Annotated in this window: 39 protein-coding genes; 15 read left to right on the top strand and 24 right to left on the bottom strand. The window is 43.0% G+C overall.

Annotated features, from left to right (window positions below):
• Positions 1 to 172: 172 nt before the first annotated feature.
• The 3 genes from norW to AB4238_RS06465 all read right to left on the bottom strand — a co-directional run bounded on the left by norW (position 173) and on the right by AB4238_RS06465 (position 3,450).
• A complete protein-coding gene (norW, locus tag AB4238_RS06475; RefSeq protein WP_372032329.1) occupies positions 173 to 1,351 on the bottom strand; it encodes an NADH:flavorubredoxin reductase NorW in 1,179 nt (392 codons plus the stop codon).
• 38 nt (positions 1,352 to 1,389) lie between these two features.
• Positions 1,390 to 2,877, bottom strand: coding sequence for an anaerobic nitric oxide reductase flavorubredoxin (norV, locus tag AB4238_RS06470; RefSeq protein WP_372032328.1), 1,488 nt, complete (start codon positions 2,875 to 2,877; stop codon positions 1,390 to 1,392).
• A 360-nt stretch (positions 2,878 to 3,237) separates the two neighbouring features.
• A complete protein-coding gene (locus AB4238_RS06465; protein ID WP_020911253.1) occupies positions 3,238 to 3,450 on the bottom strand; it encodes a cold-shock protein in 213 nt (70 codons plus the stop codon).
• Positions 3,451 to 4,321: 871 nt separating this feature from the next.
• Between AB4238_RS06465 and AB4238_RS06460 the strand changes: the two genes are divergently transcribed.
• Positions 4,322 to 4,681 (top strand): VOC family protein, encoded by a 360-nt coding sequence (locus AB4238_RS06460; RefSeq protein ID WP_372032326.1) that lies wholly within the window; start codon positions 4,322 to 4,324, stop codon positions 4,679 to 4,681.
• Positions 4,682 to 4,779: 98 nt separating this feature from the next.
• Here the strand turns inward: AB4238_RS06460 and torS are convergent, their stop codons facing one another.
• Positions 4,780 to 7,794, bottom strand: a complete 3,015-nt coding sequence (torS, locus tag AB4238_RS06455; protein WP_372032324.1) for a TMAO reductase system sensor histidine kinase/response regulator TorS — start codon at positions 7,792 to 7,794, stop codon at positions 4,780 to 4,782.
• Positions 7,795 to 7,941: 147 nt separating this feature from the next.
• Here torS and torT point away from each other — a divergent pair, with 147 nt between their 5' ends.
• Entirely contained in the window at positions 7,942 to 9,006 is a 1,065-nt protein-coding gene (gene torT / locus AB4238_RS06450; protein ID WP_372032322.1) for a TMAO reductase system periplasmic protein TorT, read from the top strand.
• A gap of 35 nt (positions 9,007 to 9,041) precedes the next feature.
• Here torT and torR read toward each other — a convergent pair whose 3' ends face one another.
• The 4 genes from torR to AB4238_RS06430 all read right to left on the bottom strand — a co-directional run bounded on the left by torR (position 9,042) and on the right by AB4238_RS06430 (position 12,838).
• A complete protein-coding gene (torR, locus tag AB4238_RS06445; RefSeq protein WP_372032321.1) occupies positions 9,042 to 9,752 on the bottom strand; it encodes a two-component system response regulator TorR in 711 nt (236 codons plus the stop codon).
• Positions 9,753 to 10,083: 331 nt separating this feature from the next.
• Positions 10,084 to 10,830, bottom strand: coding sequence for a TorF family putative porin (locus tag AB4238_RS06440; RefSeq protein WP_372032320.1), 747 nt, complete (start codon positions 10,828 to 10,830; stop codon positions 10,084 to 10,086).
• A gap of 103 nt (positions 10,831 to 10,933) precedes the next feature.
• The gene (locus tag AB4238_RS06435) at positions 10,934 to 11,767 is read right to left on the bottom strand and encodes an ion transporter (protein WP_372032318.1); all 834 of its coding nucleotides are present in this window, start codon (positions 11,765 to 11,767) and stop codon (positions 10,934 to 10,936) included.
• A gap of 111 nt (positions 11,768 to 11,878) precedes the next feature.
• Positions 11,879 to 12,838 (bottom strand): GlxA family transcriptional regulator, encoded by a 960-nt coding sequence (locus tag AB4238_RS06430; protein WP_372032316.1) that lies wholly within the window; start codon positions 12,836 to 12,838, stop codon positions 11,879 to 11,881.
• Positions 12,839 to 12,946: 108 nt separating this feature from the next.
• Between AB4238_RS06430 and AB4238_RS06425 the strand changes: the two genes are divergently transcribed.
• Complete coding sequence (locus AB4238_RS06425) at positions 12,947 to 13,738, top strand: MBL fold metallo-hydrolase (RefSeq protein ID WP_372032315.1); 792 nt, start codon at positions 12,947 to 12,949, stop codon at positions 13,736 to 13,738.
• A gap of 53 nt (positions 13,739 to 13,791) precedes the next feature.
• On the opposite strand, the gene AB4238_RS06420 is transcribed toward AB4238_RS06425, so the two are convergent.
• Positions 13,792 to 14,091, bottom strand: coding sequence for a winged helix-turn-helix domain-containing protein (locus AB4238_RS06420; RefSeq protein ID WP_372032313.1), 300 nt, complete (start codon positions 14,089 to 14,091; stop codon positions 13,792 to 13,794).
• Positions 14,092 to 14,252: 161 nt separating this feature from the next.
• On the opposite strand from AB4238_RS06420, the gene AB4238_RS06415 reads away from it, so the two are divergent.
• From AB4238_RS06415 to AB4238_RS06405, 3 genes are read left to right on the top strand one after another with little or no spacing between them, the layout of a single operon-like run.
• Complete coding sequence (locus AB4238_RS06415; protein WP_372032311.1) at positions 14,253 to 15,095, top strand: PH domain-containing protein; 843 nt, start codon at positions 14,253 to 14,255, stop codon at positions 15,093 to 15,095.
• On the top strand, positions 15,085 to 16,590 hold the full coding sequence (locus AB4238_RS06410; protein ID WP_372032310.1) for a PH domain-containing protein: 1,506 nt from the start codon (positions 15,085 to 15,087) through the stop codon (positions 16,588 to 16,590). Before AB4238_RS06415 ends, AB4238_RS06410 begins: the two co-directional genes overlap by 11 nt.
• Before the next feature lie 2 nt (positions 16,591 to 16,592).
• Positions 16,593 to 17,159 (top strand): DUF924 family protein, encoded by a 567-nt coding sequence (locus AB4238_RS06405; RefSeq protein WP_372032308.1) that lies wholly within the window; start codon positions 16,593 to 16,595, stop codon positions 17,157 to 17,159.
• Positions 17,160 to 17,209: 50 nt separating this feature from the next.
• On the opposite strand, the gene AB4238_RS06400 is transcribed toward AB4238_RS06405, so the two are convergent.
• From AB4238_RS06400 to AB4238_RS06390, 3 genes are all read right to left on the bottom strand, one after another.
• A complete protein-coding gene (locus tag AB4238_RS06400) occupies positions 17,210 to 17,653 on the bottom strand; it encodes a universal stress protein (protein WP_248973289.1) in 444 nt (147 codons plus the stop codon).
• A 27-nt stretch (positions 17,654 to 17,680) separates the two neighbouring features.
• A complete protein-coding gene (locus AB4238_RS06395) occupies positions 17,681 to 18,112 on the bottom strand; it encodes a universal stress protein (RefSeq protein ID WP_372032307.1) in 432 nt (143 codons plus the stop codon).
• A 187-nt stretch (positions 18,113 to 18,299) separates the two neighbouring features.
• A complete protein-coding gene (locus AB4238_RS06390; RefSeq protein ID WP_248973290.1) occupies positions 18,300 to 18,680 on the bottom strand; it encodes an STAS/SEC14 domain-containing protein in 381 nt (126 codons plus the stop codon).
• A gap of 171 nt (positions 18,681 to 18,851) precedes the next feature.
• Here AB4238_RS06390 and AB4238_RS06385 point away from each other — a divergent pair, with 171 nt between their 5' ends.
• The 3 genes from AB4238_RS06385 (at position 18,852) to AB4238_RS06375 (ending at position 21,203) form a co-directional block, all read left to right on the top strand.
• Complete coding sequence (locus AB4238_RS06385) at positions 18,852 to 20,279, top strand: coniferyl aldehyde dehydrogenase (protein WP_372032305.1); 1,428 nt, start codon at positions 18,852 to 18,854, stop codon at positions 20,277 to 20,279.
• Positions 20,280 to 20,300: 21 nt separating this feature from the next.
• Entirely contained in the window at positions 20,301 to 20,873 is a 573-nt protein-coding gene (locus AB4238_RS06380) for a TetR family transcriptional regulator (RefSeq protein WP_372032304.1), read from the top strand.
• A 108-nt stretch (positions 20,874 to 20,981) separates the two neighbouring features.
• Positions 20,982 to 21,203, top strand: coding sequence for a DUF1272 domain-containing protein (locus AB4238_RS06375; protein ID WP_079891913.1), 222 nt, complete (start codon positions 20,982 to 20,984; stop codon positions 21,201 to 21,203).
• Positions 21,204 to 21,627: 424 nt separating this feature from the next.
• Here the strand turns inward: AB4238_RS06375 and AB4238_RS06370 are convergent, their stop codons facing one another.
• The 11 genes from AB4238_RS06370 to AB4238_RS06320 all read right to left on the bottom strand — a co-directional run bounded on the left by AB4238_RS06370 (position 21,628) and on the right by AB4238_RS06320 (position 35,911).
• Positions 21,628 to 21,858 carry a hypothetical protein gene (locus AB4238_RS06370; RefSeq protein WP_346347808.1) on the bottom strand — a complete coding sequence of 77 codons (231 nt, stop codon included), beginning with the start codon at positions 21,856 to 21,858 and terminating at the stop codon, positions 21,628 to 21,630.
• A 65-nt stretch (positions 21,859 to 21,923) separates the two neighbouring features.
• The gene (locus tag AB4238_RS06365) at positions 21,924 to 23,339 is read right to left on the bottom strand and encodes an efflux transporter outer membrane subunit (protein WP_372032331.1); all 1,416 of its coding nucleotides are present in this window, start codon (positions 23,337 to 23,339) and stop codon (positions 21,924 to 21,926) included.
• A 91-nt stretch (positions 23,340 to 23,430) separates the two neighbouring features.
• The gene (locus AB4238_RS06360) at positions 23,431 to 26,565 is read right to left on the bottom strand and encodes an efflux RND transporter permease subunit (RefSeq protein ID WP_372032302.1); all 3,135 of its coding nucleotides are present in this window, start codon (positions 26,563 to 26,565) and stop codon (positions 23,431 to 23,433) included.
• Positions 26,565 to 27,791, bottom strand: coding sequence for an efflux RND transporter periplasmic adaptor subunit (locus tag AB4238_RS06355; protein ID WP_372032301.1), 1,227 nt, complete (start codon positions 27,789 to 27,791; stop codon positions 26,565 to 26,567). The genes AB4238_RS06360 and AB4238_RS06355 overlap by 1 nt, the downstream gene beginning before the upstream one ends.
• A 264-nt stretch (positions 27,792 to 28,055) precedes the next feature.
• Positions 28,056 to 29,456, bottom strand: coding sequence for a PAS domain-containing sensor histidine kinase (locus tag AB4238_RS06350; protein WP_372032299.1), 1,401 nt, complete (start codon positions 29,454 to 29,456; stop codon positions 28,056 to 28,058).
• The gene (locus AB4238_RS06345) at positions 29,440 to 30,852 is read right to left on the bottom strand and encodes a sigma-54-dependent transcriptional regulator (protein WP_372032298.1); all 1,413 of its coding nucleotides are present in this window, start codon (positions 30,850 to 30,852) and stop codon (positions 29,440 to 29,442) included. The genes AB4238_RS06350 and AB4238_RS06345 overlap by 17 nt, the downstream gene beginning before the upstream one ends.
• Before the next feature lie 170 nt (positions 30,853 to 31,022).
• Positions 31,023 to 32,234, bottom strand: coding sequence for an ABC transporter permease (locus AB4238_RS06340; RefSeq protein WP_372032297.1), 1,212 nt, complete (start codon positions 32,232 to 32,234; stop codon positions 31,023 to 31,025).
• 17 nt (positions 32,235 to 32,251) lie between these two features.
• Entirely contained in the window at positions 32,252 to 33,553 is a 1,302-nt protein-coding gene (locus AB4238_RS06335; RefSeq protein ID WP_372032295.1) for an ABC transporter permease, read from the bottom strand.
• An 18-nt stretch (positions 33,554 to 33,571) separates the two neighbouring features.
• Positions 33,572 to 34,333 carry an ABC transporter ATP-binding protein gene (locus tag AB4238_RS06330; RefSeq protein WP_372032294.1) on the bottom strand — a complete coding sequence of 254 codons (762 nt, stop codon included), beginning with the start codon at positions 34,331 to 34,333 and terminating at the stop codon, positions 33,572 to 33,574.
• 40 nt (positions 34,334 to 34,373) lie between these two features.
• Positions 34,374 to 34,619 carry a hypothetical protein gene (locus tag AB4238_RS06325; RefSeq protein ID WP_372032292.1) on the bottom strand — a complete coding sequence of 82 codons (246 nt, stop codon included), beginning with the start codon at positions 34,617 to 34,619 and terminating at the stop codon, positions 34,374 to 34,376.
• Between the two features lie 29 nt (positions 34,620 to 34,648).
• Positions 34,649 to 35,911, bottom strand: coding sequence for an efflux RND transporter periplasmic adaptor subunit (locus AB4238_RS06320; RefSeq protein ID WP_372032290.1), 1,263 nt, complete (start codon positions 35,909 to 35,911; stop codon positions 34,649 to 34,651).
• Positions 35,912 to 36,587: 676 nt separating this feature from the next.
• Between AB4238_RS06320 and AB4238_RS06315 the strand changes: the two genes are divergently transcribed.
• The 5 genes from AB4238_RS06315 to AB4238_RS06295 all read left to right on the top strand — a co-directional run bounded on the left by AB4238_RS06315 (position 36,588) and on the right by AB4238_RS06295 (position 41,592).
• Entirely contained in the window at positions 36,588 to 36,767 is a 180-nt protein-coding gene (locus tag AB4238_RS06315) for a hypothetical protein (RefSeq protein ID WP_372032289.1), read from the top strand.
• A gap of 71 nt (positions 36,768 to 36,838) precedes the next feature.
• A complete protein-coding gene (locus AB4238_RS06310) occupies positions 36,839 to 38,056 on the top strand; it encodes a radical SAM protein (RefSeq protein ID WP_372032288.1) in 1,218 nt (405 codons plus the stop codon).
• Positions 38,057 to 38,068: 12 nt separating this feature from the next.
• Positions 38,069 to 39,052, top strand: coding sequence for an aKG-HExxH-type peptide beta-hydroxylase (locus tag AB4238_RS06305; RefSeq protein ID WP_372032286.1), 984 nt, complete (start codon positions 38,069 to 38,071; stop codon positions 39,050 to 39,052).
• The gene (locus AB4238_RS06300; protein ID WP_372032284.1) at positions 39,039 to 39,452 is read left to right on the top strand and encodes a hypothetical protein; all 414 of its coding nucleotides are present in this window, start codon (positions 39,039 to 39,041) and stop codon (positions 39,450 to 39,452) included. Before AB4238_RS06305 ends, AB4238_RS06300 begins: the two co-directional genes overlap by 14 nt.
• Entirely contained in the window at positions 39,439 to 41,592 is a 2,154-nt protein-coding gene (locus AB4238_RS06295; protein ID WP_372032283.1) for a peptidase domain-containing ABC transporter, read from the top strand. Before AB4238_RS06300 ends, AB4238_RS06295 begins: the two co-directional genes overlap by 14 nt.
• Before the next feature lie 167 nt (positions 41,593 to 41,759).
• On the opposite strand, the gene AB4238_RS06290 is transcribed toward AB4238_RS06295, so the two are convergent.
• Positions 41,760 to 42,143 (bottom strand): MAPEG family protein, encoded by a 384-nt coding sequence (locus AB4238_RS06290; RefSeq protein ID WP_372032282.1) that lies wholly within the window; start codon positions 42,141 to 42,143, stop codon positions 41,760 to 41,762.
• 371 nt (positions 42,144 to 42,514) lie between these two features.
• On the opposite strand from AB4238_RS06290, the gene AB4238_RS06285 reads away from it, so the two are divergent.
• Positions 42,515 to 44,338, top strand: coding sequence for a hypothetical protein (locus AB4238_RS06285; RefSeq protein ID WP_372032280.1), 1,824 nt, complete (start codon positions 42,515 to 42,517; stop codon positions 44,336 to 44,338).
• Positions 44,339 to 44,534 lie beyond the last annotated feature (196 nt).

Here is a 44,534-nt window from a genome sequence, read left to right as displayed (position 1 = left end):
GGTTCAGCATGGAGCAAAGCACCTGTGATTAAAGCCCATTAAATTCCCACTGAATCATGCATCTTCAAGTAGAACGGGTATACATTAGGGGCGCTAATAAATGACAACAATATGCAGAGCGAGCCATAAAAAAAGGCCGCCTGTGCGACCTTTGCGAATACAGCTGATTCTGTTATGCCGCCGAGACTTTTCTTAGCAGCGAAAATGCCTGCTTAGCATTTTCATCCGTGACCACAAAACCTGTCATATTGTTTAGCTCATCATAAGCTTCTGCAATAACTCCTAACTTATCAAACCCGACTTTCCATGAAGAGTCCGCGCTAAAGTGACCACCCACTTGAATAGGGTATGTAGGCGTTTTAACTTTCACCATCATTGGTGGCAATGTCAGTTGCGACATTTGGCCTAGCAGCTGCTTTGCCAACGCATTAGCACTGAGAATAATCGGTTGTAAGTAAGCCATCACCTTACCATTAATCTCGGCGCAGTCACCCAAGGCATAGACATTTTCAGCTGAAGTATTAAGTCGCTCATCGACCACAATACCGTGTCTCACCTCTAAACCTGCTTGCTGCGCTAACTGAGTATTTGGCCGTAAACCAGCAGCTGATATCACACAATCGACTTCAAAGCGTCTAGCTGCACTTGTCGTTACAGTCAGCTCTTGCTTCTTCAACTCCGCATCATTTTCGATTAGTGAGTTAGCAGTAGATAAGTCAATTGTGCTCACAGTATCATTTAGCGCAAGCGTCATGCCTGCATCAAGCAAGGTATGTTCAAGTTTCAGCGCGACAAAATCGGGGGCAACGTTCGCAAGCAAGCGACTGCTTGGCTCAACCACTACCACCTCTTTCCCGCTGGCTTGCAGATCCATCGCGAGCTCTGTACCAATCAAACCTCCGCCCATTAGCAATATTCGAGTCGCACGACTTAAGACCGCTTGCGAACCACGATACTCAGACAAACTATTGAGGGTAATAACACTGCCTTTGCCTTCACCTTTAATAGGCGGTACAAAGGCGCTAGCGCCCGTGGCAAACACTAACTTAGCGTAATGATAAGTTTGACCACCAGCATCTAAACTCTGCATTTTAGTGTCAATACTATCGACCCTAGTATTAGTCACTATTTCGACTTGCTGCTGCGCCGCAAAGTCAGTAGCTGATAGCAATATCAATGCATCGGCATCTTGCTCTTTTGAGAAGACATGACTTAAATCGGGCTTGTTATACTCATCACCGTTGTCGGCTGTTATCACTAGAATCGGCAGTTCAGTGTCTTGTCTGCGAATATTTTTTATCAATTGATAAGCGGCAAAACCGCTACCAATGATCACAACAGGTACTGTCATGATGGAATCCTCTTAATACCAATCGGTATAATACGTCTCTAGCCGTTATGCTCAACAAACACATCTTTACCCAAGTTGCACTCAGGGCAGAGAAAGTATTCAGGTACGTCAGCCCAAGTAGTTCCAGCTTCAATCTCTTGGCTTGGTTCACCTTTAGCGGGATCATAAACCCAATTACATACAGTGCAGATCATGCATTGGCAATCAGCACTGTGCTCAGTAAGCGCCACCTCTTCAGCATTTTCTGATACAGGCTTAGCTGTTTGAGCAGCAGATTTAGGCTCAGTGTTTAACGTTGCATTAGCAAGACTAGCAACGGTAGTTAGAGGTTGCAGTGCCCACTGTTTTGCAATTTGACGGCCATGTTCACGACATTCACGCATCGCTTTGCCATCAGGTCGCCATTTGGTTTTTAGGCCCAATGCAGTTTGAAAGCCAGCATCCATTAAGCGAGTGTTGATCCGATCGACCGCGCCGCCATTCCAGCCATAACTGCCAAATGCCGCTGCTTTTTTACCTCTAAACCTAAGACCTGTGATCTCTTCTAACATGCCAGCTATTTTTGGCATCATGACATTATTCATGGTTGATGAACCGACAAGCACACCTTTAGAGCGGAAAGTGTGCGATAAGATTTCATTCTTATCGTGTTTAGAAACATTAAACACTTTTACGGCGACACCTGGGTCAACATCATGAATACCTTGGGCAATAGCATCTGCCATCATACGGGTGTTATTCGACATTGAATCATAGAAGATAGTGATCTTGTCTTCTTGGTAGCTGTCAGCCCACTCAAGGTACTGATGAATAATCTGGGTCGGGTTGTCACGCCAAACAATACCGTGAGCTGTTGCAATCATGTCCACAGGCACGTTAAAGCTCAACACTTCATGAATTTTGGCGGTAACGAGACTGCTAAAAGGGGTAAGAATATTAGCGTAATAACGCAGACACTGCTCTTTAAGCTCATTCTGATCAACCTCATCATTAAACAGATGCTCATCGCAGTAATGCTGACCAAAGGCGTCATTACTAAACAGCACAGCATCTTCGGTCATGTAGGTCATCATGCTATCAGGCCAGTGCAGCATTGGCGCTTCAATAAAGATAAGTTGTTTACCATTACCAATATCGACACTGTCACCAGTTTTAACGATCTTGAAGTTCCACTCTGGGTGATGGTGATGACCGACAATAGAGTCTACTGCTGCTTCAGTACAGTAGATTGGCGTGCCTGGTATTTTCTGCATCAAGGCCGTTAACGCACCAGAGTGATCTTCTTCGGCATGGTTTATCACAATGAAATCGATACTATTAAGATCAATTTCCATCTCTAGGTTTTGAATAAACTGGTGGCTAAATCTATGGTCAACTGTATCGATTAATACCGTCTTCTGCTCACGGATGAGGTAACTGTTATAACTGGTACCACGGGTCATTTTGTATTCTGTACCATGGAAGTCTTGTACTTCCCAATCGCGTTGGCCGACCCAGTGGATATTGTTTTTTACATGAATTGTCATTAGCTACTACCTAAAAGACTAAATAAATTTTTAATTTCTAAGTTGAGTAATTGCACTAACCGTGCCAGATATCTAATCGCTTGAAAGTGCTAGGTATGTATAAAAAACAGACATCAGAGTAGTGTCTTTATAACATAAACAACAACGGTCAAATAGACAGCCGTAGTGTCTTAAAGACAATACCCAGTAAGAGTCTTTATGACAAGAAGAAGAAGAAGGAAGAACAATAATATCAGACTGCGCTAAAACGCAAAAAGCGAACCTTTCGGCTCGCTTTTCAAATAATCAAACAAGGTTAACCTAGCTTAATTATCTCAAGTGACTCAATTAGTCTTTAGACTGTTTGAGTCGACTTTCAACTTAGATAGCAACTACGTTAGCTGCTTGTGGGCCTTTTTGGCCTTGTTCTAGGTCGAAAGAAACTTTTTGGCCTTCAGCAAGAGTTTTGAAACCGTCTGAAGCGATTGCACGGAAATGTACGAATACGTCAGCGCCGCCATTGTCTTGAGTGATGAAGCCAAAACCTTTGTCTTCGTTAAACCATTTTACGATACCAGTAGTTGAATTAGACATTTTGTGTCCCTTATATAATTAAAAATTAATAAATCTATCGCGAAATTGCGATGTGCTGAGAGCTTGAATTATTAAATGTGACGATGAAGCTAAGGGAAACACTATGGATAACAACGATAACGCAGTAATCAGAGGCTTACTTTTACTTGATGGTTCACTAATAACTCTGAATGCCAGAGCAAGGCGTACTTTACAGCAGTCAGGGATATTGTAAAGGTTTAATTTATGTAAAAAGAGATCACAGCGGCGCTTTTTCGCTGATGCTTACAGCGTCGGGTAAAAGAATCTACCTTACAATTAATCGTTCAAAAAAACGAACAGGCACATTAAGGTCTATTTGATATTTTTTAACCTAATACAACATTCAAACATATTTCAGATAGACTCATGCTGATAAGTTGAACCGCTAACCGCTTTTTTGGGGCACGATTTTGAGGGGCGTTATAGCAGTAGCATTTGATACAGGGTCATGCTGCAACAACCTAAAGCCATTGATTTTGTTAGAAAAACTATCAAAGAAAATTTTACAACTGCCGATAACGCTAATATTTTTAAGTGACACGGTGCGTGTTATAACTCAATTAACAACGGAATTAAAGACGACTAGGGATAAGTATGTATAGCAGAAAACACGAAAATCAGCTGTTTTGTAAGTGTAAACACTGTAACTCAGAGGATGTAAGTATAACGTTTTCATTTATCCCCAACCTACTGTCATACCCATTAGGCCTATGTGTACTGACTTTAATGGGGATCCAACCATTTCCGGTGAAACTACAATGTAATACCTGTGCCAAACCGTTCTATGGCAGCGGGATACACCATTAATCAAACTCATTTTATTCGGCTCTAAATACGAGAACTAGCTTATATGGATAACCCTGCAACACTACTCATCGTGCAAAACCTGCAGCTATCTAAAACCTTTTACCTAGACATATTAGGACTTGAGTTGATATCTGAAACTGACTCTTGCCTTAAGTTGCTCGCAGGAAACCACAGTGTATTGATGTTTCAAGGAACGTTACCAGCCAGTCAATATGAACACGGTTACAATGCCAGTTCGACACTGGTTTTTAGCGTAAAAAATCTTGATGAAAAAATCACAGAGCTAAAGTGTCACAATGTGGAATTTATTCATCAAACACCCAATGCAAATGACTGGGGCCGATATGCAGCCTTTAAAGATCCATCAGGCATAGTGCATGAGATTTTTGAGCCTTACGATTAGTCGGCAGTGTTTTGCATTGTTGTAAAACGCAATCAATGACATGCAGTAAAGCGCTGTCAAACACTGCATTAAAACGCTATGGGTTATGCTTTAGCCGACTACGTCTGCTCTGCGTTTTTCTGGCCATCAAGCCATTTAGATAATTCATCTAATGAGCGCTGCCACAGCTCAAATAGTGCTGGGTGTTGCTCTAATTGATAAGTAGCAGCACTAATTTTGAGCTGTTCGATGTCACGACATTTTGCAGCAAGTTGCGATAATCCCATGCTGGCACTACTGCCCTTTAAGGCATGCAGTACTCGTTCAAAATCTTCAGGCGCTTTGGCAAGTGTCGCCATATGAACTTGGCTAGAATCTTGATAAAGGCTAAATAACTCCACCACGGCCTCTTTACCCAAATAGCCCATATCTTGGCTCAACTGCCCATCATCAAGCAAAGGCTCTAGTTTAGCCTTACTCTTAGCGGCACTATCTTGTTCCATCTTTGTACTCGCACCTATCTCAATCTGACGCTCTATATCACTTTCTGTATTGACTACGCCTATTTGCCAATCGGTGACACAGCAATCATTATCGGTGGTATCGGGCTCTTTCGCGCAGCCAAGCCAAACTGACAACGCCTGCATATCCAATGGCTTCATCAATACCTGATCGAAACCTTTAGCTTGGTAGTTCTCCATATCTTCAGCTTGCAACTGCGCAGTAAAGGCAGCAATTGGTGGTGCATGTTCTGCTTGTGCACTAATCTGTTGCAGCTCTCCTAATAAGCTAACTCCCGAGCCATCTCCCAATTGAATATCTAGCATGATGGCATCATATTGAGTAGCTGTTTGCTGGGTGTAGAGCTTCCGTGCAGCTTCGCAGCTAGTGGCCAATTTAGAGTCATGACCCAAGTGTGCAAGAAACCCCTGAGCAACCATTGCATTAATCTTGTTGTCTTCTACCACGAGTACCTGCTTTGAGTTCACCCGTTCAGCCTGTTGTTGTAGTGTCCTGTCGGGTCCTTCGCAGACTGTTAATGGTAATGAAAAACCAAAGCAACTTCCCTGCCCTACTTCGCTTTTTACCCACAACGCTTTTGTGCTTCTAGGCGCTGAACTCATTAACTCAACCAACTGTTTACTGATAGCAAGGCCAAGCCCTGTGCCTCGATCGCGACCTTCACTGACCTCACTACTGTAGGCTTTAAAGAGTTGCTTCATCGCGTTCGCATCAATTCCGACACCGCTATCTTGTACTTTAAATGCTAGCTCCTGTTGCTCAATAATGACTGACAGCTCGACCGTACCTTTTGGAGTAAATTTAATGGCGTTACCAAGTAAGTTAAACAATACCTGTCGTAATTTTGGTCCATCGACATAGACCCATTTCGGTAAACTTTTATAGTTCGCCACCAAAGTGAGCCCCGCCAAACTGGCTCCCGCTAACATAATTGCAGTGACTTCATCCAACAACTGCGCTAAATCTACAGCTCTGGGCTCATTGGCTAACTTACTCTGCTCTAGCCGAGAGAAATCTAAAATATCGTTAAGCACCGTTTGTAACAGCGTACCGCTATACTGCGACAAAGCCAGCATTTGCCTTTGTGCAGGTGGTAAATTGGAGTGTCCAAGTAACGTTAATGTACCCAATAGTCCATTCAGCGGTGTTCTAATCTCATGACTCATAGTGGCTAAAAACAGTGATTTAGCTTGGTTAGCTTGCTCTGCCATGTCTCGAGCTAGTACATGACCTTTTGCTTCTCGATCTAACTGCACATTAGCCTCTGCCAACTCTAATGTTCGCGCCTCGACTTTCGCTTCCAAGGCTTGCTTATGCTCATATAACTCTTCTGCAGTATCACGCAGTTCTGCTTGCAATTTAAGATTGTGTTCAGTCTTTTGCTTAAACGCTTTAATTGCACTCGCCATCGCAGCAAGTTCATCATCGCCTTGGGTATCAATAGTCACTGCAGTGTTACCTAGACTTAACTGCGCTAATGCGTTAGTAGCGGCATTAAGCTTGAGCGCTATGCCCTGATAGATCACCTTATAAATAACGAACGCTATCACTAACAACATAAGTAACCCTGTAAATAACAGGCTCACCTTCGACCAACTCAGTTGGCTTAGGTAATCGCTTCTGGCATTATCGGCCTCTATACGTTGTGTAAGCATGGCGCTATCGACAGCACCATTTAGCGCGTCGAGTTTGTCGGTAAGTGCCTGCAGTTGTAACTCTTGGATTTGGTTTAGTTGAGTATGATGTTTTTGCAGCAAGATACTTTGCGGCAAGGTTTGCAAAATAGTGACCTGTTTTGCAAATGCTTTTGCCCGCACGGGGTCGCGTATAAAGTTAGATAAACTGGTTAAAGAAGCAAAATAGCGGGCACCGGCGTCAGAGCTAGGATCATTAAGACCAGAAATTGATACCCCTAGTTGTGCTAACTGGCTGTCATTTCTAGCTAATGAATTAAACACTGTACTGTCTAACTCTGGTGACTGAAATACCTGTCCCATCAGCGCTATGTTATGCACGATCTTCAGTGCTCGATTGAGTCGCTCTTGAATATCAACATCTTGCTCTATCAAGCTATCAAGTAACTTAGACGTTTGCTCTGTACCCACAGCTTGCGGGTAAGCTAAACTGAGTTTAGACAAAATCCCCGAATCGACAATCGCAAGCTCTGCTAACAATAACTCAGTACTTTGATTTGAGGCCTTCACCAGCGCTTTACCCTGTAACTGCAATTGGTAACCAGCCAAAATGCGCTCGCCAACTTGCTCTCCAAGCAAGGACAGATCGCCAATTATGTCCGATGCGCTTTGCTCAAGGCCTAGATCAAAGTTCACATCGAGGGCTTTAAGTACTTTAATCGCATTTAGCATAGCCGCGCTGTTAATTGACAATTTTCGCCCAATTAACTGCCGCTGCGACTCTTGCTCAGACAGCCCAAGTCGCTTAGCATTTTCGGCGAGGGCGTTACTTGATAACACCAACTGACGAGCAGCCTCAGATGCAGGCAGCGCTCTGTCATAAAGATATTTGTCAGCCTGCTGTACCCAGTGCAGACTTAAGCTTCCAAGAGAGACCAATAGCAGTAACAACAGCGCCAATAAACTGAAGGCCAGCATTAAGCGACCTATTAGGCTCTTTCTTGATAAAGATAATCTGGGTCGCGGCAATAAGGATAATGACAAAGGACTCACTCTTCTACGCTATGCTGTTACAATATCTAACATTAGTATCTAACATTAGCACGAAACAAAGGGATGTTAACTATGGCGAAAGCTTTACTGCAATGGAAAAGTGTACTACTTGCGCTGTCACTCGTCAGCCCATTAGTCAATGCAGCAGTTACCGTGCCTACATGGTCGCTTGAGCAGCGACAGCCCTTTGATCAAACCATTCAGCAAACAACATCAATACAATATACTCCACTTGCTCAAGCCAAAAAGGACTGGCGGATTTGCGTGTTGATGCCGCATTTAAAAGATAGCTACTGGACTGGTATTAACTATGGATTAGTAGAGCAAGCTAAAAAGCTGAACTTACATCTAGCAGTGTTTGAAGCCGGTGGATATTACGCGCTGGACAAACAGTTAACTCAGCTCGACAACTGCATGAAGCACAACTACGATGCGATCTTGCTTGGCGCAGTCCGCCCAGACATACTCGAGCTCTATCGACCACCTATCAACAAACCCATTATCGCCTTAGTCAATCGTTTAGACAGCAAACAAGTTAGCACCCGGATTGGGGTAAACTGGTATCAAATGGGCTTTCAAGCCGGTCAATATATACGTAGTCAAACCATTCAACCAACCCAAGTTGCACTGTTAGCTGGCCCCGATAAACAAGGCGGCAGTGGCTTAGTTGAACAAGGGTTAACCGCTGCGCTGATCGACAGCCAAGTGACGATTTCAGCTGTGCGTCACGCTGACAACAATCGTAATTTGTATCGCGATGAAATTGAGAGTCTCCTAAGCAACCAAACACCACAATATATTCTAGGCAGTGCAGTAGCCATTGAAGCTGCAGTTGCTATTTTAAGGCAGCTGCAACTTGAAGATGATATCAAACTGGTTAGCAGTTACCTCTCACCGGCGATTCTTCGTGGGATCTATCGGGATCGGGTTGAATTTAGTAATGATGACTTAGTCGTTATACAAGGTATGCTCGCCATTGATGTGGCAGTAAAAGAGCTTCAAGGCGCTACAGCCTTTGGTGATATTGGCCCAAAAATTCAGAGCCAGAGTATCGGTAATATTAATAAGCAGGTACTAAAAACCAGCTTAGCTCCGGCTGACTATTACCCCATCTATCGCGTAAACGAGGTCGACTAATTAGCTTTACTATTTACGCTCATCCAACTCTAGCTCTAATCTTTAACCTTGGCGGCAAATAGATAGCCTTCACCATGTACTGTAACAAATAGCTCAGCAGATAATTTATTACGCAACCGTCTGATAATCACATCAATGGTTCTATCATTAACGTCTTGATTACGGTGGCTAGTTTGCTGCATCAGTCGGTCTCGTGACAACACTTGTTGCGGATGCAGTGCAAAAGCGGTGAGCAGTTCAAACTCAGCTTTGGTCAGCTTAATCACCTCTGCGTTACAGCTTAATTGGCGGCTATTCAGCTCCAGAATGTAGTCGTTAAAAGCGATGACATTGTCATTAGGGTCGGCAGCTTCCGCAATTTCGTCTTTCGCTTTTTGTACTAAGGATATACGCCACAGTAAGTTTTTAACCCTAACTAACAGCTCCCTTAACTCGAACGGTTTGGTGACGTAATCATCTGCGCCCATCTCCAAACCAACGATTTTATCGATTGTCTCATCACGGCCAGTCACTAAGATAATCCCAACATCACCACGGCTTCGTAGTTCGCGAGCAAGGCTTAAGCCATCTGTGCCTGGTAGGTTAATATCGAGCATGACCAAATCGATGTGTTGCCGCTCAAACTCATGCCACATCTGCTCACCATCTTGAGCTTCGACGACTTGATAGCCCTCTTTCTCAAAATAGCCTTTTAATCTAGCTCTAATGACAGCTTCATCATCAACAACCAGCACCCTATAGCCCATATATCACCTCTACCAACCGCGACGAAAAACTGTTTCGGTATTTTACTTCACTGTATTAACGCAACATTATATACCCGTTCAACCTCAAGATGCCTGTTTTCAGTGACAATTAACAGAGATTTAACCAAGGCATACACCGCCGTGCTCAGTTACCGAGAATAAATCGTTTCAAAACCCAGCCAACGAGAGTGGATATAGACAGAATGTAGCCGCAAGTCCACATCCCTATTTATCAACCGCCCCTAATATTCCAGCGTTACTTCCAGCTTAGGTAACCCTGATAACAAAAAACCGACTTTATTCAGTCGGTTTCTTGTTATCAGGGTATAGATTAAAAACTCTTACTTAAGCCAAAGACCACACGATCATCAAAGATCTCTGTTTGCGTACCATACACTAGGTGTGACTCATCAACTGAGCTGCCGTGGTAACGCAAATCAAAATTCAACCCTACGTAGCTGGCTTCAACACCTAAGTTCCAATGCGTCCAGCCTTCAGCGCCTTCACCATCAAGATCTTGGTAACCAAATGATCCTGAGACCTTAATTCCATTGTTAAAGTCATAGCTTGGGTGAACGGCATAGTTGACGCCTTGCCAACCCTCTACGCCAAACCAATCGTCAATAGTAGGAGTTACTTCTAAGGTCACATTTGCCTGACCAAACTGCTTTCCAACCTTGACCCATAATTCAGTGTAGTTTGAGTAAGAAGCGCCCGGATAAAGATATGAAAACACCATAACATCGTAAGTCACACCGCTATCACCAAAGCTACCAGCTTTACCAATATAAGGGGCGGTGACGATTTCAAGATTAGGGTCTGCAAACTTAATGTTTGATGCAAAAACACCGGTGTACCAACCATCATCGTTGCCCCAACCTAACGTGCCCTGTACCACGGGAACATCGCCATCCATTGTTTCAGACTCGCCGCGAAAAACGTAGTCAGTAGCAAACTTAACGTTACCACTTAGCTGGCCACCAAATAGCTCATTGTTATCAGCCGCAAGTGCAGTCCCCATTGAAGTTGCGGTTAGGCTTACAAGCATCAAAGCATGTGCAGTTTTCATAATCATCATCCCATTGTGTTATTTGAGACAAATGTTACTCCCAAGTTATTAATAGCTTTGGGAGCAGATATGAACCAATAAACCAACAATATGAAAATATATGAATAGCGAGTTACCCAGCCTTTTGTAGTAGCAATCCTTTCAACTCTTCAATCTGCTGTTTTAGCTCAGCAACGTCGGCCGCACTGGCGGGTTGCTCACTTGCAGGTATGTCAGTATTAGCTTCATCTTCAGCACGCATTGCCGCTGTTTCTTGGGTCATGACATCAAGTACTGCACCTACCATCATGTTTAAAAATACAAAAGCGGTCAGAAAAATAAAGCTCAAATAATAGAGCCAGCTCAATGGGTAAACCGCCATAGTTTCGTACATCACCGAGGTCCATGACTCAAAGGTCGATACCCTAAACAGCGTTAACATTGCCACGGAGACATCGCCCCATAAAAAATCATTAATATCGGCAAATAACATGCTGCCAATCGCGCCGTAGATATAGAAAATGACAAACATTAGCAGCGCGATATACCCCATTCTCGGTATCGCTTTTAGCAGTGCGTTTACCAGCATTCTCAACTCTGGGATCATCGATACCAATCGTAATACCCTGAAAATACGCAGCAACCTTGCCAGTAAAATTGCCGAGCCACCAGCAGGAATTAAACTACCAATGACAATGATGGTGTCGAAAATATTCCAACCACTACTGAAGAAGCGCTTCGGACCATCGCTTGCGAGAAATCGAATAACAATCTCAACCGCAAAAAAGACAGTGATACCAAGATCAAGCAGCACTAGGCTCTTTTCCATCCAACCAGGCAGATGATAAGTATGTGCCCCAATTGAAAGGGCTGAAACAATGATGACAAAAATAACAAAGCCTTGAAAAACCTTGCTGTTATCGATGAGTTTTAATTTCGATTGTAGAGCTGAGACATTGGCGAGCACTTACGGTTCCTCGAGTTAAACGGAGATAGTTCTAAAAAAGAGCGTCATTATCCCCAATAAAGTGAGGATCGCGAAGTTTAAATAGTAATACTTAATTTTGTATTAATTTAGTCAGCCAGAAAATGTCTTTCGCCATTGGGTTGGAGAGACACTAAATGCCTGCTTAAAATGCTTGCGGTAGACACTTTGTGAGCCGAAACCAGACTGCTCTGCGACCAATGCTATTGAGGTAGAAGAGGTTTCCAGCAAAGTCTGGCTTAACTTTAACCTTTGATTGAGCAACCATTCGCCAAAAGTACAACCATATATTGCTTTAAAATGACGGGTAAAGGTACGCCTACTCATGGCACAGCGTGCAGCGACTTCATCAATCTTAATCGGCAGATTAAGCTGTTGCTCAACCAGCTCCATCACCTTAGAGAAACTCGTCTCGCCAAGCGGCTTATCAGGTATAGGCAGTGGAATATATTGCTGCTGCCCACCAGAGCGAAATGGCGCTGTCACCATTTTCCTTGCCAGATCAGCTGCAACCTCATTACCAACAAAACGCCGTAATAGATGCAAGCAACAGTCGAGGGCTGCCGCGATGCCCGCAGAGGTGACGATTTGTTCATGCTCAATAAATAGTGGTTCACTGTCGAATAGAACTTCAGGAAATCGACTTTTAAATGCTTGGCTGTAAGCCCAGTGTGTTGTGGCAGCTTGGCCGTTCAGTAAACCTGTCTCGGCGAGCACAAATGCCCCTAAACATAAGCCAACCAGTAAGGCGCCTCTTCGATGTGCCTCGACTAGAGCTTTGAGTAAATGAGCCGGAGCCGACGGTACATCACTAGGCCAACTGGGGACAATGACAATATCAGCGCAACTTAACGCTTCAAGCTGCTCCTTGGTTTGCAAGGTAAAGCCACTGCTATTTTTGAGTGGCTTGCTACTGATGCTGCAGATGCTCACATCGAACGGCTGGTAATCTTCGATGAACATATCCTGAAAAACTAAACAGGGCACAGACAGATGGAATGCACTTATTCCATCAAAAGCGAGTATCGCCATTTTATATTGTTTATGTTTCATTCAATGACCCAATATGAGCGTAAGGTGACCTTTAGGACAGTATTGCACGGATTTCAATTTCCCTATAATTCCCGCTATCAGTTCAGCTATTTTTAAACAGGATAGACTATGAAAATTCATCATCTACGCAACGCGACTTTTGTCATTGAGTCTGGCGAGCACTTTATTCTCATCGACCCTATGTTAGGTGCTAAAGGGAGTATTCCTCCTTTTTCAGTCATGCGCTTTAAAGCAAAGAAAAACCCAACCGTTGAACTACCAAAAAATGCTGCAAGCCTGTTAAATAAAGTCACTCATACTATTTTGACCCATAGCCAGACCTTAGGCTTTAAGCCTCTACAACATTCAGATCATCTAGATGCTGCAGGCGAGCAGTTTCTGGTGAGGCGTGATATTCCGGTCACCACACCTGCAAAAGATAAGGACTATCTAGAGAAATACGCGATTAGGGTCGAAAATGGGGTTGAAGACTGGCAAAGTATCGATTTTCTCGGTGGCAAGATCACTGCTATTCCAGCACAACATGGTCATGGTTGGATCCATAAAGTGATGGCTAACGGCAGTGGATTCTTTGTTGAGTTGCCTAATGAACCTAGTATTTATATTAGCGGCGATACCGTATTAACAGACAATATTAAGCGGGCTTTAGCTGAACTCAAACCAGATATAACCGTGGTCGCGGCGGGCGAGGCGCAGATGGATGTTGGTCAACCTTTGTTGATGTCGAGCAAGGAGGTGTTGGAATTTATTGCCCTATCACCAAATAAGGTCATTGCCAACCATATGGAAGCATTAAACCATTGCCCGACAGATAGGCAAACCTTTAGCCAAGTGCTTAAACGGCATGGTTTAGCAGATAAAGTACTAATACCTGCTGATGGCGAAACATTGATACTTTAACTGTTGATAGAGCAATAAGATTAAGCGAAAGGTTGGACTTAGGTGCAACCTCTTTAAGCGCTTAACACTGACGCTATTTCAGCCTGATGTTTGCTCACCCATGCACTATCAATAGCTCCCCAACTATTTATTCGATAATAACCAGCATTATTGCGTTCCCCCTGCTGTACAAACTCACACTCAATACCGAGATCAATAAACGCGGCTATCGCATCTTGTAAAGTTCTTCTCGGCATATTAGTCAGCTTATGCAGCGACAACAGGTTGTGTTTATCTGTGCTTATTTGATGGGCGATAAAAAGCTTACGGTAAAATGCTATCTGCTGTTTTGAGGCGGTTGCTTGTGGGTTCATTAAGTCTAATCTTCATAACGTTATAACCATTAAACTACTTTATCTGCTGTAAATAACAAGCAGACTTGGTCAATATGTTGCCAAATATGTCTCACGCTGGCAGTTAATTGCTAGATGCTGATATAGTCGATGAAGTTAATGCGTGTAAAATGAGTAATGAAATGGATGATTCACACTTGGAAAATACTAGCTCACCAGTAGAGTCACACAGTCAAGCCGAACAAGCCGATGTTCACAAAGACGGAGAGCATGCCAGTTATGCGTCGCATCATTTAGTCACTCAGGCACAATGGCAAGGGTTTGAAGACGTTAAGCTGCAAAAAATAGATGAACGTTACTACACCCAAGTGCTCTATGAGAGTTTATTTATTGCATTAATTGGCGTTACTGTCGCCTCACTCGCCACCATTTTACCCGGTGTACTGAGCGTAACTTATGTCATCCTCGTCATCACCGCTGTTCTGCTGCTAATGTTTGCCATTGGTTATCTTAGTCATAGACAAGCACAAAAGCTGGGCTATGGTGTATGTGAACATGAATTTTTAATGGAAAAGGGTCTCTGGTGGCATAAACGAACCTCACTGCCCTACTCTAGATTGCAGCATGTCAGTCTGTCTCAGGGACCACTGCAGCGGCACTTTAACCTATTTACCTTAAAGTGTTTTAGCGCTGGTAGCGGCAGTGCCGAAATAGAACTTCCCGGTATAGAACAGCATACCGCCGAGCACTTACGCCAACACTTACTCGCCCAAGCAGCCAAGGCTCACTTAACCGATCCGCAGCAAGCAGATACAGAACTAAACGATGACCAAACAGAAGTGCTTAATAGCGCAGATGAGCTCATAACAGAGCAGTCAGCAACTAAAGAAGACCATCTGCAGCAAGCTAATATAGAGCAAAATGAAAAGCTCACTGAAGTATCAGATAGTAATGATGAACTCGCAACTAAGCTGCCAGCAGTAACAGAGACAGAGGCAGAGGCAGAGGCACGCCATGAGCAATAAATTTGCAGACTGGTCATCACTATCTGCTTGGTCCGTTATTAGCTTCACCCTGTTCGCGATTAAGCAGTTATTGAGCAATGGTTACGCGCTGATCCCATTAGTTTACACCGGTTGGCAACAGGGCTTTAGTAGCCCTTGGGTTATTATTGTGGCGCTGTTAACCCTAGTATTAATCTTCAGTTACAGTGTGCTGCAGTGGCTCAAGTTTAGATTCAAGATTGATGACTGCAAACTGAATATTAAGCACGGCATTATCTTCAAGAAGGTGGATGAGATCCCCTTCAATAAAATTCAAAATATTCGTTTGCAGCAACCTCTTTATTTTCGACCAATGGGGCTCTATAGCCTAGTGGTAGAAACCGCTGGCTCTAAAGGGAATGAAGCGGAACTTTCAGCCCTTGACTACAAAGAAGCGCTAGCGCTGAAAAAGCGTTTGATGACCGAGCAAGAGCAGCAAAGCCCAACCAGTCGCGATGACGTTGGCGCGAGAGCCGCGGAAACTCAACACAATACTGTCGTACGAAAAAGCTTTAAGGAGCTGGTTCTATTCGGGCTGTATCAGAACAACGCTATTTGGTTAGCCGTCATCTTAGGTCCACTATTTGGTCAACTCGATTGGGAGTCGATGGAAAACCTGCAATCCGTGCAAGCTTTCTGGAGTTGGTACAATGCCAATATCGCTATCAGCTTCATTTTGCAAATAACCTTTGCAGTAATAGCATTAACTTTATTCCACTTACTGTTTTCAATTATCTCGATGACATCAGCGGTGTTGAAATACTTTCCCTATCGTTTGAGTCGTAGCGGAAATACTTTACACCGTACTGGTGGGGTTATCGCCAAGCAAAATGATGCTTTAGCGATAAGACGCATTCAGGTGGTTAAGCTCTACCAACCATTAGTCGGTCGGCTCTTTAAGCGTTGGACGGTTTACTTCCAACAAGTAAAAGGTCATGAATTTGAGCAACGTGGCAGCAGTAATATGTTGGTACCAACAATGTCTAGAAGCAACATTGCTGAACTACTACCAAAACTAAAAGGCATTGAGGCAACCTCCACCACACTGCCTAAAGCCTACCAACATATCCACCTAGGCTGGTTCTGGCGGCGTGGTCTACTGCCGCTGCTGGTTCCCGCAATTAATACTTACTTTCATGGTTTAGACATATATACCGAGATCCTATGGATTGCAGCCAGTCTATTTTGTGTTGGGATCTACCTAAGATATCGCCAATATGGGTATGTTATTGAAGGGGATAATCTATGGTTTCACTCGGGGTTACTCGGCCATTCTTGGCAACTTGTCGCCTTGAGTAAAGTTCAGCATGTTGCTATGAGCCAAAGCCCGAATCAAAAGCGCAGTCAGTTAGCCAACCTTGAAATTGGGCTAGCGAGTGGCAGTATTAAACTCCCCTATATATCAGTCATCGATGCCCGTAATATCGCCGAGCGTTCACTTACCCTTGTTCAAAATGACCACAGGAATTGGATTTAATCATGGATAAAATAACGGATAATGTGCCAGTAACACCCGATACTATATTGCATTTTTGGTTCGATGAGATTGAACCAAAACAGTGGTGGGTAAAAGATAGCGAATTGGATACTCTGATAAAAAAGCGTTTTGAAACAGTACTAAAACAAGCCGTTGCTGGAGAGCTTTATCATTGGCGAGCAACACCAGAGGGACGCTTAGCGGAAATTATCGTGTTAGATCAGTTTTCGCGTAATATCTATCGCGATACACCACAATCTTTTGCTGCCGATCCGATAGCTTTAGTGCTGGCACAGGAAGCTGTAGCGCTAAATAGCGATAGCGAACTTAAAGCCAAACAAGTACCGTTTTTATTCATGCCCTACATGCACAGTGAGTCTCTTACCGTCCATGAAATAGCAATGCGATTATTTAGTCGAGAAGCCGCTCAAGGAAATCTTGAGTTTGAGCGCAGGCACAAAGCGATTATCGAACAGTATGGCCGCTACCCGCATCGAAATGCGATTTTAGGTCGCACATCTACAGCTGCAGAATTGGCATTTTTGCAGCAACCTGGGTCAAGCTTTTAGGGTGAACATCGTAAACTTTCGTCACTAACGCTCTAATGAGTCGAGCAAGCTTATTTAACCACTAACACCGGGGTTTTAGCTTTATTTGCTAATGCCTCGGCAATATTAGGATTAAGAAGGTGAGCAATGCCTTGTCGACCATGGCTAGCAACCACGATCATGCCGACTTCCCCCTGCTCTGATTCAGCTAAAATTTCAGTTAACACATCGCCACTACGGATCACGGTTTGTACATTGAGACCATGATTGAGTTCAGCCTGTATATCGAGCTGAATTTTTTGCAAGCTTTCAGTCGCAAATGACGTTATCTGTTGCTCGAGCTCTGCCACTGCTTCAACCGCTAAACCATAGTGATGCTCATTAAATGGCTCGCTCATCACATGTAGCAACCTTAAACTGACGCCATACAAATTTGCCATCTCTACCGCATAACTGAGCGCATGTGACGCGGTTATAGAGAAATCTGTTGGACATAGAATTTGACGAGTACGCATAGCCACTCCTTAACTTGTTTGATTGGACTACTTCACCACTAACACCGGACACGTAGCCCGATTGGCCACCGCTTCTGCAACGTTGGTGGCCAAGAAATGAGATAACCCAGTACGTCCATGGCTAGCAATAACGATCATCCCAGCTTCTGAACATTCCGCTTCTTTAAGGATCTGCTCCGAAGCAACGCCATGACGAATAACGCTCTCTACCGACAAATCACTATTAAGCTCCGCTAACAAGGCATGCATCTGCTCAGCGGCATTATCTTCCATACTCTTAGAAAGCTCCTCTGGAGTCACTGTGAGTATTTGATAGTTCTCGAGTCCTACAGGCTGGTCAATAACATGAACTAAACGTAAACCTACGTGGTAAAGGTTAGCCATCTCAATCGCATATTTTAGTGCATGCGAAGCAGTTTCAGAAAAATCTGTGGGGCATAATATTTGTCGAGTACGCATATCGAATTCCTCCAAACATTGTTTACTTAGGCTTTGCTGTGACCGCAAATCACTTTAGTCATTCGTTCTAACTCATCGCGGACATCAAAGCTGAATCGCTAGCATAAAGACTTTACACATCGCAGCCTATACAGCCACAAACTAACAGCTTAATAGTTTGAGTAAAAAATTATTAACTCGTTCAACTTTAATCTTTTAACCACTTATATGCTTGCTCCCGATCTTCAAAGAACTTAGCGTCATAGGGGGTAAACCAACCCGCAATTTTTGTCATCCACTCCTGAAAGTTACCACTACCGACCACCGCGATTTTTTTAAACTCCCGCCCGTGAGCTAACCCAAGTTTAAGATCATCCCATGCAGCTCTTAACTCCCAACCATCGAGTTCAGTGACATCAGCAATAACATTGATTTCTGGATGTTCAACACCAGCTAAAGCGGACTCAATCATAGGTACCATGTACTGATAATCTTGATGAGTCAGCTTGCCCTTCGCGGTAAAGCTCAAGTGGAACTTGTTATCGAACCGCTCTATCCCCACTGATATTCCATGTGTTTTATCACTCATCTTTATCTCCTTTGTTGATGTATCCACTTCATTCATTTTAGTGCAGTTTAGTTAAGTGAAGTTGATCTTGCTCACAAAACACACTGATATTTGACCTTTACAAAAAAGTGGATTATTATCAGACCGACTAATCAGTCGGTTATTTAAAAAGCACTCTTTGGAGCGATGAAAATGAACATGCCAATTCAACAACAAGCAACACAGACTTTATCAGATATTCTAGTCGCCCAGCGTACTCAGTATCTCGCACAGCCTGCTCCGTCCTACGAGGCTAGAATTGAGCACCTCAAGAGCCTAAAAAAATCGATATTAGCCTATCAAGAGCAACTGGTTCAGGCGTTAAACCGTGATTATGGTAACCGTTCAATTGATGACAGTAATATCTCTGACATCATGCCGTGTATCAACAACATCAATTACAGTCTCAAACACTTGAAAAAGTGGATGAAACCAAGTCGCCGGCATGCAGGCCTATTGCTCGCTCCGGCAAGCATTAAAGTGCAATACCAGCCGCTTGGTGTCGTTGGTATAATCGTGCCTTGGAACTTCCCTATTATGCTATCGGTAGGCCCTCTGATCACCGCATTAGCTGCCGGTAACCGAGCAATGATAAAGCTGTCAGAATTTACCCCAGAGACCAACAAAGTCCTGATTGCCATGCTTGCAAGCATCTATGATCAAAACCATGTTGCCTGCGTTGAAGGCGAAGCTGATGTTGCAGCAGAATTCTCATCGCTACCGTTTGACCATATGCTGTTCACTGGCTCCACTACCGTTGGTCGTCACGTTATGCGCAGTGCAGCGCAAAACCTTACCCCTGTGACCTTAGAGCTTGGTGGTAAATCACCGGTTATCGTAGCCGACGATATTGATATGGATATTGCTGTAGAGCGCATGATCTACGGTAAATGTCTTAACTCCGGCCAGATATGTGTCGCACCCGATTACGTGCTAGTGCCCAAAGAAAAACTCAATGATTTTGTGCAGGCTTATAAAAGAAAGTTTACCAAGATGTATGGCCAAGTCAGTGACAACAAAGACTATGGCAGTATCATCAACCAACGTCAGTTTGACCGTGTAATGCAAGTTCTCGATGATGCTAAAGCAAAAGGTGCAACCGTAGTAAGTGCCAATGACGAAGCCATTAATACCGATAAACGTAAAGTCCCGACACAGCTCATTACTGGCGCGACTGACGACATGTTGCTGCTGCAAGATGAGATATTTGGTCCATTACTGCCCGTTATCCCATACGGCCAGTTAGATGAAGCCATCGACTACGTAAATCAACGCCCGCGTCCATTAGCACTCTACTTAATGAGCTTTGATAAGGCGACTCAGCAGAAAGTCATGAACCACACTCACTCTGGCGGCGTTTGTATTAATGAAACCGTATTTCATGTTGCCGCGGATGACGCACCATTTGGTGGTATCGGTCCATCAGGAATGGGACACTACCATGGTAAAGAGGGCTTCTTGACCTTCAGTCATGCTAAAACGATTCTCAAGCGTGGCAAGTTCTTTAATACTGGTAAGCTAGTCCACCCTCCTTACGGCGGAGCATTGCAACAATTGCTGACAAAGTTTTTCCTGCGCTAAAGCATTAGGATAATCTCACTGATGAGTAAAATAGATAAAAAACAAGCCATACTAGACACTGCGCTGACACTCTTTGTCAGCCAGGGCTTTTATGCCACATCAACCGCCTCTATCGCCAAAACTGCAGGAGTGGCAACAGGGACGCTATTTCATCATTTCGCTTCAAAAAATGAATTGATGAACTATCTCTTTCTCAATATAAAGCAGGAGCTTGCAACTGAAATACAGTCAAAATCGAGCAACAAGGGAGATCTGCAGTTAAACGCTGAACACCTGTGGAAAGTTGCTATCGATTGGGCGATTGCCAACCCGTTAAAACAGGAGTTCTTTCAGCAATATTCCATGTCACCTTCAATTGCAGTAGAAGTCAGGCAGCAAGCAATGACAGGAATATTGAGCTTTATGGGCGAACTGATCACCCTTGGTCAAAAAACAGGCGTTCTAGCGAATTATCCGCTATCATTGATGCTAGAAGGTTGCCACGGTCAGTATTTGGCCGCGACAAGGTACTTCTTAGACCACCCAGATAAGTGGCAAAGTGAAACACACAAGCAGGCAAGCTTTTCGATGTTTTGGAATGCAATGAAAGCCTAATTGTGGCTATAACAGTAACAAGCTCATGGAAGAGAAAAACCTTGTTACCAGTGTTTTAATTTTAGATGTAGAAGTAGAAGTAGCTTAGTTATTCAAGGGAGTGAATTTATGTTAAGAATGAAAACAGAGTGCGAGTGCTGCAAGACCAAGCTAGCGAGAAAAGAGGTCGCTTATATCTGCTCTTTCGAATGCACCTATTGCAAAAGCTGCAGTGAAAAAATGCATTTCACCTGTAACAACTGCCAAGGTGCGTTAGTACTTAGGCCACCTAGGTTAATCGAGCCATTTAAAATCCCAGCAGCGGAGCTCAAAAATACCCTTTTCAGTTAGCTAAGTAATTTTTAACTGTAAAATAATGAAAGGTCAGCAAATGCTGGCCTTTATTGTGTTTAAGAGGATTTAATCAGCATGGGAGGTATCGGCTAAAACATATTTACTTGCGACTTTTACTGAGGTTCTAGAGTCATTTTCTTTAGCTTTCTTACCAATTCAAATATCCCCCAACATCCCAATCCAAGTAGGCTAATCTGTAATGAGTTAATAGCACTGAAACTAAAATCCTCTGAGTACGCAGCCAAACCAATGAGGTAGCCAGCCTGAAAAACCCCAACTGTGGCAAAAGTGATGTAAATTACCAATAAAAAGGGCTTCGATAATCGAGAACGATAAAACATAAAGACTCCTGTCTAAATCCTGTTTAACTTGAAAGTTACTCGCAAGAGAGGGCTATAGGCACAATAAAGCAAACAAATATTTACCCTTCAAAAGACTTAGCAAGCTTGACTCGCCACATACTATATCCAAATAGAATCCCTGCTATAGGAAAAATGATCAATGAGGATATAAGCCCATCAAAAAACGACATGTCTCCCATAATCATCTGAATTAACTGCACGATCACTGCGGTGGAAACTCCCCAACCGAGCACGCCAACCAGCAACACAAATCGAACCATATCGTATTTTCCTGCACTCAAACTCATCATTCCTCCTTGATGATTGCTCACGAAAAGGAGCAACTAACTAAAAATAACACCACTCAACGCTTACACTATAGTGACTCTTTCTCAAGTTCAGTTTGCATCTCTTCACTGGTTAACACCCCACCGCCTAATGCACGGTACAGAGTAATCATTGACAACAGTCGGTCACGTTTTACCAGGCTTAACGTCAACTCAGCACTAAACAAACTACGCTGGGCATCCATCAAATCTAATGAACTAGACACGCCATTACGGTAACGCAGCATGGCTAAGCGCGTATATTCTGTTGATGCTTCAACCAACTCTTGCTGCGCTTCAATGGCTAACTCTGAACGCCTAAAACTGTTCATTGCATCATTAACTTCAAAATAGGCTGCAAGCACAGTACTCCTGTATTTGAGCATCGCCTGTTTTGCTTCCTCTTGCGCAATATCATATTGCGCCGAAATCTTACCAGAGTTGAATATTGGCGCTGTTATACCACCGAGTAGTGACCACGTTACCCCTTCACTATCAAAAATATCACTCAGATTTGAAGACTCTGAACCATAGCTACCACTGATGGTGAATTTTGGGAAAAAAGCGGTCTTAGCGACTCCAACATTGGCGTTGGCAGCAATAAGAGCTTGCTCTGCTGTTTTAACATCAGGACGTTGCGATAGCATTTGAGAAGGTATACCCACTGCAAATGAGTCTGGGAACAACGCACCTTCAGCTTTTAACTGCGCTTCGGTTTTAGGTGTTAATGGATACTTAAACTCTCCCAATAAGATCCGTAACTGGTTAGCCTTTTCACTGCGTTCATAATCGAGATCAGGCAATGTGACTTTGGCACTTTGATACTCCACTTCAGCTTGCCTGACTTGCAAACCGGATATCACGCCATTTTGCTTACGTAACCTTGCAAGATCTCGCTCCTTTTTACGCAGTGCAGCGGTATTAAGTGAAATTTGGTAACGCTGCTCAATATCAAGCCATTCATAGTAACGACCAGCCACATCACTAATAAGACTGATAGTGGCTAGATTCAGTGCCTCTTGAGATGAGATAAAGTTAGCAAATTCAGCTTCACTACGGCGACGATTCGCTCCCCAAAGATCGAGTTCCCATGAAACCGTACCAGCAACGGAAAAAGTATCTTCTTCCACGGGATTGGTACTGGTTAATGCGCTATCTAGCGCCCGCTCACCACTGCCCTTGAGTCCAACCACCGGATATAACTCAGCATCAGTTACTGTAACCCCGGCCCTAGCAGCCAATAATCTTGAACGAACGCCCTCCAAATCAAGGTTTTGATCAAGGGCATGTTCAATTAGACGCTGTAACTCTGGGTCGAGGTAAAACTCACGCCAGTGTTTAAGCCCGACATTCTGCCCATCGGTTTGCTGTAACTCATCAAGATATTGTTGCGGTATATCCAGCTCAGGCCTTTGATAGTCAGGCCCCATAGCGCAAGCAGAAAGCAATAACATGCTTGATGCCATGCTAAGTGCAATGCCTTTGGGCTTGAAGGTTTTTAAGTAAGACCAAGGTGAGCCCGAGGTTATCGCCTTTTGCTGCTGATAGTTTATTGATTTAGGCATGAGTCGACACCTCCGCGGTAGCAGATTTACCGCTAATCTTACTGCGAACCCAGCCAGCCGTCGTCACGAAAAATAGCGGCACCAACACTATGCCAATGGTGGTTGCGAAGATCATCCCGCATAAAATTGGAATGGAGATACTTTGCCGACTTACGGCGCCAGGGCCAACCGACAGCACTAATGGCAATACGCCCAAAATGAATGCCAAAGAGGTCATTAGAATGGGTCTAAAGCGCATATTGGCAGCTTCCAGGGCAGCGTCTAAACGGCTCTTACCTTCTTGATGTAACTGGTTGGCAAACTCAACAATCAAAATTGAGTTCTTAGCCGCCATACCGATAAGTGCGATAAAGGCAACTTGGAAAAACAGATTACTTTCCATACCACTGATAAGCGTGCCCAATGAGGCACCTAACATCGCAATAGGAGCAATCAGCAGTACTGCGATGGGTAAAGTCCAACTCTCATAGAGCGCAGCCAAAAATAGAAATACAAACAGCATAGCCAGTGTCACTGCTATCGCGGTTTGGTTAGCAGATTGCACCTCTTGATAGGTGATCCCCGTCCACTCGTAACTAAATTCATCAGGGAGCATAGGTTTAGCAACTCGCTCGATTGCTTTAATCACATCACCTGAAGCGTAACCTTTTGCAGGCGATGCATTAATCGACGCACTAGTGAACATATTATAATGAGTAACAGCAGCCGGACCGACGGAGTAGTCGTACTTAGCCAACACACCAATAGGTACCATCGCTCCCGATGAAGAGCGAACATGGTAGTCCTCAATCTGCTCAGGGTATTGCCGGAACTGCTCCTCAGCTTGCACTTTTACCCGGTAGACCCGACCGAAGAGGTTGAAATCATTCACCGTCGATGAATCAGTAAAGGTTTTAATCGTGCCATAGATATCAGACACCTTAACCCCAATTGCCATCGCTTTAGCTTCATCAACGCTCAAATGCAGTTGTGGGATTGCGGTCTGTAAAGACAGTCCTGCGGTAGCGATCTCAGGTTGTAGCTTTAGTGCCTCCACCAGATCATCAGCCGTTTCCATCAGCCCCTTAAAATTACTACCTGATGTATCTTGCAGTTCCATTTCCACCCCAGAGCCATTACCTAGTCCAGGGACAGCTGAAGGTAAGTAGATTTTAAACTCCGCCTCTAGTACATCATGTAGCTCATGCCTAATATCATCCATCACATTTTGCACTGTAGCGTCACTATCAGCACGAATAGACCAAGGTTTAAGAATAACCTCAAATTGCCCGTTAGCTTGGTTAGAACCTGAACGTCGATTCTCGCCAGCAAGTGTAAAGGAGTATTCAATGGCAGGGTGAGCCAACACTATCGCCTCGGCTTTTTTGAGCACATCTTGCGAGCGATTAACCGTTGCGCCATTAGGCAATGACATATCGATAAAGAATCGGCCTTGATCTTCATCAGGCATAAAGCTCGACGGTAAAGAGCTCATGATCAGATACACGCCGCCCACCATCAGTGCAAACATCAAGTAACTGCGCTTAGCATGCTTATTGGTTAACACTACCAAACCAACATACTTGGCTGTAGCAGTATCTAAATGATCATTCATCCATTTAAAGAACCCGGAGGTCGCTTTGTCGCCTGGCTTAAGCAATAAGGCGCACAATGCCGGAGAAAGAGTCAAAGCGACAACGGTAGAGATGAGCACTGCAACAGTAATAGCCACAGCAAATTCTCGGTACATGATGCCGGTGATGCCAGATAAGAAAGAGACAGGTACAAATACCGCCGCAAGCACCAAACTGGTTGCAATGAGGGCGCCAGAAAGCTCTTTCATCGCCACTTTAGTTGCCTCAGCAGGGCTTAAGCCTTTTTCGTGCATTAACCTTTCAACATTTTCTACCACCACAATCGCATCATCAACAACGATACCAATGGCTAACACCAGTGCTAATAAACTGACGGTGTTAATGGTAAAGCCAAAAGCAAGCATTGCCGCAAGCGTACCGATTAATGAAACGGGCACAGCAATGGCCGGAATTAAGGTGGCACGAAGGTTTTGCAGAAACAAAAACACCACTAAGATAACCAGTATCAACGCTTCTATGAGCGTTTTCACGACCTCTTCAATGGAGTTTTCGATAAACACAGAGGCATCAAAAAAGACTTCCCAATTCATCCCTTGGGGGAACTTTTGCGACAGCTTTGCCATCTCTGCTTTAACTTTTTTAGTTACTTCTAGCGCGTTGGCACCAGGCAATAGGTACACTTGTAAAATAGTGGCATTATTGCCATTCAGCTGAGATTGCAAAGTGTACGCTGATGAACCCAGCTCAATGTTGGCTATATCACGCAGTCGTATGATTGAACCATCGGAGTTGGCTCGCACAATAATTTCATTAAATTGCGGCACACTACTCATCCGCCCGGCCGCCGTTATAGGCAATGTCATGCTTAGCGTGTCTGCATTAGGCTGCGAGCCGATACTACCAGCGGGAGACTCCTTATTTTGAGCCTTAATCGCATCAATAACATCTGTTGTTGTTAATCCATAGCCCGTCATCGTGTCGGGGTTAAGCCACACTCGCATGGAATAACTGCGCGAGCCAGTGTTACGGACACGGCCAACCCCAGGAATACGCTTTAACGCCGATTCAATATTGATGGTGGCATAGTTACTTAGGTAAATTTCATCATAGCGCTCATCTTCAGAGGTGAGTGCCAGCTTAAGTAACTCAACCGAGGCCTCTTTGGAAACAGATACCCCTTCGGTTTGCACATCAATAGGTAAACTGCCCGTTGCTTGTTGGGTAGAGTTTTGTGCATCTACCGCCGCAAGATCTGGATTGGTCCCGACATCAAAAGTAATGGTGACATTGGAGCTACCAGAGTTAGTGCTCTTGGAGCTCATGTAGATCATATTTGGCAGGCCATTAAGCTCTTGCTCTAATGGCGTCGCTACTGATTCAGCTGCAGTTGTTGACGTTGCCCCTGGGTAAGATGCTGATATTTTTACCTGCGGCGGGGTAATGTAAGGATATTGATCAATGGGCAATTGAAACATGGCGATCAGCCCTAACAGCACAATGACTATCGAGATGACACTGGCAAAAACCGGACGATTAACAAAATACTGTGCCATTAGTTGTCCTCCTGTTCCTGCTCAAGCTCTTGCTGTTTCAATGCTTGCTCTTTTTGTTTCAGATCCTCTTTCTGATAGTACTGCTCTGCTGTTAATGGCTCAGCAAGCTGCCCATGGCGCACACGGTGCATACCTTCAACAATCACTTGCTCGCCAGCTTTTAATCCGCTTTGAACCACCACGCCCATCTCAATTTGATGTTTAACCACAATAAAGCGACGCTCAACTTTATTGTTAGGCAGTACCACCATTACATAAACCCCACCCTGCTCGACTTGAGTGGCTTTGTTAGGGATCACTATCGCATCATCAACTTCACTGAGTTTGATCCTTACATTGGTATATTGACCAGGAAGTAGCTCTTTATCTGGGTTAGGGAGTTCCGCCCTTACCTGAAAGGTTCCCGTTTCAGGATTTACCGATGGATCAGTAAAGCCAACATCACCCAAATATCGATACTCGCTGTTATCGGGTAAAGTGATGGTGACGAAGCCTTCAACCGCCTTCCCCTCTGACTCCGCGACTTGTTGTTCTTTATAACTGGTCATACGGCGACGAGCATTAAGGTAATCCAGCGCCGACATGTTGAAAGTGACATAGATAGGGTCAACTTGCTTAACTCGGGTTAATAATGATTGACCGCTGCTCCCAACAAGCGCGCCGATATCAACTTCTGAGCGGCTCACTAAGCCACTAATTGGTGATTTAATCTCGGTATAACTGAGTTCAAGCTTTGCCTCTTCAAGCTGTGCTTTGCTGGCTGCGACACTAGATTTGGCTTGGGATAGTACCGAAAGAGCATTGTCGAAATCCAACTGGCTGGCCGCATCCTGCTCATACAATGGTTTTAAACGCTCGACATCGCGTTGTGCTTTTTCAAGTGCCGATTGCTGCGATTCAACATTAGCGCTTAAGCGATTAACCACCGCGACATAGGGGCGGTTATCGATACGATACAACAGCGCCCCCGCTTTAACGGCGCTACCTTCAATAAAGCTCTTGTTTTCAACAAAACCGTCAACCCGAGCCCGTACTTCAACATCCAGTGAGGCTTTAGTGACACCGACATAATTGCCATACAAGGGCACGGTTGCAGTAGCGACCTTTTCAACGACAACCAATTTAGGAGTAATTTTAATTGATTCTTTTTCGCACGCGCTAATGAGTGCCATAGATGAAAACAACAGTGCTAATTTAAATGCGGTGCAGTTAAGGTAGTTTGGCATAGGTTCGTCCCAGAATCTGTTGCTCGCGCTTAGGTGCTTGCAAATTCAATGAAATGTAACTGAATTTGAAACAGTTATTTTTTTTATATGTGGCTTCAGTGTAGGTTCTATGGGTAGACAACGGCAATAGCTAAGGCGATTTTAATAGCCTTAGCAGGTAAAAAGTATATTCGTTATTGGTGTCGTATTAGTAAGCGGTGCTAACGCTAGCAGCCCGTTAGCTTTAATTGGTCAGCCAGAGAGTTTCATTTAGCGCTGAAGTCGCTACTTAGGTAACCACAACCTGACACACAACCCTTTATCATCGCGGTTTTGCAAACTAATGTGCCCATCATGCGCCTCTATAATTTCGCGGCATAAAGGTAAACCAAGCCCTGTTCCAGACTGTTTGGTAGAGTAAAAGGGGAGCAATGCTTGCCTAAGGACTTCAGCGGGCATGCCTGAACCGTGATCGTTAACTTCAATGTAAACGCCTTTTGTACCATCGGACAAGCTAGAATCGACAATCGACAAGCTGACACTGTCAGCTGCAGCGCCGGATTCATGGGCATTTTTTAACAGGTTCAGTAACACCTGTTCCATCTGTATCAAGTCGAACTCAACCCTAGAGCTTGGCAACTCATTTTCAAGGAAAAATCGATAATGTTGCTGCAGTTGTTCAGTTAATTTATGCCAATCGACCAGGCTCTTTTTGGGCACTGGCAGTTTAGCGAAACGCGCGTAATCAAAGATAAACTGGCTAAGGTGACTGGTTCTATCTTCGATAGTATCAAAAATGAGTTTAAGCTTAGGATCATCAAGATCTTTGGTGATCATTCGCCCTGAGTTGACCATAGAAGCAATAGGCGCCACTGAATTGTTCAGCTCGTGGCTAATAATGCGGATCACCTTTTTCCACACTGCCACTTCTTGGCGATTGAGCTCGCGCGTCATCTGTTTCAGTAAAATAAGGTGGTGAAATTGACCGTTCAACAGGAATTGTCCCCGAGACAAGTGCCATGTTTCAGGCTCTCCATCACCATTTGATTCACTGTCTTTAGCACTTAACGAAAACAAGCCATCTTTAGGGTTTGCAAGTGCAGCGCTTAACTCATCAGCAACCTGCTCAATGAGTACATTAAGCTCAATTCCCTCTATTCTAAGCCCTTGGTTAAACAGGTGCCTTGCAGCATCGTTGGCGTATATAACCCGCTGCTCATCATCTAGCAGCAACATCACATTTGGTGAGCTTTGAATCACCTTATCTAGCAGCAACTCACGTTGATAAATATACTGACGCTCTTTCCTCAATGCTTCGGCTGACTCATTAAACAATACGGCTAGCGCTTGTAGCTGTTTATCGCCACCGACGGGCAAGCTCACGCTAAAATCATTATCTTTAAAATTGAGCAAGCCCACTTCAAGTGCCATTAAGCTAGTTGCTAGATTGCGGGTCAATAGGTAACTCACCGTAATAGCGAAACTGATAGATAACCCAAAAATGATCAGCAGCAACCAACTAAATTGTTTAACAACCGTTTGTGATACTGCCGGCTCTGCAAACCATAGCAATAAGCTCAACGACAACATTAGCCCTACAGCCGTTGCCAGTCCGCTACCAATAATCAATTTTGCACGTAGAGAAATCCCACTCATGCGGCTACTAGGTTTATTTTTCAATGCCATATTTTTCCATGCGTCGATAGAGTGCTTGTCTGCTTAAGCCCAGTGATTTTGCGACCCGTGCAATCACCCCATTATGGCTATCTAACGCCGCTTGAATATTGGCTTTCTCATCAGTCGATGAGTTAACAGCTTGATAATTTCCCTCCACCTGCGCGGCTTGGGGCTTGGGGCTTGCTTGATTGAAACTAAGCTGTTCAACCGTTTGTGAACTAGCTGCAACGTCTAAGTCTATCAGGCCAAAATCATCAGCACTCAAGGTACGACTCTGGGCTAGAATCACTGCACGTTTACAGGCGTTTTCAAGCTCACGTACATTACCCGGCCAATGATGTGCCTCTAGTGTTTGCTGTGTATGTTTACTCAATGAAAATTCAGCGCCGATAAAGTAATTGACCAGCGGGATAACATCATCTTTTCGTTCACTAAGCGCAGGCAACGCCAGTTCAATCACATTAAGCCGATAAAACAGGTCCTCTCGAAAGTGGCCAGCTTGAATATCATTGATCAAATCAGCGTTGGTGGCGCTTATGACTCTAACCTTTACCTTACGAGTTTGATGACTCCCAAGACGCTCAAACTCGCCAGTTTGCAGCACTCGCAGTAGTTTTACTTGGCCAGATAAAGGCAGGTTGCCAATTTCGTCTAAAAATAGCGTACCGCCATCTGCGGCCTCAAAACGACCGATACGCGTTTTGGTCGCGCCAGTAAAGGCTCCCGCTTCTGCGCCAAATAACTCAGCCTCTAGTAACTCCATCGGCAATGCGCCAATATTGACCTTAATAAAGGGTTTATGTTTCAGGTTGGAGTTGGCGTGAATAATGTCTGCCAATTTATCTTTGCCTGCACCATTGGGGCCGGTCACCAGCACAGACACATCACTGCGGGCTATTTGCAAGGCTAAATCAACACAACGCTGCATGGCGCCGCTGTTAAATACAATGCCGCAGAGATCAGCATCTTTTATCGCCGCCATGCGCTGGTTATCGACTCGTGCAAGTTTTGCATTGGCTTTGGTTAAGGTGTGTAGTGAGATCAAGTTACCGATACTGGTGAGTAGCTTAGCATCATCCCAAGGCTTACCCATATAATCGGCAGCCCCCTCTTTAACTAGCTCAACAGCCACTTCAAGCTGAGTCCAAGCCGTTAGCAATACAATCGGTAGCTGTGGCTGCAAGGCTCTTATAGCATAGAACAGCGATACGCCCTCTTCACCCGAGGTGGTGTCTTGGGTAAAATTCATATCCTGTACAACAAGTGCAATATCATGCAGTTGCACTAACTCTAATGCCACTTCAGGTGACAAACAGGTCAGTGTTTGATAGCCATGTAATTCCAGCATCAGCGATAAAGCACTGCATACTGCTTGGTTATCATCAACGATGAGAATCGTTTCCATAGTTTCTTTTTTATAATCTGTGTATAAGGCTTGCCTAAAACTAACCCAAAGAGAAACAGAGATAAAGCGATTAACTTTTCAATCAATAGTTTATCTTAGATCACTTAAATAATTGCAACGGCTTGAAACTGATAATCAAGCCGTTATCCACCGTAAACTGACGATAGATATTAGACGCTACGAGTGGCTATTGCAGGCGAGATTTTTGCCGCTTTACCAGCAGGAAAAATCACCGCCACGGTTGTGAGTACTAAAAGACCTGCGACAGTAACAATGGGGTAGATAAGTTCGAGCTTTGGTAAACTATAAAGCGTCATCAACTGCTGCCCGAGTTGCACAGCAATCAAGCCACCTAACCCGCCACCAATAAGACATATCAAGTAGTTTTCAACTAAGAAGAAACTCACAATATCGCGCTTTTTAGCCCCTAATGCTCGACGGGTGCCTATCTGTTTAGTGCGGCGCTCAATATTAAACATCACCATACCGGCAAGACCAAGCGAAGTAATAAGTAGCAACAATACCACCATCAGCGACAGTACTGACGCCATCAACTCGTGGTTACGATAAACACTAATGCGGTGTTCAGTGATGGTAGTAAAGTCTGTAACTACGCGGTTAGGGTGCTCTTTGTGCAGCGCTGCAGGTATCGCCTCTTTTAGCCCTGCGATTGCAGCTTCATCTGCCCTCACCAAGATTCGATTAAAAGCATAATTGAGCTCGACATTTAATATAACACTGCGATTTAAGTTATCATTATCAACCCAAGCACCTTGTAAACGCTCCACCACACCGATGATTTTCATCGGTTGATCACCAATGTTACCGCGGTACATGACCTGTCCAACCGCAGGTTCATCGCCAAAAGTTTCTTTAGCAAATTCAGCTGATACTATCGCAAGGCTAGCCAGTTCAGGGCCACCGGTGTGCACTTCATCGGGATAGAAGTTACGTCCTTCGATAAGGTTTAGACCTAAGGTCGAGATAAACTGCTCATCGCTATAATAGATAGCCGAATTGGGGCTGTCTTTTCGATCCTCTTCGCTAGTGCCATGTGCAAAGTTTGATGACCAGCCACCACCGCTTAAGGGAGTCATACTGGTTGAAACCGCAGCTTTAACTCCATCGAGCTGACGAATAATGTCGAGGTCGCGTAGGTTTTGAGTGTCAGGCACAATGTTTTCGTCAAAGTTGTAGACGCTAAAATCAAATACCTCTGATTCGGCAATTCCCGATTCACGACTAATTAAGCCGATACGTTCGCTAATAATAAAGCTGGCGTTTGCCACTATGGCTACTGACAAGACAATTTGAATCAGCAGCAATAACGGACCACTTTTATTACGCATCAACATACTGAAAATAGGTTTAATCTGAAACATGCTAAATTCCTTTTCCGTTATTGGCTTTTAAGGTAAATACTTGGGTTAGTACTGCAGATCCGCCAAGCTGGATAAATCCCAGCAATTATGGCTGCAGAGACCGCAATCACTGGCGCGATTAACCACATGCTTTGGTCTAGCTGAGCCAATGACTCGGTTAAGTCAAACTTCGATGCCAATAACGACAACGCAGCCCACGCCCAAGCTAAGCCCAACACTCCGCCACAAAAGCCAATTAATCCCACCTCGACTAGATGCTGAGAGAATATTTGCATTCTGCTCGCACCAATGGCACGCCTAACACCCACTTCCGGTGCTCGTTTCAAAAACTTAGCCAATAACAAGCCGAGCATATTCACTAAACACACCACCAAGAACAATACACTTAAGCCCACCAGCACTTTATTGTCTTCAGGAACCACATTGTTAAACACCATCCAGCTAGCAACATCAGAGACTTCACCTCTGGCTTCAGCATGCTTAAATCGGCCTAACTGCTGCTGTTGATCAACATAGTTGCCCAACCACTGTTTATATTCGCGCTGCATCGTCGGCGTGCTGAGCTCTGTCCAGAACTGTACCCAGTGCATCTCTGAGTTGAGGCGATCGGTATAATTTCTAATGTTCTCGTGACGCCAGCTATTATTGTTACCCCAGCTATTAAACTCTTCAATTGGTGCTAATGAAAAAGGCACAAAAATCTGCTCAGAGTCATTAAAAGCGCCATTGTTAACGTCATAATATTTAGGGCTTGGATTCCAATTTTTTATCACCCCGACCACTTGATATGGTTTGCGATTGAGTATGAGTGTTTTACCGACACTATTGCCGCCACCGAAGACTTTGTTGTTTATATCTTCGTTGATAACCACCTTATAACCACCGTCACGATCAACCTGTTCACTCCAAGGGTTACCGTATAAAAATGGCACATCAAAGATGGCGAAAAAATCGCTATCCGCTACACGAACCCCTTCAAGAATAGGCGAGAAATTAACATCATCAGTTTGCACTGCAAGACCGGTGCGAAACATCGCAGTTTGTCTAACTGGTACTTCACTTTTACGCAGATTCATCGCATCTTGATAAGTGATCTGTTCATTAATATTTTGCCAAGTATCTGGATCTTGACTCATCAATTGCACAGCAAATAGCTGTGATGAACGCTCACCAGCGGGGTTAACAGAGGCCATCTTGTAAATGTTCAGCGTGGTAATGGTGATACCGATACCAATCGAGATAGCCAGTACCATCAACAGCGACAGAAATGGCGTTTTCTTAATGCTGCGCCATGCAAGATCTAAGTAGTAAAAAAACATAGTTATTTTCTCCTACTGTTATGCAACTGATGAAGCAACAGCAACAACTTCTGCAGCCGCTACGTCTGCTACCGATTGCCCTTGTGCCACGCTACCTTGCTCGCCTTGGTACATGGTAAAATCACAGACTTGGCCGTCGACAATTTGAATATTACGCTGCGCACGACGGGCAAGCTCTGCATCGTGAGTCACCATAATAATGGTAGTGCCGGCCTTGTTAATATCTTCTAGTAACTCCATCACTTGACGCGCCATCAAACTATCCAAGTTCCCCGTTGGCTCATCCGCTAATAAGAAACGAGGTTCGCCAGCAAGCGCTCTGGCAATCGCCACGCGCTGTTGCTGTCCACCTGAAAGTTGTGTCGGAAGATGCTTCATTCTTGCGGCTAAACCAACCTGCTCTAACGCTCGCTCAACACGTATTTTACGCTCTTTGGCATTAAAACCACGATAACGCAAAGGCACTTCAACATTCTCAGCTAGATTAAGATCAGGGATTAAGTTAAATCCCTGAAAGATGAAACCAATTTTCTCGTTACGAATCGCAGCGCTCTTATTGTCACTCAAGTTTGAGATGTTGACACCATCAAGGAAAAAGTCGCCATGAGTAAAGCCTTCAAGTAAGCCCGCAATATTCAAAAAAGTGGTTTTTCCCGATCCCGATGGTCCGGTAACCGCGACAAATTCGCCCTCCTCGACATCCAAGTTGAAATCACGTAAAGCGTGCGTTTCGACTAAGTCCGTTTTAAATACCTTGTTGATGTTCTTCATTGATAACATGGTGATTATTCCTTTAATTAAATGGTTTTACCTGTAGAGGTTATTTAAGTAACTGCTCTATTAGACAATTCGAGGCTGTCAGCACTATCTGTTGGATATTGTCACTCGTATCGAGCGCTACATCTGAAATACTGGGCAAGTTCGATGTCGCGTCATTGGTCAGCTCAATCAAATCAAGACCGATAAATATCCACTCTCCAGCGCTATCGGTTGAAACTTGGACTGCTATCACTAACATAAACAATGCTAGGGCAGTCACTAGCTGTGGGCTTCTAAACTTAGTCATATCTAACTCCATTACTTGAACTTTAACGGTTAGCGTACAAGGACTTGATCAGCTTTCTTGAAAGGATCGATGCTCGAGGTCACCCAGACATCGCCAACCTGACCACCTTGAATCACTTCAATGTGACTCATGCTGCGAGCGCCGAGTTGGATAGCGGTTTGAGTGGCAACATCTCCGTCCATGGCATACACCTCTTGGCCGCCGCCACTAGTCACAAATGCACCGCGTTTTACCATCAACACATTAGGGCGATGTTCAAGCAATACTCTGGCTGATAAACGTTGATTCTGGCGTAGATGTAAGCTCTCATTTTGCTCAAAACGCACTCTTGCGGTCACTTCACGGTTACGTACTTCAGGCGAGATAGATGCAAGCTCACCCATCAAGGTGATAGCGCCAAAGCTCAATTCAACAGCCATCCCCAAACCTAACTCGTCAGCGTAAGATTCAGGCACAGCCAGCTCAGCCTCAAAAGCACTTAAATCAACCACGGTTAAAATAGGTTGGCTTTGGCCGATACGCGCTTTTTGCTCAGTTAACCAATTACCGATGATGCCGCCCACAGGTGCTATGATATTCAGCGCAGCAACTTGACGTTCAAGCTCTTTAACCACTAGCGCTTGACGATCAACCTCTAGCGCAGTGTTTTTAAGCTCAAAGGTTAAGGTGTCTTTCATTAGCTGCGCTTCTTGTCCCGCATGAGCAAATAGCAGCTTAGCTTTGTGTAGGTCATCTTTACTCTTTTCAAAATCGATTTTACTAATCAACTTTGACTTAATCAGTTGGTCACCGCGGCGACTTTCGCGATCCGCCGCTTCTAAATCGACTTTAGCCATATCCAAGGTTTGCTGTGCTTTTAGCTGTTGTCTGCGGGCATCAAGGCGAGCACGTTCAAGTGAGCTTTTCATTCCCTCAAGCACAGCCTCTTGCTGCTTAAGGCTGTTAGTCAGTTTATGGCTTTCTATAGTGGCAACAACATCACCGAGTTCAACACGGTCGCCTGGCTTAGCAATCAGCGTCACACTGCCCTGTTCAGGGCTATAAAGCACTGGTGCGTTGGCAGCGACAATCTTACCTGTAGTGGGAATATCACGAATGAGCGTACCGCGCTCTAGTGTGGCAAAGCGCAGCTCAGAACGTTTAATAGAAGTCGTAACGGAATCGCTACCTATGCTTGACCAAACGAGGCCTGAAACCAATAGCGCCGCAATACCCAATATCAAAGGGCGTTTAACCTTGCTCACTTTGCTTGGTTGCTTAATGGTGTCTTGTGCGCTGGTGTCCTGAATCATCTGCTATCCCTACTGTGTCCGCTGACTATAAAACCTGTTCCAATGGTTTTATTAATACAATCAGCGTGCCAATAATACAAAAGCCTTTAATAACAATGGCTAAGATATATTTTATGATAGTCGACAGTTAAAAGTGTCCGCTGCTACTCATTAAAAGTGTCCGCTTCTACTCATTAAAAGTGTCCGCTCATCAATTTAATTGTCCGATAAAATCTACTAGTGTCCGATCTCTCCATACAAGTGTCCGATAAAATCGATTAGTGCGCGATCCCCCATACAAGTGTCCGAACAAACTAATTAATGTCCGACCTATTAGGTTCACAATGAAAAAAGGCTTTAGTAAATGAAACGATAAATTCTCTTTATTCACAAACTGAAACACCCATATTATTATAAAAACACAAAAGTATTATTTTAAATAAAACAAACAAGACATAACAACTAGTAATAAAAAACTACAAAGCAAGCACCTACCTCAACTTGGATATACATAATACCTAGGCAGAAAAACAAAAACCATACTTCCCACTGATAAATGCAATGTAATATCATCTACTGAGCTAAATATATTTATAAGAATAGAGTTCAAGCTCAACTTTACAACTTTATAATTGTAGCTATAGGATAAGCGACCATTCAAAGATGAATGGCTATTACTATTTTAAAAGGAAATAAAATGACTTTATCTCAAAAGCTTTCGCAGCGCCTACAAAATACTAAACAAGTTGACACCCAAATTATTGAAATTAAAGAGGCTCACTTAGATTTGATTAGTGGTGCAGGTGCGCATGGTTCTGCTCATGGTTCAGGTCATGCATCAGGCCATGCTTCAATTGGTCAAAAAGGTCGTAATTAATACTATAGATCACTAAGAGGTGCAGGAATTCCTGCACCTTTACTGTTATATACTACGATTAAAGGATAATAATGAAAATCCCAACCAAAGGAATTGATATAGTTTTAAAAATATCAGAAAGATGCAACTTAGCTTGTACTTACTGTTATTTTTTCTTTCAAGAAATGGACACCTTCAAAGAAAATACAGCTGTCATTAAAATGAAAACAATTGAGCAGCTTGTAGTTTTCATTAATAAAGGTTACGAAGAGCTCGGCATACAATCAATCAATATAGGTTTACATGGCGGGGAACCCCTACTCATTAAAAAAGAACATTTTTCAAATATTTGTAGTACGTTAAGACAAAAAACCTCCCCAGAAGTTCATGTAAACTTAATGTGTCAAACAAACGGAACTTTAGTTGATTCTGAGTGGATCTCAATATTTGAAGAACATCAAGTCAATGTTGGCGTCAGTATTGACGGTCCAAAACATATCAATGACAAATATAGAATAGACCATAACGGGAAAGGTAGTTATGACCAAACAGTTAGGGGCATTAAGCTACTACAGCAAGCTCAAAAATTGAAAAGAATTCCAAGCACAGGCTCACTGTGCGTCGCGAATGTTAAATACAATGGAAAAGAATTGGTCAAGCATATACACGAAGATATCGAGATTGATGATTTTGACCTGTTATTCCCCCGAGAAGGCCACGATAGCGATATAAAAGATCAACAGACTGAGTGGAAAGCCTATTACAAAGATATTATCGATTACTGGCTCAGCAAAAAGGACAATAGCAATCTGAGGATATCCTCTTTAGACAAAATATTTAACGCTCTAATTTCAGAAGCCAGTGCTGAAGTATTAGATGAACAAAAAAGCATGCAGCACAACATTATAAATATAAGCAGTGAAGGCCAAGTCGGAATAGATGATAACATATTATCTCTTGATGCAAACTTATTAGATAAGAGCAGAAATATATTTAATACAAGCATGAAGGATTTTATATCAAGCCCGATTTGGCAAGATTTAATTAAAGCCGTTGATACTAAACCAAAAGGTTGTGATGGTTGTGAATGGTATAGAACATGCCGCTCTGGTGCATTATTCAACAGATACCAAAAAGGCAACGGCTTCGATAATAAAACAGTGTTTTGCGAAACTATGGACTATATCCACATAAGTATCTCAGAAAAGCTAGTACAACATGGCTTAAAGGTTAGCGAGATAGCAAAAATCCTCGATACGCCTCCGAAATTTTTAGCAAAAGACGGAATTAATAATAACGCAATAGCGTAACAAGGATGAATCATGGCTGAATTACAAGCATTTTCTTTTCCACTTGAAGATCCCAACAGAGTCGAACTAGTAGAGTTAATTTCGGCTACACAATTTGTTGCTATAGGAAATAGAATCAACATGCTTCACGAAAAGCTGTTCGACGAAGCCAACCACCAAATACTCGAACTAATAGCAAGTATTGAGTCAGGAGAATTCAATACCACATTCTGGAATAAGGAGTGCGGTAGACAAATGATATGTTTCAGCGGAGGTGACTTTAGTAAGCAACAAACGTTACAGTTGTGCAGTGATTTCTTGAATACTCCGAATTTTGTCACCCATAATAATAAAGGGCGTAGCATAAAGTTAGCGTCGAAAGACATTATAATAGGCGAACTAGACAAGGAATCTTGGGAGGTTTGGACTAATAACCTTCATGAGCAAACCGATTTTGACTGTGAAGATAAAAAAGAGTTGTCCGCTGCTATATCAATTATGCAAACTCATATTAGTGACTATTACTCTTGGGTACACGATGTACTGAATGAAATCATTCCGGTTAAGAGGCCTAATCCAAATACACTGATTAGCGGCTCTATTCGTTATCGATATGGTGCAGTTGAAATTGCTTTTCCTTCTAATAGATTCGAAATTATCGAAATGCTAATTCACGAGTGTTCGCATCAATACTTTAATTTGGCATTCAGTCTTGGCGATATGGTAATGAAAGATGCTCCTGAAATATACTCTCCTCTTAAGGAAAAAAAACGCCCATTGTTCTTTTTACTTACTGGTTACCATGCTTTCGCCAATGTGCTTATGGCTTATGACAGTTTAGAAAGAGCAGGCTTCAGCAAAGAAATTAAAGGTAGGCAAGCAAAGGCATCGGACTATGTACTTGAGTTAGAAGAAGGTCTTTTAGCAAACAAGAAATATCTAACAACGTTAGGCTTGAGTATATTCACCCCTTTATACAAAGCTGTTAACAGGATTGCTGAAGATGAATACGTCTGACATGTTCTTAAAGGAAGCTACAGAACACTATAAACATAGGTTACTTAGCGATCCCTATACCTTACGCTCTGTACCTAGCTACATAGTCTATTTACTACCAATAATCGCTCTTTCTATTATATTTTCTCTAATTTTAGAAATGAAAGTAAGCTCGACTTTAAGCCAGGAATTCATCACTGTTACCGAAAACGAAGTCCAAATAGAACTATCTCATATAAGAAATGAGGTGAGCCGACATACACTATCGGTCAATAGCCTCATCATCGATGATGAAGTAGATTGTGAAAAAAAATCGAAGCAAAGAAAATGCTATAGAGTGCCGAACATAGAAAATAGCAATATTGAAAAACCTGCTGTTGAAGTACTTTATGAAACGAGGTTTATAGATGAGATTATTTAACTCTCTGTTAAGGCTTTTTGTTAGAAATAAACTTCCCATGACTTATCAAACAGAGACTGCCACCTGCGGTCTAGCCTGTTTAGCGATGGTCATGGGTTACTACAATAAAAAAGTGACTATTACTTCAATTCAAGACAATCATCCAGTTTCACTAAAGGGGATAACACTAAAACAAATTGTCTCGATAGCAAATCGATATCGCCTAATTACTAGGCCAATAAAGTGCGGTGTTGGCAGTTTAAAATCCCTTAAAACGCCAACTATTTTACATTGGGATTTTAATCACTTTGTAGTACTTAAAAGTGTACGGAGAGGAAATTTCTTCATTCATGATCCCGATCTAGGCCCTTTGAAATTAAATAGAGAGGAGATGGAAAAACACTTTACTGGTATCGCATTAGAGATTACTCCTGAGGATGAATTCACTCTAGACTCTGAAGGTAACTCCCTAGGCATCAAGTGGATAATTAAAAATACTGTTGGTGTACGCTCTCTTCTGATCAACACAATTTGGCTAACTTTTATTATTGAACTAATAGCCTTATCTAGCCCATTATTCATAAAATACTCGATAGATTTTGGCGTAGAAAGAATTGACGAAAACTTTATACTGGTTATTACAGCAGTTTTCCTGCTTATACTAATATTTAATGTCATATTGAATTTTATGCGCGATTACATAACAGCTCAATTTGGCGTTATATTTAACAAAAACTTCGTTAGAAAATTGTTTTCCCATATGCTTAGCTTACCACTTTCATTTTTTGAAAAAAGAAATACTGGTGAACTAATTGAACGCTACCAATCAACCGAGCATGTTCGAAACCTGCTCACCGGTAATGTTGTTAATATCATTTTAAACGGCTCTATATCTATCGGTATGTCAATTGCCATTTTTTTCATCTCTCCAGTACTAGGTACAATAACTCTAGCAAGCTTTTTGATATATTTCTTATTTCGGCTAGTTGCTGCCGATAAAACAGAAAGAAAGATGAAGGAGAATATTAAAGCAAGAGCACATGAAACTAGTTTAGTGATAGAAACACTAAGAAGCATATCACCTATAAAAACCTTTTCGAAAGAAGAGGATAGGCTAAATATTTGGCTGGGAAGATACTCTAAGCTGATGATGACAGAGATGAGTTTAACCTCATACTTGAACTTTCAAAAGAGCATGGAAATACTCATATTTGGCTTGGATATTTCACTTAGCGTTTATTACGGAACACACCTTGTTATGACAGGTGCACTCTCGCTAGGTACCTTATTTGCATTTTTCATGTATAAAGGACAATTCTCCATAAAAGCTTCATCGTTAACCAGTAGCCTCATTGATCTTAAGTACTTCTCAGTACATCTAGAGCGTTTAGCGGATATTGTATTATCAAAACCTGAAGAATCAAAAGGAAACAAAGTACTAGCTAATACCATAGGAAAAATAGAATTAAAAAACATATATTACTCTTATGCTATCGAGGATGATCTAGTTTTCAATGATCTAAATATGACCGTCAACCAAGGAGAGTTTATTTCCATTGTCGGAAATTCTGGTTCAGGAAAAACAACTCTACTAAAAGTCATATTGGGGTTATATAAACCCGATTCCGGTAGTGTGTTGTTAGACAATGAACAAGCAGAAGATTTAGATATGAGCTGGTACCGGAAACAATTTGGTATTGTTATGCAAGAAGACCAGTTAATCAGCGCTTCAATTGTTGACAACATATCTTTTCAAGACCCTTGGGCAGATTTTGACAAAGTCCAACAAGCAGCTATAAAAAGTAATATTCACGATGAAATAATGAAAATGCCAATGCAGTACAATACAATAATCGGCGACTTGGGCTCGACACTTTCTGGCGGACAAAAGCAGAGGATATTACTTGCTAGAGCTCTATATCAGGATCCTAAGATATTATTTACAGATGAAGCAACTGCAAACTTAGATAGCGAAAATGAAATCACCGTACTCAATGAAATCGAAAAACTTAATCTAACTAGAGTATGCATTGCTCACCGCCCTCAAACCATTATGAGATCCGACCGAGTATTGCTTTTGAAGGATGGTAAAATAACGGAAATATCTAAGGATGCAGCGTTGAATAACTCAGCGCAACTTCAACTGTCATCAGCCGTTTAACATAACCGTATTTCTAAGCGCTTATTCAATGAATAGGCGCTTAATATTCTTGTCTTTATATTGAGAGCAATAGACTTGTATACTCAACTCAAAATGCACCGCTATAAAAATATAACCATATAGGGTTAATATCAATTATTATCAATATCATACACAAACTTAATTTACTAAAAAGCTTGGCAAAACACAGTAAAGCTAGCGATGATAGCAATGAACCAAGATACACTTCTTAGGGTGCCTTTATCTTTCAAATAAAGGATCTGATAAGCCACTCGAGCAGCAACGTGCACAATAGCTGCAACCTCTACCACCATGTTGACATTATTCGTTGCCATCACAGTGAGTGCGGCGATACCGAAAATAAGCAGCGATTCAAATGCATTTTGGTGGCCAGCAACCGCTCTTGCACCATAACCTGTCAGCTTTGATTGCTGTTCACGCGGATGGCTATTGTCGTAGCCTCCAAGTTTTGCCATAGCAATCGCAACCGGCCCTTTTGCCAAATAAGGCAACAACATGGCAATCAATAAGCAGGTAAGTAAAGTGATCATTCAAATTCCTTGGTAAACAATTATTATTTTGGTTCTTAACCATAAAACAACAATTACCTTAGCATGAATATTATTAAAAATAGAGATGAAAGAGATAGCCAGCAACAACAAACAGAACGATTGGCTTTAAAATCAAGCTTAAGCAGATATCTCAGCTTTTTTCATGACAAAAACAACGTGCAAGACCATCATCACATCACTCAAAAAAAACCGTCAAACCTCAACAAAAACCATTAATTTCATTGACATTTATATTGCAAAAACAATAATAGTTAAGATAACTCTAGCAACAATTAAAATGCTTCTATAGCACTTTTGGCTCACTGAACAAATCGAGCTTTTAGGACATAACAGTATATAAAGGATTATAAATGCAGCACTGTACTAGCCCACTATTCATCAGCGATAATTTCTGCCCAGATTGCGGCGATAAAATAGATAACCCTCTAACCATTACCCCTGTAGAACAGTGTATCCCCGATATACTAGATGAATTGAAAACCTACTGCCCAGAGGCAAGCATATATACAGGGTGGGTAGAAAAAACGCATCACTATAAGCGCGTCCATCGCAGTGGTGGTAAAGACAGCCAAACCTTGTACTACTCTTATTGGTTTTTAACCCTCAATAATGAACAAGGTATAGAGAAAACCATCAGCGTTAGCTCAGAAGACAGTTCACTAGATAGTGTCTCAAAAGGTGACATCATCACCTTTTTACAACCCACTGGCTATGTCCTACATTACCAACTTGCCGACAAGAGTGACCGCCAAATAGTGACTCACAATCAAGCTGCCACAGGTGTCGTTTTCCACCGCAATACAGGGCAGGAATCGATTCTTGAACCTGCCTATGAGGTTGATGACTTTTCAAAGTTTGGAACCGTTTTCAGTACACTTTTCCTCGCTGCACTGCTATCAATGCCCGCCGCCTTTGCGGAGTTCTACACGTTCGAAGTAGCAGGTTTTATTACCGCAGCGATTACTGTCATAGGCTCAGTATTTAGAATTAATAGCAAAACCAATAAGTTTGAAACTGAAAGTGCCAGATTACTTGAGATAAAACGCACCGTTAAACGGATCTTAGGGGTATCGATTACCCAAATGGGTTATGACAAACGTGGTCGTGCTACTAATAATGACGATGTTTACTGCATCAATTGTGAGCAATTAGTCGATAGCGCTTATCACTACTGCCATTGTTGCGGTCAGCCTCAAGAGCCAGCTGAGATAGCTCAACCACCTTTATTGACGGAAGTGACTACAAATGGCGATACAGCAATAGCTAATGATAGTGAATTATCACAGCAGTCTCATGCACTGGCAGCCACAGCAGGGAAGGTAACACCTATAAGTAAAGCTGCAGGAAAGCGTATGACGCGTCGAGACAAGATCCGCCAAGTCTGCGAATCATTTATAGGTTATGACAGCCATTCATTTGAAAATAAGCATATTTTTGCTAAGAACTACCCCTGCACAATTTCCACCTCATCTTCTATCGTGCAAGTGACCGATAAAGAGGTAGAAACCAGTGTTAACGATAGTACCAACACCTACACCAGCACCACTCGCACCGACTATACCAATCGCTATGGTTCAACGGTACGTTCAGAGTACAGAACCGAGACCACAAGCCACAGGCAAAGAAACTCCAACTTGTATGGCGAGCTCACCATTGAAACACCTGAAGGTAAAATACAAACCTATAAAGCGGCAAGATCGCTACTCTCCACAGCAGATGTAGGCGACTGGATAATGCTAGGTAGCAGCCGCCTAGAAGGAAAAGCTGAGCAGCTAGATTATGATGAGTTTTACTACAACATCAGTAAAGATAACCTTATACAGCCAGAATCTGTCACGCAATGGAGCAGAGTCTCAGCTAAAAGCCAGACCTTTGTATTTCTAATGTTTGCTTTAGCGATTGCTTGCAGCGTTTATTTTAATGAGTTAGTGGATTTGGCTGCCAACTTCGTCCCCCATGACATATTGAGAAGTATTCTTGGCTTTGCTAATGAACTCTCCATTCCGGCTTACCTTTTACCAATGGGTGTATTTACTGTGTTCTTTATATTTGTCATTTTGCTCGCCAGAGGCTTTAGTAAGGATAGAAAAAGAGATCTGAGTCATTCATTAGCATCTTTAAAGGCTAAGTTGGCAAAATGTCAGCAAGAAAGAGAGTCATTTTTAAAGCTTTAACTTGCTTTCATCCCCAATAAAAATAGCGCCCTTGGGCGTAATGCCGATCAGTTAAGGCCAATATGATCGGTTGACCGATCTTTACAATGCTTCAAAATCCAGTACAGACTCTTCTTTGTACTGGATTTTTTATGGAACTTTCTGAAGCTTTAGCGCGTACCTCTATCAACCGACTTACCGAGTTCGACAGCCTTGG

Origin of the sequence: Shewanella sp. 10N.286.45.A1, assembly GCF_041470405.1 — a bacterium.
Lineage (GTDB): Bacteria > Pseudomonadota > Gammaproteobacteria > Enterobacterales > Shewanellaceae > Shewanella.
This window is presented reverse-complemented; position numbering and strand designations above follow the sequence as displayed.

Excerpts from the sequence above, each read along its gene's own strand:
- AB4238_RS06300 (WP_372032284.1), top strand. The coding sequence starts at position 39,039 with ATGAATACGTCTGACATGTTCTTAAAGGAAGCTACAGAACACTATAAA.
- AB4238_RS06380 (WP_372032304.1), top strand. The coding sequence starts at position 20,301 with ATGAGTAAAATAGATAAAAAACAAGCCATACTAGACACTGCGCTGACA.
- AB4238_RS06360 (WP_372032302.1), bottom strand. The coding sequence starts at position 26,565 with ATGGCACAGTATTTTGTTAATCGTCCGGTTTTTGCCAGTGTCATCTCG.
- AB4238_RS06395 (WP_372032307.1), bottom strand. The coding sequence starts at position 18,112 with ATGCGTACTCGACAAATATTATGCCCCACAGATTTTTCTGAAACTGCT.
- AB4238_RS06285 (WP_372032280.1), top strand. The coding sequence starts at position 42,515 with ATGCAGCACTGTACTAGCCCACTATTCATCAGCGATAATTTCTGCCCA.
- AB4238_RS06305 (WP_372032286.1), top strand. The coding sequence starts at position 38,069 with ATGGCTGAATTACAAGCATTTTCTTTTCCACTTGAAGATCCCAACAGA.
- AB4238_RS06460 (WP_372032326.1), top strand. The coding sequence starts at position 4,322 with ATGGATAACCCTGCAACACTACTCATCGTGCAAAACCTGCAGCTATCT.
- AB4238_RS06335 (WP_372032295.1), bottom strand. The coding sequence starts at position 33,553 with ATGTTTTTTTACTACTTAGATCTTGCATGGCGCAGCATTAAGAAAACG.
- AB4238_RS06340 (WP_372032297.1), bottom strand. The coding sequence starts at position 32,234 with ATGTTTCAGATTAAACCTATTTTCAGTATGTTGATGCGTAATAAAAGT.
- AB4238_RS06345 (WP_372032298.1), bottom strand. The coding sequence starts at position 30,852 with ATGGAAACGATTCTCATCGTTGATGATAACCAAGCAGTATGCAGTGCT.
- AB4238_RS06310 (WP_372032288.1), top strand. The coding sequence starts at position 36,839 with ATGAAAATCCCAACCAAAGGAATTGATATAGTTTTAAAAATATCAGAA.
- AB4238_RS06440 (WP_372032320.1), bottom strand. The coding sequence starts at position 10,830 with ATGATGATTATGAAAACTGCACATGCTTTGATGCTTGTAAGCCTAACC.
- AB4238_RS06390 (WP_248973290.1), bottom strand. The coding sequence starts at position 18,680 with ATGAGTGATAAAACACATGGAATATCAGTGGGGATAGAGCGGTTCGAT.
- AB4238_RS06350 (WP_372032299.1), bottom strand. The coding sequence starts at position 29,456 with ATGGCATTGAAAAATAAACCTAGTAGCCGCATGAGTGGGATTTCTCTA.
- AB4238_RS06325 (WP_372032292.1), bottom strand. The coding sequence starts at position 34,619 with ATGACTAAGTTTAGAAGCCCACAGCTAGTGACTGCCCTAGCATTGTTT.
- AB4238_RS06370 (WP_346347808.1), bottom strand. The coding sequence starts at position 21,858 with ATGATGAGTTTGAGTGCAGGAAAATACGATATGGTTCGATTTGTGTTG.
- AB4238_RS06320 (WP_372032290.1), bottom strand. The coding sequence starts at position 35,911 with ATGATTCAGGACACCAGCGCACAAGACACCATTAAGCAACCAAGCAAA.
- AB4238_RS06465 (WP_020911253.1), bottom strand. The coding sequence starts at position 3,450 with ATGTCTAATTCAACTACTGGTATCGTAAAATGGTTTAACGAAGACAAA.
- norV (WP_372032328.1), bottom strand. The coding sequence starts at position 2,877 with ATGACAATTCATGTAAAAAACAATATCCACTGGGTCGGCCAACGCGAT.
- AB4238_RS06425 (WP_372032315.1), top strand. The coding sequence starts at position 12,947 with ATGAAAATTCATCATCTACGCAACGCGACTTTTGTCATTGAGTCTGGC.
- AB4238_RS06415 (WP_372032311.1), top strand. The coding sequence starts at position 14,253 with ATGGATGATTCACACTTGGAAAATACTAGCTCACCAGTAGAGTCACAC.
- AB4238_RS06375 (WP_079891913.1), top strand. The coding sequence starts at position 20,982 with ATGTTAAGAATGAAAACAGAGTGCGAGTGCTGCAAGACCAAGCTAGCG.
- AB4238_RS06355 (WP_372032301.1), bottom strand. The coding sequence starts at position 27,791 with ATGCCAAACTACCTTAACTGCACCGCATTTAAATTAGCACTGTTGTTT.
- torT (WP_372032322.1), top strand. The coding sequence starts at position 7,942 with ATGGCGAAAGCTTTACTGCAATGGAAAAGTGTACTACTTGCGCTGTCA.
- torR (WP_372032321.1), bottom strand. The coding sequence starts at position 9,752 with ATGGGCTATAGGGTGCTGGTTGTTGATGATGAAGCTGTCATTAGAGCT.
- AB4238_RS06410 (WP_372032310.1), top strand. The coding sequence starts at position 15,085 with ATGAGCAATAAATTTGCAGACTGGTCATCACTATCTGCTTGGTCCGTT.
- AB4238_RS06330 (WP_372032294.1), bottom strand. The coding sequence starts at position 34,333 with ATGTTATCAATGAAGAACATCAACAAGGTATTTAAAACGGACTTAGTC.
- AB4238_RS06385 (WP_372032305.1), top strand. The coding sequence starts at position 18,852 with ATGAACATGCCAATTCAACAACAAGCAACACAGACTTTATCAGATATT.
- AB4238_RS06405 (WP_372032308.1), top strand. The coding sequence starts at position 16,593 with ATGGATAAAATAACGGATAATGTGCCAGTAACACCCGATACTATATTG.
- AB4238_RS06365 (WP_372032331.1), bottom strand. The coding sequence starts at position 23,339 with ATGGCATCAAGCATGTTATTGCTTTCTGCTTGCGCTATGGGGCCTGAC.
- AB4238_RS06315 (WP_372032289.1), top strand. The coding sequence starts at position 36,588 with ATGACTTTATCTCAAAAGCTTTCGCAGCGCCTACAAAATACTAAACAA.
- AB4238_RS06430 (WP_372032316.1), bottom strand. The coding sequence starts at position 12,838 with ATGAAACATAAACAATATAAAATGGCGATACTCGCTTTTGATGGAATA.
- norW (WP_372032329.1), bottom strand. The coding sequence starts at position 1,351 with ATGACAGTACCTGTTGTGATCATTGGTAGCGGTTTTGCCGCTTATCAA.
- AB4238_RS06420 (WP_372032313.1), bottom strand. The coding sequence starts at position 14,091 with ATGAACCCACAAGCAACCGCCTCAAAACAGCAGATAGCATTTTACCGT.
- AB4238_RS06290 (WP_372032282.1), bottom strand. The coding sequence starts at position 42,143 with ATGATCACTTTACTTACCTGCTTATTGATTGCCATGTTGTTGCCTTAT.
- AB4238_RS06295 (WP_372032283.1), top strand. The coding sequence starts at position 39,439 with ATGAGATTATTTAACTCTCTGTTAAGGCTTTTTGTTAGAAATAAACTT.
- AB4238_RS06400 (WP_248973289.1), bottom strand. The coding sequence starts at position 17,653 with ATGCGTACTCGTCAAATTCTATGTCCAACAGATTTCTCTATAACCGCG.
- torS (WP_372032324.1), bottom strand. The coding sequence starts at position 7,794 with ATGCTGGCCTTCAGTTTATTGGCGCTGTTGTTACTGCTATTGGTCTCT.